Annotated in this window: 62 protein-coding genes and 1 tRNA gene (2 of these 63 running past the window's edge); 47 read left to right on the top strand and 16 right to left on the bottom strand. The window is 60.5% G+C overall.

Going from position 1 to position 55226, the window contains the following annotated elements; genetic code table 11:
• From E4633_RS06300 to mobA, 21 genes are all read left to right on the top strand, one after another.
• Nucleotides 1-1892, top strand: partial view of an OmpA family protein gene (locus tag E4633_RS06300; protein WP_135869374.1) — the 3' end only. Its footprint begins 3238 nt before the window's first position; the window shows 1892 of its 5130 coding nt (coding positions 3239-5130); its start codon lies beyond the left edge, outside the window; the stop codon is at nt 1890-1892.
• A gap of 29 nt (nt 1893-1921) precedes the next feature.
• On the top strand, nt 1922-2692 hold the full coding sequence (locus E4633_RS20730) for a hypothetical protein (protein WP_246037929.1): 771 nt from the start codon (nt 1922-1924) through the stop codon (nt 2690-2692).
• 3 nt (nt 2693-2695) lie between these two features.
• The gene (locus E4633_RS06310) at nt 2696-4597 is read left to right on the top strand and encodes a tetratricopeptide repeat protein (protein ID WP_135869375.1); all 1902 of its coding nucleotides are present in this window, start codon (nt 2696-2698) and stop codon (nt 4595-4597) included.
• Entirely contained in the window at nt 4594-7809 is a 3216-nt protein-coding gene (locus E4633_RS06315; protein WP_135869376.1) for a tetratricopeptide repeat protein, read from the top strand. Before E4633_RS06310 ends, E4633_RS06315 begins: the two co-directional genes overlap by 4 nt.
• Nucleotides 7806-8549, top strand: a complete 744-nt coding sequence (locus tag E4633_RS06320) for a tetratricopeptide repeat protein (RefSeq protein ID WP_135869377.1) — start codon at nt 7806-7808, stop codon at nt 8547-8549. Before E4633_RS06315 ends, E4633_RS06320 begins: the two co-directional genes overlap by 4 nt.
• A gap of 2 nt (nt 8550-8551) precedes the next feature.
• The gene (locus tag E4633_RS06325; RefSeq protein ID WP_246037931.1) at nt 8552-9073 is read left to right on the top strand and encodes a hypothetical protein; all 522 of its coding nucleotides are present in this window, start codon (nt 8552-8554) and stop codon (nt 9071-9073) included.
• Nucleotides 9074-9136: 63 nt separating this feature from the next.
• Nucleotides 9137-9772: a MotA/TolQ/ExbB proton channel family protein gene (locus tag E4633_RS06330; RefSeq protein ID WP_135869378.1), complete on the top strand. Its 636-nt coding sequence runs from the start codon at nt 9137-9139 to the stop codon at nt 9770-9772.
• 35 nt (nt 9773-9807) lie between these two features.
• Complete coding sequence (locus tag E4633_RS06335) at nt 9808-10308, top strand: ExbD/TolR family protein (protein WP_135869379.1); 501 nt, start codon at nt 9808-9810, stop codon at nt 10306-10308.
• On the top strand, nt 10305-10799 hold the full coding sequence (locus E4633_RS06340) for an ExbD/TolR family protein (protein WP_135869380.1): 495 nt from the start codon (nt 10305-10307) through the stop codon (nt 10797-10799). The genes E4633_RS06335 and E4633_RS06340 overlap by 4 nt, the downstream gene beginning before the upstream one ends.
• 10 nt (nt 10800-10809) lie before the next feature.
• On the top strand, nt 10810-12285 hold the full coding sequence (locus tag E4633_RS06345; RefSeq protein WP_246037933.1) for an AgmX/PglI C-terminal domain-containing protein: 1476 nt from the start codon (nt 10810-10812) through the stop codon (nt 12283-12285).
• 58 nt (nt 12286-12343) lie between these two features.
• Nucleotides 12344-12634 (top strand): hypothetical protein, encoded by a 291-nt coding sequence (locus E4633_RS06350; RefSeq protein WP_135869382.1) that lies wholly within the window; start codon nt 12344-12346, stop codon nt 12632-12634.
• A complete protein-coding gene (locus E4633_RS06355; protein WP_135869383.1) occupies nt 12631-12894 on the top strand; it encodes a hypothetical protein in 264 nt (87 codons plus the stop codon). Before E4633_RS06350 ends, E4633_RS06355 begins: the two co-directional genes overlap by 4 nt.
• 180 nt (nt 12895-13074) lie before the next feature.
• Nucleotides 13075-13674 carry a porin family protein gene (locus tag E4633_RS06360; RefSeq protein ID WP_135869384.1) on the top strand — a complete coding sequence of 200 codons (600 nt, stop codon included), beginning with the start codon at nt 13075-13077 and terminating at the stop codon, nt 13672-13674.
• Nucleotides 13675-13768: 94 nt separating this feature from the next.
• On the top strand, nt 13769-14278 hold the full coding sequence (locus E4633_RS06365; protein ID WP_135869385.1) for a hypothetical protein: 510 nt from the start codon (nt 13769-13771) through the stop codon (nt 14276-14278).
• Nucleotides 14279-14332: 54 nt separating this feature from the next.
• Nucleotides 14333-14515, top strand: coding sequence for a hypothetical protein (locus E4633_RS06370; RefSeq protein ID WP_136524614.1), 183 nt, complete (start codon nt 14333-14335; stop codon nt 14513-14515).
• 373 nt (nt 14516-14888) lie between these two features.
• Nucleotides 14889-15710 carry a mechanosensitive ion channel family protein gene (locus E4633_RS06375; protein ID WP_135869387.1) on the top strand — a complete coding sequence of 274 codons (822 nt, stop codon included), beginning with the start codon at nt 14889-14891 and terminating at the stop codon, nt 15708-15710.
• Nucleotides 15711-16080: 370 nt separating this feature from the next.
• Complete coding sequence (gene fdnG / locus E4633_RS06385) at nt 16081-19326, top strand: formate dehydrogenase-N subunit alpha (RefSeq protein ID WP_162604945.1); 3246 nt, start codon at nt 16081-16083, stop codon at nt 19324-19326.
• Complete coding sequence (locus E4633_RS06390) at nt 19326-20147, top strand: 4Fe-4S dicluster domain-containing protein (RefSeq protein ID WP_135869390.1); 822 nt, start codon at nt 19326-19328, stop codon at nt 20145-20147. The genes fdnG and E4633_RS06390 overlap by 1 nt, the downstream gene beginning before the upstream one ends.
• Nucleotides 20137-21039 (top strand): NrfD/PsrC family molybdoenzyme membrane anchor subunit, encoded by a 903-nt coding sequence (gene nrfD / locus E4633_RS06395; protein ID WP_135869391.1) that lies wholly within the window; start codon nt 20137-20139, stop codon nt 21037-21039. The genes E4633_RS06390 and nrfD overlap by 11 nt, the downstream gene beginning before the upstream one ends.
• 13 nt (nt 21040-21052) lie before the next feature.
• Entirely contained in the window at nt 21053-22000 is a 948-nt protein-coding gene (locus E4633_RS06400; RefSeq protein ID WP_135869392.1) for a formate dehydrogenase accessory protein FdhE, read from the top strand.
• Nucleotides 21997-22659: a molybdenum cofactor guanylyltransferase gene (gene mobA / locus E4633_RS06405; protein WP_246037937.1), complete on the top strand. Its 663-nt coding sequence runs from the start codon at nt 21997-21999 to the stop codon at nt 22657-22659. The genes E4633_RS06400 and mobA overlap by 4 nt, the downstream gene beginning before the upstream one ends.
• Before the next feature lie 269 nt (nt 22660-22928).
• Here mobA and E4633_RS20975 read toward each other — a convergent pair whose 3' ends face one another.
• The 4 genes from E4633_RS20975 to E4633_RS06425 all read right to left on the bottom strand — a co-directional run bounded on the left by E4633_RS20975 (nt 22929) and on the right by E4633_RS06425 (nt 25235).
• On the bottom strand, nt 22929-23066 hold the full coding sequence (locus E4633_RS20975) for an entericidin A/B family lipoprotein (RefSeq protein ID WP_135869393.1): 138 nt from the start codon (nt 23064-23066) through the stop codon (nt 22929-22931).
• Nucleotides 23067-23238: 172 nt separating this feature from the next.
• Nucleotides 23239-23454 carry a hypothetical protein gene (locus E4633_RS06415; RefSeq protein WP_135869394.1) on the bottom strand — a complete coding sequence of 72 codons (216 nt, stop codon included), beginning with the start codon at nt 23452-23454 and terminating at the stop codon, nt 23239-23241.
• Between the two features lie 102 nt (nt 23455-23556).
• A complete protein-coding gene (locus tag E4633_RS06420; RefSeq protein ID WP_135869395.1) occupies nt 23557-24360 on the bottom strand; it encodes an amino acid kinase family protein in 804 nt (267 codons plus the stop codon).
• 131 nt (nt 24361-24491) lie between these two features.
• Nucleotides 24492-25235, bottom strand: a complete 744-nt coding sequence (locus E4633_RS06425) for a hypothetical protein (protein ID WP_135869396.1) — start codon at nt 25233-25235, stop codon at nt 24492-24494.
• Nucleotides 25236-25956: 721 nt separating this feature from the next.
• On the opposite strand from E4633_RS06425, the gene rsgA reads away from it, so the two are divergent.
• The 5 genes from rsgA to E4633_RS06450 all read left to right on the top strand — a co-directional run bounded on the left by rsgA (nt 25957) and on the right by E4633_RS06450 (nt 31561).
• Nucleotides 25957-27012 carry a ribosome small subunit-dependent GTPase A gene (gene rsgA, locus E4633_RS06430; protein ID WP_135869397.1) on the top strand — a complete coding sequence of 352 codons (1056 nt, stop codon included), beginning with the start codon at nt 25957-25959 and terminating at the stop codon, nt 27010-27012.
• A 463-nt stretch (nt 27013-27475) separates the two neighbouring features.
• Nucleotides 27476-28501, top strand: a complete 1026-nt coding sequence (locus E4633_RS06435) for a hypothetical protein (RefSeq protein WP_135869398.1) — start codon at nt 27476-27478, stop codon at nt 28499-28501.
• 720 nt (nt 28502-29221) lie between these two features.
• Nucleotides 29222-29986, top strand: a complete 765-nt coding sequence (locus E4633_RS06440; protein WP_135869399.1) for a methionine ABC transporter ATP-binding protein — start codon at nt 29222-29224, stop codon at nt 29984-29986.
• Between the two features lie 22 nt (nt 29987-30008).
• Nucleotides 30009-30677 (top strand): methionine ABC transporter permease, encoded by a 669-nt coding sequence (locus tag E4633_RS06445; RefSeq protein WP_135869400.1) that lies wholly within the window; start codon nt 30009-30011, stop codon nt 30675-30677.
• A 32-nt stretch (nt 30678-30709) separates the two neighbouring features.
• Nucleotides 30710-31561, top strand: a complete 852-nt coding sequence (locus tag E4633_RS06450) for a MetQ/NlpA family ABC transporter substrate-binding protein (RefSeq protein WP_198419390.1) — start codon at nt 30710-30712, stop codon at nt 31559-31561.
• 488 nt (nt 31562-32049) lie between these two features.
• On the opposite strand, the gene E4633_RS06460 is transcribed toward E4633_RS06450, so the two are convergent.
• Entirely contained in the window at nt 32050-32508 is a 459-nt protein-coding gene (locus E4633_RS06460; RefSeq protein ID WP_135869402.1) for a hypothetical protein, read from the bottom strand.
• A gap of 397 nt (nt 32509-32905) precedes the next feature.
• On the opposite strand from E4633_RS06460, the gene E4633_RS06465 reads away from it, so the two are divergent.
• The 6 genes from E4633_RS06465 (at nt 32906) to E4633_RS06490 (ending at nt 39485) form a co-directional block, all read left to right on the top strand.
• Entirely contained in the window at nt 32906-33598 is a 693-nt protein-coding gene (locus E4633_RS06465) for a VIT1/CCC1 transporter family protein (RefSeq protein ID WP_135869403.1), read from the top strand.
• 133 nt (nt 33599-33731) lie between these two features.
• A complete protein-coding gene (locus tag E4633_RS06470) occupies nt 33732-34631 on the top strand; it encodes a YceI family protein (RefSeq protein WP_135869404.1) in 900 nt (299 codons plus the stop codon).
• Between the two features lie 97 nt (nt 34632-34728).
• Nucleotides 34729-35799, top strand: a complete 1071-nt coding sequence (locus E4633_RS06475; protein WP_135869405.1) for an ADP-ribosylglycohydrolase family protein — start codon at nt 34729-34731, stop codon at nt 35797-35799.
• A gap of 90 nt (nt 35800-35889) precedes the next feature.
• Complete coding sequence (locus E4633_RS06480) at nt 35890-37161, top strand: M20 family metallopeptidase (RefSeq protein WP_135869406.1); 1272 nt, start codon at nt 35890-35892, stop codon at nt 37159-37161.
• Between the two features lie 17 nt (nt 37162-37178).
• Nucleotides 37179-37841 carry a trimeric intracellular cation channel family protein gene (locus E4633_RS06485; protein ID WP_198419391.1) on the top strand — a complete coding sequence of 221 codons (663 nt, stop codon included), beginning with the start codon at nt 37179-37181 and terminating at the stop codon, nt 37839-37841.
• A gap of 372 nt (nt 37842-38213) precedes the next feature.
• Nucleotides 38214-39485, top strand: coding sequence for a tyrosine-type recombinase/integrase (locus E4633_RS06490; protein WP_135869407.1), 1272 nt, complete (start codon nt 38214-38216; stop codon nt 39483-39485).
• 16 nt (nt 39486-39501) lie between these two features.
• On the opposite strand, the gene E4633_RS06495 is transcribed toward E4633_RS06490, so the two are convergent.
• Nucleotides 39502-39978 (bottom strand): helix-turn-helix domain-containing protein, encoded by a 477-nt coding sequence (locus tag E4633_RS06495; protein WP_135869408.1) that lies wholly within the window; start codon nt 39976-39978, stop codon nt 39502-39504.
• 119 nt (nt 39979-40097) lie between these two features.
• On the opposite strand from E4633_RS06495, the gene E4633_RS20945 reads away from it, so the two are divergent.
• The 11 genes from E4633_RS20945 to E4633_RS06545 all read left to right on the top strand — a co-directional run bounded on the left by E4633_RS20945 (nt 40098) and on the right by E4633_RS06545 (nt 44614).
• A complete protein-coding gene (locus E4633_RS20945; RefSeq protein ID WP_135869409.1) occupies nt 40098-40358 on the top strand; it encodes a helix-turn-helix transcriptional regulator in 261 nt (86 codons plus the stop codon).
• 36 nt (nt 40359-40394) lie between these two features.
• Nucleotides 40395-40715, top strand: a complete 321-nt coding sequence (locus E4633_RS06505) for a hypothetical protein (RefSeq protein ID WP_135869410.1) — start codon at nt 40395-40397, stop codon at nt 40713-40715.
• 57 nt (nt 40716-40772) lie between these two features.
• Entirely contained in the window at nt 40773-41018 is a 246-nt protein-coding gene (locus tag E4633_RS06510) for a hypothetical protein (RefSeq protein WP_135869411.1), read from the top strand.
• Nucleotides 41015-41890, top strand: coding sequence for a hypothetical protein (locus tag E4633_RS06515; RefSeq protein ID WP_135869412.1), 876 nt, complete (start codon nt 41015-41017; stop codon nt 41888-41890). Before E4633_RS06510 ends, E4633_RS06515 begins: the two co-directional genes overlap by 4 nt.
• 210 nt (nt 41891-42100) lie before the next feature.
• A complete protein-coding gene (locus E4633_RS20425) occupies nt 42101-42268 on the top strand; it encodes a hypothetical protein (protein WP_162604946.1) in 168 nt (55 codons plus the stop codon).
• 46 nt (nt 42269-42314) lie between these two features.
• Complete coding sequence (locus E4633_RS06520) at nt 42315-42581, top strand: hypothetical protein (RefSeq protein ID WP_198419392.1); 267 nt, start codon at nt 42315-42317, stop codon at nt 42579-42581.
• Between the two features lie 167 nt (nt 42582-42748).
• Nucleotides 42749-42943: a hypothetical protein gene (locus E4633_RS06525; RefSeq protein ID WP_135869413.1), complete on the top strand. Its 195-nt coding sequence runs from the start codon at nt 42749-42751 to the stop codon at nt 42941-42943.
• A complete protein-coding gene (locus E4633_RS06530) occupies nt 42940-43242 on the top strand; it encodes a hypothetical protein (protein WP_135869414.1) in 303 nt (100 codons plus the stop codon). The genes E4633_RS06525 and E4633_RS06530 overlap by 4 nt, the downstream gene beginning before the upstream one ends.
• A gap of 57 nt (nt 43243-43299) precedes the next feature.
• Nucleotides 43300-43497 (top strand): hypothetical protein, encoded by a 198-nt coding sequence (locus tag E4633_RS06535; RefSeq protein ID WP_135869415.1) that lies wholly within the window; start codon nt 43300-43302, stop codon nt 43495-43497.
• 27 nt (nt 43498-43524) lie between these two features.
• Nucleotides 43525-44163: a hypothetical protein gene (locus tag E4633_RS06540; protein WP_135869416.1), complete on the top strand. Its 639-nt coding sequence runs from the start codon at nt 43525-43527 to the stop codon at nt 44161-44163.
• A 52-nt stretch (nt 44164-44215) separates the two neighbouring features.
• On the top strand, nt 44216-44614 hold the full coding sequence (locus tag E4633_RS06545) for an HK97 gp10 family phage protein (protein WP_135869417.1): 399 nt from the start codon (nt 44216-44218) through the stop codon (nt 44612-44614).
• A 167-nt stretch (nt 44615-44781) separates the two neighbouring features.
• Here E4633_RS06545 and E4633_RS06550 read toward each other — a convergent pair.
• The 5 genes from E4633_RS06550 to E4633_RS06570 all read right to left on the bottom strand — a co-directional run bounded on the left by E4633_RS06550 (nt 44782) and on the right by E4633_RS06570 (nt 47285).
• A tRNA-Ser gene (locus tag E4633_RS06550) sits at nt 44782-44869 on the bottom strand.
• 91 nt (nt 44870-44960) lie between these two features.
• Nucleotides 44961-45221, bottom strand: a complete 261-nt coding sequence (locus E4633_RS06555) for a hypothetical protein (RefSeq protein WP_135869418.1) — start codon at nt 45219-45221, stop codon at nt 44961-44963.
• Nucleotides 45222-45301: 80 nt separating this feature from the next.
• The gene (tadA, locus tag E4633_RS06560) at nt 45302-45793 is read right to left on the bottom strand and encodes a tRNA adenosine(34) deaminase TadA (protein WP_135869419.1); all 492 of its coding nucleotides are present in this window, start codon (nt 45791-45793) and stop codon (nt 45302-45304) included.
• A gap of 97 nt (nt 45794-45890) precedes the next feature.
• Complete coding sequence (gene nikR / locus E4633_RS06565) at nt 45891-46310, bottom strand: nickel-responsive transcriptional regulator NikR (protein WP_012531991.1); 420 nt, start codon at nt 46308-46310, stop codon at nt 45891-45893.
• A gap of 87 nt (nt 46311-46397) precedes the next feature.
• Nucleotides 46398-47285, bottom strand: a complete 888-nt coding sequence (locus E4633_RS06570) for a complex I NDUFA9 subunit family protein (protein WP_135869420.1) — start codon at nt 47283-47285, stop codon at nt 46398-46400.
• Between the two features lie 183 nt (nt 47286-47468).
• Between E4633_RS06570 and E4633_RS06575 the strand changes: the two genes are divergently transcribed.
• Complete coding sequence (locus tag E4633_RS06575; RefSeq protein ID WP_129124617.1) at nt 47469-47945, top strand: ferritin family protein; 477 nt, start codon at nt 47469-47471, stop codon at nt 47943-47945.
• A gap of 78 nt (nt 47946-48023) precedes the next feature.
• Here the strand turns inward: E4633_RS06575 and E4633_RS06580 are convergent, their stop codons facing one another.
• The gene (locus E4633_RS06580) at nt 48024-48476 is read right to left on the bottom strand and encodes an FKBP-type peptidyl-prolyl cis-trans isomerase (RefSeq protein WP_135869421.1); all 453 of its coding nucleotides are present in this window, start codon (nt 48474-48476) and stop codon (nt 48024-48026) included.
• A 190-nt stretch (nt 48477-48666) separates the two neighbouring features.
• On the opposite strand from E4633_RS06580, the gene E4633_RS06585 reads away from it, so the two are divergent.
• The 3 genes from E4633_RS06585 (at nt 48667) to E4633_RS06595 (ending at nt 50674) form a co-directional block, all read left to right on the top strand.
• Entirely contained in the window at nt 48667-49188 is a 522-nt protein-coding gene (locus E4633_RS06585) for an NUDIX hydrolase (protein WP_135869422.1), read from the top strand.
• On the top strand, nt 49185-50084 hold the full coding sequence (locus tag E4633_RS06590) for an RluA family pseudouridine synthase (protein ID WP_135869423.1): 900 nt from the start codon (nt 49185-49187) through the stop codon (nt 50082-50084). The genes E4633_RS06585 and E4633_RS06590 overlap by 4 nt, the downstream gene beginning before the upstream one ends.
• 92 nt (nt 50085-50176) lie before the next feature.
• Nucleotides 50177-50674 (top strand): hypothetical protein, encoded by a 498-nt coding sequence (locus E4633_RS06595; RefSeq protein ID WP_135869424.1) that lies wholly within the window; start codon nt 50177-50179, stop codon nt 50672-50674.
• A 59-nt stretch (nt 50675-50733) separates the two neighbouring features.
• Here the strand turns inward: E4633_RS06595 and E4633_RS06600 are convergent, their stop codons facing one another.
• The 4 genes from E4633_RS06600 to E4633_RS06615 form a co-directional block, all read right to left on the bottom strand.
• Nucleotides 50734-51414 carry a cyclase family protein gene (locus E4633_RS06600; RefSeq protein WP_135869425.1) on the bottom strand — a complete coding sequence of 227 codons (681 nt, stop codon included), beginning with the start codon at nt 51412-51414 and terminating at the stop codon, nt 50734-50736.
• Between the two features lie 229 nt (nt 51415-51643).
• A complete protein-coding gene (hslO, locus tag E4633_RS06605) occupies nt 51644-52519 on the bottom strand; it encodes an Hsp33 family molecular chaperone HslO (protein ID WP_135869426.1) in 876 nt (291 codons plus the stop codon).
• A complete protein-coding gene (locus E4633_RS06610; protein ID WP_135869427.1) occupies nt 52516-53073 on the bottom strand; it encodes a hypothetical protein in 558 nt (185 codons plus the stop codon). Before E4633_RS06610 ends, hslO begins: the two co-directional genes overlap by 4 nt.
• Nucleotides 53074-53076: 3 nt before the next feature.
• Nucleotides 53077-55226, bottom strand: the 3' portion of a protein-coding gene (locus E4633_RS06615; protein WP_135869428.1) for a peptidase U32 family protein. It continues 229 nt past the right edge of the window; only the last 2150 of its 2379 coding nucleotides appear in the window; its start codon lies beyond the right edge, outside the window; it ends in the stop codon at nt 53077-53079.

A 55226-nucleotide genomic window follows, 5' to 3' on the forward strand; every position in this document is an offset into this window, starting at 1 on the left:
CCCGCTACGAGTACACCCCGGGGGTGGCCGAGCTCGACTCCGTCACCTTCGGCGGACACGCCCACTACTGGTTCGGGGACTACGTGAAGCTCGGCGTCACCGGCAGCAAGGGAGACGACGGCGACGCCGGGGAGAGCCTCGTCGGTGCGGACCTCACCCTGCGCAAGTCCGCCGCCACCTGGCTGAAACTCGAGACCGGGCGCAGCAAGGGGACCGGGCTCTTCACTTCCACCTCGCAGGACGGCGGCTTCAAGTACGGCACGGTGCAGACGCCGGATGATGCGGCGGTCAGCGCGGGTGCCTACCGGGTGGATGCGAGCCTGGGGCTTGCCGACCTCGGCAAGGATTGGCGCGGGCGGATCACCCTGTACAGCCAGCTCCTCGAGGCGGGTTACTCCGCTCCCGGCCAGGTCGCGGACAGGGAGACGCTCCAGGTCGGCGGAAGCGCCGAGATCCCGGTGAACGACCGCGTGAAGCTCACCTTCAAGGGAGACCGTCGCGAGGTGGACCAGGGGCTGCAGACCACGGCCGCCGAGGCGGACGCCCAGTACCAGGTGGACGAGCACTGGACCGCCTCGGTCGGCGGGCGCGTCGATCACCGGAGGGACGAGTCACTCGTGGTTCCTCTCACCCAGGAAACCGGCACCCGCACTGACCTCGTCGGAAAGGTCGCCTACGACTCGAAGACTAGGTGGATGGGTTACCTCTTCACTCAGCAGTCGGTGCAGACCTCGGGGAACCGCGAAGACAACGCCCGGACCGGCGCGGGGGGCACCTACCGGGTGACCGACCGCTTCAAGGTGAACGGCGAGCTCTCCGCCGGCGACCAGGGCGCTGCCGGGCGCTTCGGCGCCGAGTACCTCTACAGCGACCGGACCACCCTCTACATGAATTACGCCCTCGAGAATGAGAGGAGCGACAACGGCGTGCAGGCGAGAAAAGGGACCATGACCTCCGGGTTCCGCTCCCGCTACTCCGACACGACGAGCGTCTACGGCGAGGAGCGCTACACCCACGGCGACGCCCCCAGCGGTCTTCTGCACTCCTACGGCGTCGACCTCACCCCCACCGACCGCCTGAACCTGGGCGCCAAGGGTGAAGTCGGGACGCTCACCGACAACCTGACCGGCGCGGAGCTGAAAAGGACCGCGGTCGGTGTGAACGCGGGCTACGGTTTCGACAAGGTGAAGCTCGCAAGCGCCGTGGAATACCGGGAGGACGACGCCCAGCAGACCGATTTGAGCCGCGAGAAGCGCACCACCTGGCTTTTCAAGAACAGCCTGAAGTACCAGATGACCCCGGACTGGCGCCTGATCGGCAAGTTCAACTACTCGAAGAGCACGAGCTCCGAGGGGGACTTGCGCGACGGTGGATACACCGAGGCGGTGGTCGGCTACGCCTATCGTCCGGTCATGAACGACCGGTTAAACGCCCTCGTCAAGTACACCTATTTCTACAACATGCCGTCGGCGGACCAGATCACCGGCACGACGACGGGGGCGAGCTTCATGCAGCGCAGCCACATCGCCTCCATCGACGCCATGTACGACCTGACCCCGCGCTGGACCGTGGGGGGCAAGTACGCGTACCGGCTCGGGCAGGTGAGCATGGACCGGGTGAACCCGGAGTACTTCGACAGCCGTGCGCACCTCGTGGTGGGGCGGGTTGACTGGCGCTTCCTGCACAAGTGGGATGCCCTCGTCGAGGGGAGGTGGCTCGACCTCCCCGACGCCCAGGACAGCCGCACCGGCGTGCTCCTCGGGGTCTATCGGCACCTCGGTAACCATTTCAAGATCGGCGCCGGCTACAACTTCAGCGATTTCTCCGACGATCTGACCGACCTGAGCTACCGGCGCCAGGGGGTGTTCGTCAACATGGTGGGGATGATCTAGATATGGAAAACCAAGGAGAGGTGGGGCGTATGGGGAAATTACTTAAGGCAGTCATCGCAGGGATCGCGCTCTTTTTGATGACCGGCGCGGCGTTCGGGCTGGAAGCGGCCCCGGTGCAGACGGAAACGGAGGCTTCACGGCAGGCGACTGGTGCGGAGGAGACGGCCTGCGTCGACGGCGCGGACTGCCGTTTCGCGGAAGCGTCGGCAGCGGCTGACGCGGCGGAACCGGCGGATGCCGTTGACGCGGCGGAGCTGGCCGAAGCGGTGCAAGCGACCAAACCGGTCGAAGCGTCGGCAGGGGCGGCAGCGGCGAAGCCGGAGGCAGTGGCCAAACCGGAGACGGCGGCGGCCCGGCAGACTGCGGAGCAGGTGAAGGGGCTTGACGAGCAGGTCCAGGAGATCAAGGCGGACGTCCTCTCCATCGCGGCGCAGTTGAGCCGTCTCGAGGAGAAGCTCCTGTACCCCTCCGACACCCAGGTCGCCCTCTTCGTCTCGCTCGCGGGCGAGGAGAAGTTCCGCCTCGACTCGGTCTCCGTGGAGCTCGACGGTAAGGAGGTCGCGCATCACCTCTATACCTACAACGAGATCGAGGCGCTCAGAAAGGGTGGCGTGCAACGCATCCACGTCGGCAACGCGATGACCGGAGAACACCCGCTGCACGTCACCGTCACCGGCAAGACCGAGGGTGGAACCGATTTCCGCAAGGATGAGAGCTTCAAGGTAGCCAAGGGGGTAGGGCCGAAACTCGTCGGCGTCGTCCTTTCCGGCAGCAAGAGCATCACCGTCAAGGACTGGTAAGCCATGTTAAGGCCCCTTCTCATACTGCTCTGCCTTTTGATGGCGACGCAGGCCCCGGCCGCCGAGAGATCCGGCGGGGGCGGTCCCGCAGCCTCCTCCCCGACGGACGTCTACTTCGGCGAGGCGCTCTACCACGCCTACCAGGGGGAGTGGTTCGAGGCGGTGGTGCGGCTCGACACGGAGCTCGGCCAGCACCGTCGACTCGACGAGCCCGTACTCGACCCGCTCTACCCGTACGTGGGTCAGGCTGAGTTCAACGTCGGCGACTTCGAGCTCGGTTACCGCATGCACCTGCGCGCCGGGCGCTCCATCAAGGCGGTGATCGACGGGAAGGTCGACGAGCCGCAGCGCAACGCCGCAATCTACCGGCTCGCGCGGCTTTACTTCCGCAAGGACCAGCCCCAGGAGGCCCTGAAGGCCCTGGAGCGCATCAGCGGGAAGCTCCCCGGGACGCTCAGCGTCGACGTCGAGTTCCTGCGCGCGCAGCTCCTCATGGCCCTCGGCCGCTTCGAGGAGGCCTCGGTCGTGCTGAAGGAGATCCGGGACGAGAAAGGTGTGGAAGGATTCGCCGGCTACAACCTGGGGGTGTCGCTCATGCAGCAGGGCAAAGTGCAGGACGGACGCGCATACCTGGAGCGCACCGGGCAGATGCCGGGAACCGCCGCCGAGATCACGGCCATCAGGGACAAGGCGAACCTCGTTTTAGGGTACCGGCTTCTGGACGACAACGCGGCAGACCAGGCGAAGCTCGCCCTCGACCGTGTGCGCCTCTCCGGCCCCTTCTCGAACCGGGCCCTGCTCGGTTCCGGCTGGGCTGACGCGAACCAGGGGAGCTTCGAACGCGCCCTCGTTCCCTGGAGCATCCTCGCCGGACGGGAGGTGACCGACCCCGCGGTGCAGGAGGCGATGCTCGCGCTTCCCTTCGCCTACGGCAAGCTCAAGGCCTACGGCAAAGCTGCACTCCTGTACGGCAGCGCCCTGGAGTCCTTCGGCAAGGAGATCGAGAAGCTTTCCGGCTCCATCGCGTCGGTGAAGGAGGGGAGGCTTCTGAAGGCGCTGGAGCAAGAGGAACTGAAGCAGGACGCCGAGTGGGTGGTGAAGTTGCGCAACCTCCCCAAGGCGCCCGAGACCTACTACCTTATGGACCTGATGGCCTCGCATGACTTTCAGGAGGCGCTGAAAAACTACCTCGACCTCAGGGACCTCGCGCAGAAGCTCGCCACATGGGAGGGGGACCTGAACGCCTTCGAGGAGATGATCGGGCTGCGTCGCGCCTACTACGAGCCGCTGCTCCCAGGGGTCGACGCCTCCTTCAAGGAGCTTGACTCACAGATACGTCTGCGCAGCGAGCAGCGCGACCGCATCGGAAAAAGGCTCCACGCCATGCTGACCTCGCCGCGCCCCGAGCACCTCGCCACCGCGGAAGAGCGCCTCGCCAAGGAGGAGCTCGCGCGCCTGGAGAAATCGATCACCGCCGGCGCCCCCGGTGAGGAGGAAATCGCCCGGCGCATCGCCCGTCTGAAGGGTGTCATCGCCTGGAACATCGCCACCGGCTACCACCAGCGCCTGACCGATACCTTCGACGACCTCGACCGCCTGAACGAGGAGATGCGGCGCATGAAAGAGGAATACGACTCCTTCGTCCGCACGAGACAGGCGGCGACGCAGAGCTACCAGGGTTACGACGAGGCAATTCGCGCCCGCCGCGCCGAGATCGCTGCGGCACGGGAAAAGGTGGCGGCTCTCATGCCGCGCCAGGGAAAGGTGCTCGAGGCCATGGCGGTGGATGAGCTGTCGAAGCGCCGGACGCGCCTCGAAGGTTTCCAGGTCACCGCGCGCTTCGCCATCGCGGACAGCTACGACCGGGCCAACAAGGCCCAGGCACAGAAGAAGGTGGGAGAATGAAACGGACCCGATTCCTGCTCATGGCGCTTTTCGCGCTCCTCGCCGCGTGCCAGTCCGGCGGCGGCAGGGAGACCATCGCGCAGCTTAAAGACGTGAAGGTCGAGATCAAGGAAGTGCCGATCGAAGGCGGCCTCGAGAAGGCGATGGAAGGGTACCAGCACTTCCTCGACGAGACGCCGGAGTCGTCGCTCACCCCGGCCGCGATCCGTCGTCTGGCCGACCTGAAGATCGAGAAGGAATACGGCTATGTCGCCGCCACCCCCCGTGTGCCGGGGGGCGAGGCGGTGCTTCCCGCTCCGGAGCGCGCCGAGGTCGCGTCGTCTGCTGCCGCGGCTGTCCCGAGCCGCGCGCCGGGCGAGTCCGATGCCGATTTCGAGAAGAGGACCCTGAAGGCGAAAGAGGGGCATGACGGAGAGGAGCGGGCCGGGGCACGCGAGGCGATCGCCCTTTACCGCAAGCTCCTGGACAAGTACCCGCACTACCAGGGTAACGACCAGGTGCTCTACCAGATGTCGCGCGCCTACGAGGAGCTGGGCGAGACCGAGGAGGCGATGGCGGTCATGCAGCGCATGGTCAAGGATTATCCCGGATCGCGCTACATGAACGAGGTCCAGTTCCGCCGCGCCGAGTACTTCTTCACGCACCGCCAGTACATCGAGGCGGAAGGGGTGTACAAGGGGCTCGTCGAAGCCGGGCCTGATACCTCCTACTACGAGCTCGCCCTCTACAAACTCGGCTGGACCTTCTACAAGCAGGAGCTTTACGAGGAAGGTCTCGACCGCTTCATCGCACTCCTGGACCACAAGGTGGCGGCCGGGTACGACTTCGCCGCCACCGGTGACGACCTGGAGCGAAAGCGGGTGGACGACACCTTCCGGGTCATCAGCCAGAGCTTCTCCTACCTGCACGGCGCGGCTTCCGCCGTCGAGTACTTCGAGAAGAACGGCAAGCGCGGCTACGAGGACCGCGTCTACTCGAACTTGGGCGAGTTCTACTACGAGAAGCGCCGCTACAGCGACGCCGCGGCGGCCTACAACGCCTTCGTGAGCCGCAACCCGTTCCACCGCGCCTCGCCGCAGTTCAGCATGCGCGTGATCGAGATCCACATCGCCGGCGGCTTCCCGACCCTCGTCATCGAGGCGAAGAAGGAGTTCGCGAGGAACTACGGCCTCAAGTCCGAGTACTGGAAGCACTTCGAACCCGCCTCCCGTCCCGAGGTGCTCGGTTTCCTGAAGACCAACTTCACCGACCTCGCCCACCACTACCACGCCCTGTACCAGGCCCCGGAGCACGTGAAGGAGAAGGAGGAGAACTTCAAGGAGGCGCTGCAGTGGTACGGCGAGTTCCTGGATTCCTTCCCGAAAGAGGCGGAGTCGGCGAGCATCAACTACCAGATGGCCGACCTCCTCATGGAGAACCGCTCCTTTGCGCGGGCGGCGAAAGAGTACGAGCGGACCGCCTACGATTACCCGCGCTACGAGAAGTCATCCGCCGCAGGCTACGCCGCCGTCTTCGCCTACCGCGAACAGCTGCGCGAGGCAAAGGCGGAGGAGAAGGACCCGGTGAAGCGCGAGGCGGTGCGAAGCTCGCTCAAGTTCGCCGAGACCTTCCCGGAACACGAGAAGGCGGCGGTCGTCATGGGAGCGGCGGCCGACGACCTCTACGAGCTGAAGGATTACGAACAGGGGCTCACCGTGGCCCGCAAGCTGATCGCGACCTTCCCCGCCGCTGACAAGGAGGTGCTCAAGTCGGCCTGGATCGTGGTCGGGCACTCCTGCTACGAGCTGAAGCGCTACCCGGAGGCGGAAGCGGGGTACGCGCAGGTGTTGGCCCTCATCCCGGAAGGGGATGCAAGCCGCACCGGGTTCACCGACAACCTGGCCGCCTCGATCTACAAGCAGGGGGAAGAGGCGAACGCCGCGGCCAATTACCGCGCCGCCGCCGATCACTTCCTGCGCGTCGGCCGGGTCGCCGCAGGCTCGAAGATCCGGGTGAATGCCGAGTACGACGCGAGCGTCGCGCTGATCCAGCTCAAGGCGTGGAAGGAGGCGACCGCCGTGCTTGCCTCCTTCCGCGAGCTCTTCCCCGGTCACGAGCTGCAGCCCGAGGTAACGAGGAAGCTCGCCTTTGTCTACCGCGAGGACGGCCGCCTGTCCGAGGCCGCCGGAGAGTACGAGCGGGTGGAGAGCGAGTTCAAGGACGAGGAGGTGAGGCGCGAAGCCCTCATGCTGGCGGCCGAGCTGCACCAGCAAAGCGGCAACAAAAAACAGGCCCTCGCCGTGTACCGCCGCTACGTCGGTTACTTCCCCGAGCCGGTGGAGGTGAACCTCGAGATGCGCGACAAGATCTGCTCCTTCGTGAAGGACGAGGACCGTGCCGCCTATCTGAACGAGCTGAAGGAGATCATCGCCATAGACGCCGCCGCCGGGGCCAAGCGCACCCCGCGCACCCGTTACCTTGCGGGCAAGGGCGCCCTGGTGTTCGCCGAAGGGGACTACGAGCGCTTCGCCGAGGTCAAACTGGTGCAGCCGTTCGAGGAGAAGCTGCGGCGGAAAAAAGAGCTCATGAAGGTCGCCATGCAGTCCTTCGGCAAGCTCCCCGAGTACGAGGTGGGCGAGGTAACCGCCGCCGCCACCTTCTATCTCGCCGAAATCTACGGCGAGTTCAGCAAGTCGCTCACCGGCTCCGAGCGCCCAAGCGACCTGAACCCCCAGGAGCTGCAGGAGTACGAAATGGCCCTGGAAGAGCAGGCCTTCCCCTTCGAGGAAAAGGCGATCTCGGTGCACGAGAAGAACATGGAGCTCATCTCCGTCGGCATCTACAACGACTGGGTCGACAAGAGCCTCGGGCGGCTCGCGAAGCTCCTCCCCGCGCGCTACGACAAGCCGGAGGCCGCGACCGACATCGTCGCCTCGCTGGACAGCTTCGGCTACGAGATAGCGACCCCGGTGGCGGCGCCGGTTGCAGCGGCACCTCCCCCGGTCGTGAGCGATGCCGTGGCGCAGCCGGGCGAAGGGACGCCCGCGCCACAGGCGGAAAAGTCGGAGAAGGTAGAAGGCGCTCCGGCCGAGGCAGACGCGGCGGCCAAGGCACCCGCTCCTGAGGAGAAACCGGCGCCGGAGGCTGCGGCACCCGCTCCGGCCAAAAAGAAAACGACCAGTACCTCCAAGGGTAAAAAAGCGAAACGTCGTGCGAAAGGAGAGAAGAAATGAAGCGACAGCCTGAAACGTGTTCACGCCTAGCGAGCAACACCGGCCACCTCCTTCTGGCCGCAGCCCTTCTGGCCCTTGCCGGTTGCGCGACGGGAGGGGGCGTGAAGAACGCGGGAGTGGAGAAGCCCGCGGTCGCGGCCGCCTCCACCGCCCCGGCGCCGGCGGCCGCACCGGCGACTCCGTCGGTGCTTCACCTCTCCGGTGAGAAAACCGGCTTCGTCATCACCGAGCCCGCGCCGGTTGGCTCCGAGGCGCGCCGCGATTTTGAGAAGGGGACCGCCCTCTTCAAGGAAGGGGAATACCAGAAGAGCGCAGAGCTCTTGGAAAAGGTGATCGCCGCGGCCCCCTCGCTCACCGCCCCGCGCATCAACGCGGCCAAGGCGTACGCTGCCTTGAAAAAGCCCGAACTGGCCGAGCCGCATCTGAAGGCGGCGCTCGTGGCCGTTACCGGCCATCCGGCTGCGAGCAACGAGTACGCCCTCCAACTGCGCAAGGCTGGGCGTTTCGCCGAGGCCCGGGAGGTCTACGAAAAATCGCTCGTCCTGTTCCCCGAGTACCACCCGGTTGAGCGCAACCTTGCCATTCTCTGCGACCTGTACCTGAAGGACCTCGCCTGCGCCCAGGCCCATTACGAGGCCTACAGCAAGGCGATCCCCGAGGACAAGAAGGTGAAACTCTGGATCGCCGACCTGCAGGGGCGCACCGGTCACTTAGCGATGCACAAGGAGGCAGGGCCGTAGCCATGAAGTTCGACTACACCGACATTGCCGTTCCGGAAGAAAGAAGGGAGCGGCTTTCCATGCAGGAGGCGGGTACCCCCTCTCCGGCATGGAGGCACCACCGTTACCGGCAGATCACGTTTTGCCTGAGGCATCGCCGTCACAAGGAGGAGCGCATGTGGCCCAAACTGGTTTTCTTCGTTTTCCTGGTCCTTTTTCCCGTCGCCATCGTTCTAGGGCAGGACGATAAACCGGCCGCGCCCGACGACCCGAACGCGAACGTGGCGGTTGCCAAACCCGCCGACCCGGGCGACGCCGAACCGAAGATGGTCTCGGGGATGTCGGTACTTGGCAACAAGGAGGCGCCCATGTCCCTCTTCATCGTCCCGTGGAAGGTATCGGAGCTCGGGGCGGAGACGAGTCTCACGAGGACCCTGAACGAGCGCCCGGCTCCGGTGGACCGTGAGGTCTTCCGGCGCGAGGTCGCCTTCTACGAGGTGAGCACCGGCAAGTCGGACGTCCCGGCGGGTTCCGGCACGCCGTAAGTTAATCAAATACCGCGATAGCGGATCAATCGACCTTAAGGTCTACAGGCAAGGAGGCAAGTGATGCACACAATCGTAAGGTTTTTCCAGATGGGTGGGTTCTTCATGTTCCCGATTCTCATGGTGCTGGCGGCTGGGCTCGCCATTTCGGTGGAGCGCTGGCTCCATCTGACCCGGGTTAAGAAGGACAACAGCCAGACCTGGGATCAACTGCAGCCGGTGCTGGCGGCGGGTGATTTCGACCGGGCGCGCGACATGGTGAATGAGGACGGCTCGACCATCGCGCAGATGCTTTCCATGGGGCTTGCCCGCCAGGGTGCGGTGAGAAGGCGCGAGGACATCGAGATTGCCATGGAGGAGAGCCTCATGGAGATCATCCCGCAGCTGGAGAAGCGCACCCCGTACCTCGCGCTTCTCTCGAACATCGCCACCCTCTTCGGTCTTCTGGGCACCATCATGGGCCTCATCGCGGCCTTCACCGCGGTCGCAACGGCGAGCCCGGCCGAGAAGGCGGCGCTTCTTGCCGCGAGCATCTCCGAGGCGATGAACTGCACCGCCTTCGGCCTCATGTCCGCCATTCCGCTTCTTTTGATCCACGCCCGCCTCACCTCGACCACCGGGCAGATCGTCGGGAGCCTGGAGATGGTTTCGGTGAAGGCGCTGAACAGCATCTCCACCTTCGCCAAGCGCGCGTACTGAGATCCCGAACACGAGAAAACTGACAGGAGCCGGTTATGGCAAGACGTAAAAGAAGGCAGAAGGAAGAACTGGACATGGACATCATGGAGGTTCTGAACCTCACCCCTATGATGGACGTGTTCACCGTTCTCGTCGTCTTTCTGCTCATTACCGCGGTCTTCACGAGTATCACCATCATGGAATTGAGCGTCCCGACCGGGGCGGGAGCGGCCGCTGCCGGCAAGCCGAACTTCGCCATCGAGGTGATCGTCCGCAAGGCGGGGCTCGAGATCGCCAATGGCAAGTCGGTAGAGGCCGTCATCCCGAAAAAGGGGGACAAGTACGATCTTGAGAAGCTCTCCGAGGTGATGCGCGGCATCAAGGCCCAGTACCCGGACAAGGAGGACGCCACCGTCCTCATGGAGCCAAAGGTCGAATACGACTACCTGGTCCAGGTGATGGACGTGGTGCGCAGCGCCGTGGTTAAGACGCCGGGGAGCACGCTGGGGGCGAGGGTGACCCTCTTCCCGAAGATATCGATAGGAGACGCACCATGAGACAGAGCAGACGCATGAAGCGGCTGGAGCGCAACAACCATCGCCGTCAGGCATATCTGAACCTCATACCGATGCTGGACGTACTTTCGGTCCTGGTGTTCTTCCTCCTTTTCCACTCGTTCAACGGTGACATGCCCGAACAGCGCCTCACCCTCCCGAACTCCGTCGTCGAGACGAAGCCGAGGGGGACCGTGGTGGTCTCGGTCACCCCGGAGGCGATCGTGGTGCAGGGGCAGCCCGTTGCGAGAACCGCCGAGCTCTACGACGACCAGGTAGCCACGGTGCGCGAGGTGACGGAACGGCTGAACGAGATCCATGGCCGGATCGTCGCGAGCGGAGGGACGCTTGCGGAGAGCGAGTCGAGGGAGGTCACCCTTCTCGCGGACAAGAACATACCGTTCAAGGTGCTTAAAAAAATAATGACGAGCTGCACGGCTTCCGGCTACGGCAGGATCTCTCTCGCCGTCATCCAGAAGGCCTCGCATGCCTAGCGGGTGCACTGTGAATACATCGTTACTGGAACAGGAGCTGGCGCCGCTTAACGCCAGGGTCAAAGAGGTCAAGACGGCCATCAACGACCTCGATATGCAGATGAGCGTAGCGCAGTCGGAGCTCGACATGTTCTCCACGGACCAGCTCCGCTTCGATGCCTTGAGGGACGCGTGCAACGCCCTCGACCGGCTCGCCCAGCTCGAGGTCGGCGGCCTCTTCTGGGAGGTGATGCCGGAGGTCGGCGACCCGGGGGCGCGCCTTGCGAAGATCAGGGAGAGCGTCGACAGGTTCGACGAGGAAATCCGCGGGTCCCTCGAGAAAAGGGCGGGGCTCAAGGCGCAGCTAGACCGGCGCCACGATGATCTTGAGTCGCTCTACGAAGCGATCCACGACGCACATGCGCGTGAAGAGCGGCGCGAGGAGGAATTCCTCGTCGAGCGGGACCTGTGCGTGCCGGAGCACGTCCCGGTGATGCCCTGGAGCAACGAGCCCGAGGTGGAGCGACGCTACCGCCGCACCATGTCCACCGCCATGCTCCTGAGTCTTCTGCTTTTCATCGTCACCAGGCTGGTGACCCTCCCGCCGCCGGTGCATCCTGTCATAGCCGAGGTCCCGGATAGGCTCGCGATGATGGTGCGCAAGGAGATCCCGAAGCCGGTGCCGCCCAAGAAGGCGCGGGAAGAGAAGAAAGAGGCCGAGAAGGAGCAGGCGAAGAAGGAAAACGCCGTCGAGAAGACGGAGAAAAAGCAGGCCGTGGCGCAGCAGGAGCGCGCGCAGGAACATCCTGCCCAGACGTCGTCGGAACAGGCTGCGGCACCTACGCGTTCCCGCAACACCGGGGTGCTTGCCTTCAAGGACAGCTTCAAGGACCTGATCGACGAGACGCCGGTCCCCAAACTCGGCGCCGAGGCGCGCCTCAGCAACGCGAACGCCGCCGGGCAGGCCGTTGCCAGTCGCTCGCTGGTGGCGATGCAGGGTGGCGCGGGAGGCGGCGGTTACGGTGCCGTGAGTCGCAACGTCGGTAACGGCGGCAGCGGCGGGATCGGCGGCGCCGCAGTCGGCCGTGGTGTCGGCGGCGGCAAGGAGGGTAGGCTCGGGCGCGGCAACGCAGGCTTCTCTAAAGTGCAAAGCGGCATCGCCGGGGCGGGAGGGGCCAAAGAGGGAAGGCCGCTCAGCTCGAACGCACGCGCTTCCCGCACCGACGAGGAGATCCAGATCCTCTTCGACCGCTACAAGGCGGCGCTCTACCGCATCTACAACACCCAGTTGCGCAAGGACCCGACCCTGCGCGGCAAGATGGTGCTGAAGATCGCCATCGAGCCGAACGGCGCGGTCTCTGCCTGCTCCGTGGACTCGACCAACATCAACGCAAACGAGTTCTGCGAGCAGATCGTGGACCGGGTCAGGAAGTTCAACTTCGGCCCCAAAGACGGGGTACCGAAGACCACCATCCTGTACCCGATAGACTTCCTCCCCGCGCGCTGAGAAGGCGCAAGGGACGGAAATGGCAGGGGATGAATAAAACGACATGGAGGATCACCGAATGGGCGTAATCATCGACACCCTGATAATCGGCCTGGGCGAACCGACCATATTGACGAGGGCCTTTCCGGCCTGCGAGATCACACGACTGACGAGGGGGGATGCAATGCTCCAGCGGTACCGGGTCACCCTCAAAAGCGAGGATGAGGAGCGGTACTTCGATTTCCTTCAGGACCACTGCATCGCGATGACGTCGAACAGGTTCTATTTCAGGATGAAGAACGACCAGATTTTTGCGGAAAGGATGAAGGCGAGACTCGCCGGCGTCAGAAGCGGCGGGAGGATACGATGAAGCTTACCGATGTGCTGATCCTGGGGCCCGAAGAGCTCCGGATCGTGCGCGAAGAATACCCAGATTGCAAGGTGGACCGGCTCAGCAACTCGGACACCCTGATCCAGCAGTACCGGATCACCTTGGAGTTGGAAGAGGAGAACACCTATTACAACTTCCTGTTGGAGAACTGCATGGCGATGTCTTCGCACAACTTCTACTACAGGGTGAAAGTCGACAAGATCTTTTCGGAAAGGATCAGGAAGCGAAAGCTCGTCTGAGCCACGAGGCACAGCACGAGCCCAAGCGTTCCCCCCTTTGCGAAGGGGGAGCTTGCCCCCCGTAGCCTTGGCGAAGGGGGGACAGGGGGGATTTGTTCCTTGGTTGAGAACCACAGTCCCCTCGAACCGACGCGGCGATTGAAGCCGCGAATTACGAAGGAGGAAGGAAAAGAGATGAAAATGAAGCAGATCATAGTTGGCGGAGTCCTCACAGCGGCCATAGCGCTCGCATCGGGCACCGCCATGGCGGAAAGCATCAAGGGACGGGTAGGCGTCACCGGCAGGGTCGGTTTCCAGATTCCTGCGGACAACGAAGCCGAATTCGGCTGGGGGAACAACAAGACCGACACCGGTTTCGTAGGCGGTGCCGGGCTCATCTACGGCATCGACAACAACTGGGCGATGGAGTTCGACGTCACCCACTCATCCTTCGAATCGGACACCGGCGATTTCAACGTCACCGACATCTCACTGGGTGCACAGTACCGCTTCAGGGTCCCGGAAAGCCGCAAGGCAGTCCCCTACCTCGGTGCCGGGCTGGACATCCTCGTAGCCGACTACGATCCCTACGACGGGGCCTCGCTCGACGTCGACACCGCCCTCGGCGCCCACGTGAAAGGCGGGGTCGACTACTTCGTAACCAGGGACCTGGCCCTCAACGCCGAGGCGAAGTTCGTGTTCGCCCCCGATACCGACATCACCTACCAGGGTATTCACACCGGCGATTTCGATCCCTCGAGCTTTTCCGGGACCATCGGCGTCCGTTATTTCTTCAACTGATTGAGCCAGGTCACTTGCAACCCTGATCATCTCCCGCCGGTCCCCTCTCCCGGCGGGAGATTATCCTGACCAGAAAACAAAACGGAGGCATTTTATGAAACGCATCTTGTCGATACTCGCGGTAGTGGCCCTTCTTGTCCCCGCTGCCGCCTTTGCCGGCGGGCTCGAAGTCTTCCTCTCCAACGTGAACGTACAGGCCCGGGCCGACATGCCCGGCTTTTCCGTCGGGTTAAGCACCCAGTTCGGCGTCCCGGTAACCCAGGTTCAGGCGGTGCTTCGGACTGTTCACGAACCTGCCGACGCCTTCATGGTCCTGCAACTCGGCCAGATGGCGCACCGCCCGCCCGAGACCGTCCTTGCCGTGTACCAGCCCAACCGGAAGAAGGGATGGGGAGCCATCGCCAAGGATCTCGGAATCAAGCCGGGTTCCGCCGAATTCCACGCCCTCAAGAACGGGGACCTGCACTTCACCGGACGTAACGCCGGTCGCGGCGGGGATCGCGGCGAGGTTGGCGGCAGCGACCACGGCAATGGCGGCGGTAAGGGACATGGCGGTGGTAACGGCCATGGCGGCGGACACGGCAAGGGGCACAGCAAGTCCTGAAGCTGACGGCGGGCGGCGCTTCCCGCTCGCTAAAGGAGATGCCGGAGGATGAATATGAGTAAAGGTATTGTTGCAGTAGTGGTATTCGGCAGCCTTGCCGGCATCTGCGGCTGTCGCAAGGAAGGGCCCGCGGAGCGAGCCGGCAGGGATGTCGACCGTGCGGTCGAGCGGGTCGGCATCGAGCTTGGAAAAGCCGGCGACCGCATGGGAGAGGTGGTCAAGAAGCTGGACCGTTGACCGAGTAGTAAAACGCCAAGGGGCGCCGCAAAAGCGGCGCCCCTTTTACGTTGTACGTCCGGTATTCCTGGGAGCCAGGTGTCTTTTCCCACGAAGCGCTGCATTGGCCTTACTTTGCGAAGGGGGGACAGGGGGGATTTGCCTTGGTCCGACAGTTGGGGCCTGTTCCCCTGTAGTCTTGGCGAAGGCTGCTTGGGACTTGTCCCCCGTAGCCTTGGCGAAGGGGGAAAGCCCCTCTATGACAGTCTCCCTACCTGATCTATGAGTGTTGTCCGCTGGCACTATGTAAGAATAGATGTAAAGTTTTGAAATGTCGAAATGACAGAGCCATTAACTCAACGTTGTGCAACCAGTCTTAACCGGGAGGGAAAGCATGGACAACATGGCGGAGTTCAACAAGCTCGCAGTCGCTTATGCAACGGAGTACGGTACCAAGCTCGTGGCGGTGATTCTTTTCTGGTTGGTGGGACGCTGGCTCATCGGGTTGGTAGGGCGCATGCTGCATGGTGTGCTCGAGAGGCAGAAAGTCGATCCCACCCTCATGCGCTACATCGGCAATTTCCTCTCCGTCACTCTCAACATAATCCTCGTCGTCGCCATCCTCGGTTACTGCGGCATCCAGACCACGACCTTCGCGGCCCTCGTTGCAGGCATCGGCATAGCGATAGGCGCGGCATGGGGGGGACTCCTCTCCAACCTGGCGGCAGGGGTCTTCCTCGTTGTGCTGCACCCGTTCAAGGTAGGGGACTTCATAAGCGCAGGCGGCGTGACCGGTACGGTCAAGGAGATCGGCCTTTTCATCACCACCATCGACACCCCCGAAAACGTGCTGGCCATGGTCGGCAACAGCAAGATCTTCGGTGACACCATCCAAAACTATTCCGCCAACGCCTTTCGCAGGGTCGAGCTCAAGTGCCAGTTGGCCGCCGGTGCGGACCACGTGGAGGCGATGCAACTGTTAAGGGCGAAGCTTGCCGAGGTCCCCAACGTCCTTGCCGAGCCGGCCGTGCAGGTGGAGATCCTCGAGTTCGTCCCGGCAGGGCCTGTCCTCGCGGTGCGCCCATTCTGCCACAACGATCACTACTGGCAGGTCTACTTCGACGGCAACAAGATGATACGGGAGAGCCTGGCGGAAGCCGGTTTCCCTGCACCGATGCCGGCCCAGATGGTGTTCGTGCAGAAAACCTTCCCCTGAAGCCTCATCCCCTTCGCGCACCCGTAACGCAAGCCCGCACCGAAGGCCCCCGGATTAGATTCCGGGGGCCTTTTCGCGGCTCCGAAGCGCTGCCCGAGGCCCCGACATCCCCCCTCTACAAAGGTTCTTCAAGGAATTTGGGTCGACCGAAGTGTCTGCCCACGAAGTGCAACATGGGCCTAACGTTCCCCCCTTTGCGAAGGGGGGGCAGGGGGGATTTGCCTGTCGCCAGACAGCCAAGCCGCTCTGTCACAAAATCACTATGAGTAAATTTACGACAGTAACTGGAAAATCTCCTACGAGCTTGTACAGTTATTGGCACGGTTTAAGCCAAAAAATGCATCGCTGTAAGAGAACAGGAGGTCGCTATATGGGAATCAGCCGGCGCAAGTTCCTGAAGGTCACTTCCGGCATCGTTGGCGGCGGTGTCGCCGCGGAACTCGGAATCTTGAACGTCGATACGGCAGCTGCCGCGGCAAAAGCGGGCAAGGTGCCGATAAAAAGCGGCAGGCAGATACCCAGCATCTGCCCCTACTGCGCGGTCGGCTGCGGCCAGATCGTCACTGTGGACGATGCCGGCGTCATCGTCGACATCCAGGGTAACCCCGACTCACCGATCAACCAGGGGACCCTCTGTCCCAAAGGAGCCGCGACGCTCCAGCTCGTAAAGAACGAGCAGCGCTGGAACACGGTGAAATACCGCGCTCCGGGGAGCGACCGTTGGGAGGAGAAGCCACTCGACTGGGCGATGAGCCGGATCGCGGAGCTGACGAAGAAAACCCGCGACGCGAACTTCAACGAGTTCCAGGACATGCCCGACGGCAAGGGGGGAACGGCCCGCAAGCGGGTGATGAACACCTACGCTATCGCCTCCCTGGGCGGCGCGACCATGGACAACGAGTGGAACTATCTGCACCAAAAGCTCATGCACGCGCTCGGGGTCGTCTACCTGGAAAACCAGGCCCGCATCTGACACTCCTCGACGGTCCCCGGTCTGGGGACCACGTTCGGCCGCGGCGGTTCCACCACTTTCCCGCGCGACCTGGAGCGCTCCAACGCCGTCCTCATCATGGGCTCCAACATGGCGGAGTGCCACCCCGTCGCCTTCCGCTGGCCGCTCAAGGCGAAGACCGACCATGGCGCCGTGCTCATGCACGTCGATCCCCGCTTCACCCGCACCTCGGCCGCCTGCGATGTCCATGTCCCGATCCGCGCCGGGAGCGACATCGTCTTCCTGGGTGCCATCATAAACCACGTGATCAACAGCAGGCGCTGGAACGAGGACCCCTTTTACCGCGAGTTCGTGGTGAACTACACCAACGCCGCCACCCTGGTCAACCCGGATTTCAAGGGGACCGAGGAACTGGACGGCGTCTTCTCCGGTCTCACCCCGGACGGTAAATCCTACGCCAACGCGACCTGGTCCTATCAGCGAAACCCCGCCCCCGGCAAGGGAAAGGGGGGCTTGGGACCCTTCAGCGACCTTTTGCTGCAGCAAATCCCCGGACGCCCCAAAACGGACCCCACCATGCAGGACCCGCACTGCGTGCTGCAGATCATCAAAAGGCACTACGCACGCTACACCCCCGCGCTGGTGGAAAAGGTCTGCGGCTGCAGCGCCGAGCAGTTCACCAAGGTGGCGCAGACCATGCTGGAGAACTCCGGGCGCGAGAAGACCGCCAACATCACCTACGCCGTGGGGTGGACCCAGCACACCGTCGGGGTGCAGATCATCCGCGCGGCGGCCATGTTGCAGGCGCTTTTAGGCAACATCGGCCGACCGGGTGGCGGGGTGCTCGCCCTGCGCGGTCACGCCACCATCCAGGGCTCCACGGACATCGCCACCCTGTACCACTCGCTCCCCGCGTACCTCAACATGCCGGACGGTCGCAAGAAGCACGATTCCCTCAAGGACTTCATCCTCACCGAGGCGGGGCCGCTCGCCACGAGCTACTGGGGGAACTACCCGAAGTTCGCGGTCTCCTACTTCAAGGCCCAGTTCGGCGCCGCGGCCACGGCGGAAAACGACTACGGCTATGACTACCATCCCAAGATCACCGGCGACCACTCCCACATGCCGATGATGCTCGACATGGGTGCCGGCAAGATAAAGGGGTTCTTCGTCATGGGGCAGAACCCGGCGGTGGGGGGGCAGAACGCCCGCCTGCAGCGCAAGGCCCTGGCAAAGCTCGACTGGATGGTGGTGCGGGACTACTTCGAAACAGAGACCGCCTCCTTCTGGCGTAACTCCCCGGAGATCCTCTCCGGTGAGTTGAAGCCCGCCGACATAAAGACCGAGGTCTTCTTTCTCCCGGCCGCCGCCGTCGCCGAGATGGAGGGTTCCTTCACGAACACGCAGCGGCTGTTGCAGCAGCACGACAAGGCCGCCGATCCCCCCGGGGACGCGCGCAGCGACAGCTGGTTCACCTATCAGCTTGGCAAGAGGCTCCAGGCGATGTACCGCGACTCGGCGAACCCCCTCGACTGGGGCATCAAAAATCTCGCCTGGGATTACGAGCCGGAGGCGAAGGAGGTCGCCCCCTGGCGCATCAAGGACGAGCCCTCGGCCTACCGGGTGCTGAAGGAGATCAACGGCTACACGGTAGCCGACGGCAAGCCCCTCGCCACCTTCGCGAACCTGAAGGAGGACGGCACCACGGTATGCGGTGCCTGGATCTACACGGGCGTCGTCCCGGAGGAGGGGAAGAACAACGCGGCGCGCAGAAAGCCCGACGAGTGGATCTCCCCCAACTGGGGCTTCGCCTGGCCGGCGAACCGGCACATCATGTACAACCGCGCCTCGGCGGACAGCCAGGGCAGGCCGTGGTCCGAGGCCAAGAAGCTCATCTTGTGGGACCCGGACGCCGACAGCGGCACCAAGGATCCGGCCGGGAACCCGGTGCGCGGCAAGTGGGTCGCCCCCTCCGGCGAGGGGATCGACTTCCAGCCTACCAAGGCTCCCGCCATGGTCGGGAAGGACGCCGCGCTCGGCTTCGACTGGCTGAGCGGCAACGACGCGTTCATCATGCGCGCTGACGGCAAGGCCTGGCTCTTCGCGCCCGCCGGGCTTGTGGACGGCCCGCTCCCCGCCCACTACGAGCCGTACGAATCACCGGTGGCGAACCGGGTCTACCGGCAGCAGTCAAACCCGGTGGCGAAGGTCTGGCGCACCGAAGGCAACGTCTACCACGGCGTCGCCGATCCCAAGTACCCGATCGTCGTCTCCACCTACCGGGTGACCGAACACCACCTAAGCGGCACCATGAGCCGGTGGCTCCCCTGGCTCGCCGAGCTGATGCCGGAGCTTTTCTGCGAGGTCTCCCCTGAGCTTGCCGCCGAGAAGGGGATCAGGAACGCGGGGTACGTGACCATAGTCACCGCGCGCGGCGAGATCGAGGCGCGCGCCCTGGTGACCCGGCGCATCAAGCCCTTCGTCCTCGACGGAAAGAAGGTGCACGAGATCGGCCTCCCCTGGCACTGGGGGTGGCAGGGGAACGCGAAGGGAGACGTCGTCAACGACCTGAGCGCCATGGTGGGGGATCCCAACGTCTCCATCCACGAGGGAAAGGTGTTCACCTGCGACATCAGGGCGGGCAGGAAAGGAGGGCGGAGCTGATGGCAAAGGGCATGTTCGTGGACACGACCATCTGCACCGGTTGCAAGGCGTGCCAGGTGGCCTGCAAGCAGTGGAACGGACTCTCCGCCGAGCCGGCGCACTTCGGGAAGAGGTCCGGAGTTCCCTACCCGGTGGCCGACAACTTTACCGGCGATTCCTACGACAACACCGGGACCCTAAGTGCTACCGACTGGCGCCACGTCCGCTTCATCGAGCAGATCGACGAGTCGCGCCGCGAGAAGCGCTGGCTTTTCTCGAGCGATTCCTGCAAGCACTGCAGCGATGCCGGCTGCCTTAACGCCTGCCCCACCAAGGCGATCGTACGCACCGACCTCGGCAACGTGGTGGTGCAGCAGGAGACCTGCATCGGCTGCAAGTTCTGCATCCCATCCTGCCCCTACGGGGTCATCTCCTTCAGCGAGGAGACCGGGACGGCGCACAAGTGCACCCTGTGCAACGACCGCATCCACAACGGCCTCGGCACCGCATGCGCCAAGGCGTGCCCTACCGGCTCGATCCGTTTCGGCGAGCTCGCCGACCTCAAAAAGAGGGCCGACGCGCGTCTGGCCCAGTTGAAGGGGAAAGGGGAACAGGCGCGCATCTACGGGTACGAGGAGGCGGACGGCCTCAAGGTCTTCTACCTCTTCGCTGACCGCCCGAAGGTCTACGGGCAGCCGGAAGACCCGGTGGTGCCGCAGCGCCGCCTGGTGCTCTGTTCCCTGGTGACCATCCTCACCGCGCTCGGCGTGGGGGCGGCCGCCCTGGTTAACTTCCGCGAAAGGCTGAACGGTAAAGACGAGGAGGAAAGCCATGAGTCCTGAGATCATTCAGCCCCCCGAATGGGCATGGTACTACATAGCGGTCTACTTCTTCGTGGCAGGCACCTCGGCCGGGGCCTACTTCATCGGCGCCATGGAGGAACTCTTCGGCAGCGGCGGGGAGCGCGAGGTGAGCCGCGCCGCCTGCTACATCGCCTTCCCGCTCCTCGTCCTCGTCCCCATCCCGCTCATCGCGGACCTTGGACGGCCGGAGCGCTTCTGGCACCTGTTCATATACAACCAGGGCGGGTACCCGTACCTGAACCTCGTCTCCCCCATGTCGGTGGGGTCCTGGGTCCTACTGATCTTCAGCGCCTGCGCCCTGCTCTCCTTTCTGGACAACCTGGTGGCGGACCGGGTGATCTCCTTCCCCCTCTTCTCCAGGTACTACAACCGCATCCCGAGGCGCCTCTACGCCGTCTTGGGCTCCCTGGCCGGTTTCTTCATCGCCGGATACACCGGAGTTCTCCTGAACGTCACTGCACGCCCCTTCTGGGCCGCCACCTCTCCCCTCATGGGTGCGCTCTTCATCGTCTCCGGCGCCTCGACCGGGGCCGCAGCCATCTCGCTCTACCTCATCTGGCGCAGGCGCAACTCCGGCGGCGAGGTGGAAAGGCTGGAGGCGTTCGACCGCGTCGTCATGGTCTCCGAGCTCGTTCTCATCGCGTTGCTCCTGGTCCTTGCCGGCCGCACCGCGCTTCCGCTGATGACGCTACCCTTCGTGGCCATGTTCTGGCTGGGGACCGTGGCGCTCGGCATAGTGGTGCCGCTGTGGTTCAAGTACCGCTCCCGCCGGCACCCCTTCGGGGACGCGCCGGTGCTGGCGCATTACCTTTGTATCCTCGCGGGAGGGCTCCTTTTGAGGATCAGCCTGCTGCAGGCAGGACAGTTGTGAGTACGGAGGTGGCATGACTGCGGAGCGAAACGCCGACCAAGTGCTGCGGCGGCTGGAAGAGATAGCGACGAACTCGCCCGAACTGCGGGTAACCGCCCGGCTGTACGAGGCGCTGCTTCCCGTGTGGCAGAAGGCGGAGATGGCCGGCGCCGTCGCGCCGTTTAACGGGCTCGAACTGGGAGAGGTGCTGAAAGGTGGGACGCCGCTGCTTGCCGCCGCCGACATAGAGGTGGACTTGGACGGCGGGGCGGCAGTGCTGCTTGACATGCTGCGTGCCGTCGGAGAACTGGAACCGCCTGCGGTGCGGCGGAGCATCTGGCGTCGTTGGGGACGGCCCGCCGAGGTGTGGAGCGAAAGCGAGGCGGCGTCTCTGGCGGCGCTGCGCCGTTCTGCCCGGGAGCTGCTTGGCGGCATCGACGCGGGAGTGATCGACCCCGCTGAGTTGCTCGCACTGGCGGCGTCGGGCGATCTTGCAGGGTTCAGCGCCCGGGTCGCCCGGGCCACGGCGGACTGGGAGCTACCATGGACCGTGGCGCACCACGCTCTGAGGCCCTTCCTGTACGAAGTGCGCAGCCGGGCTCCCCTCGAGGAGATCGGGGTGTGGCAGCGCGGCGAGTGCTACGTCTGCGGCGCTGCCGCCACCTTCGCGGAGCTGCAGGACGACGACCAGGTGAAACACCTGCGCTGCACCGAGTGCGGCGCCGACTGGCACCACCCGCGGCTGCAGTGTCATCACTGCGGCAACGAGGACCATGCGACGCTTAGGTATCTCTACGTCGACGGGAGCGACCACCGCCGCGTGGAGGTCTGCGACGTCTGCCGCAGTTACCTGAAGGTGATCGCGTCCTTCACCCCGACCGCCACCGACTTGCTCGTGGTCGAGGACCTTGCCACCCTGGAACTCGACTTCCTGGCGCAGCACAAAGGGTACTGCAGGCCGTGCCGTGGGGTAGCTCCGTGAGAAGCAAGGCGCTTGCGGGGCATATCCCCTTTCCCGACGTGACCGGCGTCATCCTGGCCGGCGGACTCTCCAGTCGCATGGGAAGCAACAAGGCACTTCTGCCGTATCGCGACGGACTTCTCATCGAGATCATCTACCGTCAGCTCGCATCGCTTTTCGGCGAGATCATCATCGCGGCGAACGATCCGGCGACCTACGGCTTCGTCGGGGGACGGGTGGTCAACGACCGCTATCCCGGCGCCGGTGCTCTTGCCGGGCTCCATGCCGCCCTTGCCGGAAGCCGTACCCCGTACATTTTCGCCGTCGCCTGCGACATGCCCTCCCTGAACCTCGCCCTGATCCACGAGCAGGTCGCCCTGCGCCACCGCGCCGACGTCGTGATTCCGGAAGGAGACAAGGGTGTAGAGCCGCTGCACGCAACCTACTCGACGGCCTGTCTGCCACACATAGAGGCCGAGCTCAAGGAGAACCACTGCCGTCTGGTCTCCTTCTTTCCGCGGGTGCAGGTGCTTCGCCTCTCTCCAGCCTGGGTTGCCGCGTTCGACCCGTGCTTCACCTGCTTTCGCAACGTCAACACACCCGCCGAATACCACACCCTGCGCCGAACCGATCGGCCCGAGCCGCTCACGGCGGGACTTCCCGTGGAAGCGACGCCATAGCTCCCACTCCGCTTACCGAATATGGGGCCAGACGTTCCCCCCTTCGCAAGGCTACGGGAGGCTGGCTCCTCCTTAGCGAAGGTTCTTCAGGAAATTTCGGGAACGGCGACCAAGGTTCCTCCGAAGCGCTGCGTGAGTCCCGGCGTCCCCCCCCTTTGCGAAGGGGGGCAGGGGGGATTTGCCGTTGCGCGACCACAAAAAAGGGCAGTCCGTCAGTCGCCCGGATCTGCCCCTTTCCAGTTGGATATCTTTATCTAGTGCGGCTCCACTCACCGCCCCGATGAATTCTCTATAGCCCTGCCTCCGCTTTGCATGTCTTCACCGACGCCCTTCACGGTGTGACAGCCAGCCAGAGCCCACATGGATGCCATGACAACGACCACTGCGGCAGCAATTCGACGTTTCATATCGTCCTCCTTTTGCACTGGGCTTCTTGGTTGCTACTAATCGCATTGTAGCCCATAGGCAGAAAGCCTGCAAACAGTATGAATAGACGTCGCAACATGAGCCCATGAACGCAAAATGGGGGCTGTTGCCAGCCCCCATTCTGTTACTGCGTCGTGATCCGTTTCCGAACCGCTAGTCTTCGTCCTCTTCATCCTGGTGCTTCGGCCCGCGGGGCAACTCGACCAACTCAGCCCCCAGCGATTCCGCGATGCACTTAAGCTCGCACATGCGCATGTGCTGGCCGTACACCTTGAGATCGAGGTCGGCTACCGCCACCAGTACGTGGCGCGGCTGGTGGGCTCCATCCTGCATTTTGGTCCTGTGACGGTAAAAGATCTTTCCTGCCATGAAAGGGTGCCTCCTTTCCTTTTATTCCTCCCTGGTGGAGGGGGTACACTTTCATTATACAGTCTGATCCCGATAACTGCCAGCCACCGCGGGGGAATTCTCTTACACCCGGATCACCGTGCCGACCTTCTCCTTCCGGATCGCCATTCCGACCGTGCCGCGCTTGTGGCCGTTCACGATGCGTATCTCCTTCACGTTGGTCATGTCGCGCATAAGGTAAAGCATCTTTCTTTCCAGGACCAGGTCCTCCATGTCGAGCTTTATCAGCTCATCCACGGTGATGTCCTCGATCAGTTCGGCATCGGGGTTGATCCTCGGGTCCTCGGTGAAGAGCCCGTCCACGTTCTTCACGAGGATGCAGCTCTTCGCCCCCAACACCTCCGCCATGAGGAGAGCCCCGGTGTCGGTCCGGTGCGGAGGGATGAGCCCGGTCTCCGGTGGGTGTTCGTAAAGGCCATACGGCGGCGTGCCGTGGATCACCGGGAGTAGCTTCAGGTGGAGCATGGTGGGAAGGTCGAGGAGATCTCCCGTCTTCACCCGGCTGCCGCCCCACTTGGAGAGAAGCAGGGTGACGATCTCGGCGTTCTGCTCGCTGATCTTACCGGCCAGTTCCGCGAGCACCCCGGTAGGCATGCCGAGGTCGATGCCGATGTCGAGGATGTGGCGCACCCGCACCCCGCCGCCGGTGACCACCATGATCTGGTTTTCCCTGGAGAGCTCGCCGATCTCCTCGAGAAGCGGCAGGACCACTTGGCTTCCGTAGTCGATGATGCCGTGCCCCCCGATCTTCACTACGTTCAACTCGGGCACGAGCCGCAACGTGCCCCCCGCGTGCCTGTGTTTCAGCCCCTTGCGTACCAGGGTCTCCCCCTTCAGATGCGATTCGATTTCATGTCTGGAATTCATGCGACCTCCTCCTGGGATGGGCATAACAACATCGGTGAAGGGGGACTGGCTCCGAAGGTGCCTGCCCCCTTACCACACGTACATGGCAAATAAAGGGGACAGGCACCTGCTGAGCCAGTCCCCTCGATCGTTCAGTAATCGCGCAGAAGTTTCCGGGGCAGGGTCTGCCAAGCCGGTGCTCCGCCGTCATCCGGAGCGGCGCAAAGCAGCAGCACCGACAACCCATCGCGCATGACCGTCTTCGGCTTGTCTCCTATCAGTACCGACTCCTCTTCACCCGGGGCGGAGCCGTCCGCGGTCTGCACAGCATCCACGTCGGGCTGGTCGAGGAGCTCGCGCACCCGCAGCCTTTGCCCGGGGAGGACGCCTTCGAGACTCCCCCGCATGCGCCCGTCGTTTCCCCACAGCCTGAGTCCCACCCCTGCCAGGGCACCGATGATGCCGTGACCGGTTCCCCCGTGCTCGGAGAGGTGGACGCCGAGCCTCCGGGCGAGGGTCAGCGCCTGCTCCTTGTCGAGGACTTCGCGCTTCGCCTTTCGTCCGAAGGCGATGAGGTCGGCCGTCGACCCGATGCGGTCCGGCACGGCAACGCAGAGCCCGGGATCGGAACCTTCGGCGCATTCCCGTTCCAGAAAGTCGCAGGCAAACCGGACGACCTGGTCGAGAGAACCCTCCGGTATCTCGGCGGGAAAGCACATGGAACTGTTGTGGGAGGTGTAGGGGATGTCCGGGTGAACGAGCAACTGGTGGCGTGTGACGAAGCCGGGCGCGCCCCAGTTGTTTCGCAGGATGGCGTCCGCGATGAGAGCCGCAAGTTCTCCAGTTCCCCTGCTGTGAGCGTTGTCAGTATCGTCGATGGCTAAGAGAATGCGCATGTGAGCCTTGCTGGCGGCAGGATGAGTGTGGTTGATGCACAAACTATAGCATGAAAGTCTCTAAGAGAAAGTCGTGCTGTCTATGTCGGTTCAAGATTGGAATTGTGTTTTTCTTTCCCCGCCTTCTTCTCTCATCTCTGTGAAGTTGTTTTTTGCGGAACCTGATATGGGTTGCGTCCCTGGCACCGAGGAGCAGCCCGCCTTCACGCGTTGAGAACGCGACTTCAAGCTTGATCTTGGGGCAATCATGCTTGAAGTCGCAATCTCAAGCGTGATTTTGTGAAAATCATGCATGAAATCGGGGAAACAAATGTAAATGCTGCTTCAACAAGCATGAAAAAGAGGAAAACAAGGCAACTTTAGGAGGTGTTGGCACGGTTCTGGTCTGAAAAATGTGCGAAACGTCCAAAAACGATCTTGCGAGCCTCAAAATCAAGCTTGAGAACGCGATCTCATGCTTGATTTTTGCAAAATCATGCTTGATGTAGCGATCACACGCGTGATTTTGGGAAAATCATGCTTGAAGTCGCGATAACAAGAATAAAAGTTGGTTTAACCAGCAAAAAAAATGCAGTGTTCGAGAAGGTCATCATCGTGGTGGTGTGGCTGTGCAGCCTCGGGGGAAAGCATTGGAAGGAGAGGGTAGGGCGACGAAATCAACTTGATAGGCCAAAGCAACTGGTCTAAAGTGCCGGAAAGTTACCGACAAGAGGCGGTTTTTATGGAAAGCAACCCTATGGGAACAGCAGGATGCCTGGAAACTTACGACGGAAGTCCTCTTCCCGACGGATGGAGCTTCGCCAGGGTCACGGCCGTGGACCGCAGTTCATACATGATCAGAAGCCAGGCGGGGGAAGCGACTGCGGAGCTGACTGGCAAGCTTTCCTACCAAGTCGAGAGCACCGTCGACCTGCCGTGTGTGGGGGACTGGGTGGTCGTGCAGTTCTATGACGACGGTGCCTCGGCTGTGATCCACGAGGTCCTTCCGCGGAAGACCTTCCTGCGGCGCAAGGCGCCCGGTGCCCGTGCCGAATTCCAGATGATCGCAGCCAACATAGACATCGCTTTCATCGTGCAGTCCTGCCTCTACGATTTCAACCCGCGTCGGCTGGACCGATACTTGGTCATGGCAGCAGACGGCGGCGTTGAACCCGTCATCCTGCTCACAAAGGCCGACCTGATCCCTCCTGAAGAGCTGGAGCAAAAGCTCCAAGCGGTTTCCGCCGGGACCGGGACGCGGGTGCTCTCCATGAGCAACCTCACCGGCGCCGGACTGGACGAACTGCGGCTGATGCTCTCTCCGGGTAAGACCTATTGCCTGCTCGGTTCATCCGGCGTCGGGAAGACCACGCTCATCAACAACCTCATGGGGCGGGAAGCCTTCGACACGAAAACGGTCAGCGGTACGGGAGAAGGAAGGCACACCACAACGCGACGGCAACTCATCCTTCTGGACGGAGGAGCCATGCTCATCGACACGCCCGGCATGCGCGAACTGGGGCTTTTAGGTGCTGACGACGGGGTCGCCGGAGGTTTCGCCGATGTCGAATCCTTCTCCGCAGCTTGCCGCTTCGCGGATTGCACCCATGAGCGCGAACCGGGCTGCGCCGTCCGTGCCGCCTTAGAGCGCGGCGACCTGAGCGAAGAGCGCTATGCAAGTTACTTCAAGCTCAAGAAGGAGTCGGACTTCTACGGCATGTCGTATGAAGATAAACGGAAAAAGGACAAAGCCTTCGGCCGGTTCATCAAGACGGTGAAGGAGCAGTTGAAAGACTGACAAAAGCCGGTGACGGCACAGCTGTCATGCCCTTCGTTGTTGCTATCAGAGCTGAATGCGATAGAGTCGTTCTGCTTGTTCGTCTTTTGAGAATCGATTCTCTTCCCTTCTCCAAATTTACAAATTGAGCTGAATTATAGGATCTGAGCAAAGGCTGGCCATGCGACGACTTCTGATAATGATGCTTCTTTTGTGGACGCAGTGCGGCTGCGCGCACCATGCGAAAGAGCCCATTCAAATCTTTCGAGCGGGTGCCGAACGGAACGGCAAAACAGTTGTGTTTTTACGCTTACAACCCGCGAAGGGTAACCCTGGCGCCTGTGTTCACGAATTCCTGCAGGACTTCGGATACGCAAACAAGAAATTAGAGGTCTGGTCACTCACAACGGGAAAACAGGTCCCACTTAAGGAAGTCTTGTATTTGCCCCCTCCAGCGGAAAGGGGACGTTCTCGGTGGGTGGTAATGCTGCTGCAACCGGGGAGTTACTACCTGAAAGTCGAACGGCAACCGTTCTTCCTTGGGATACCGGAAACAGAGTCCGGAGTCTATGCCGGCAGTTTGGATCTGGAATGTGGATTCGATCAAAAGGGTGATTTCGCCTATAGCCACCTTACGGTTGCAGACGAACGTGTGGCGGCAAATAACCCGTTGCCTGCCGGTTTCGACAGCGCACCTGGTATCCCTTGCCTGATGAGTCATTACGGGCAGCCACTGTCAAATACTGAAATGGCACCACAGGCAGGGGCACTCACCTCCCCGGCAATGCCGCCGTTGCAAACCCCTCAATGGAAAAAACGTGCCGTCCTCAAAGCGATTGGTTTCGGAGGAGAGCCCAGGGAAAAGGTCAAGAAGGTAACTCCGCCGAATGCACTCGAACTGACTGGGCAGACTTTATACGTTACCGGAGGAGGGATTCTTATTCCGATGGCTTACCTTGCCTATGCGCCGTTTGGCTCCTTATACGGGTTGGTGAAAGGGGGGCTCGACGAGAAGCAATACCAAAGCTGTCTGGACGGCTTTGGGCACGAAATGGAACGCTGGGATTTGGCGCAGGAGGTTAGGAGTGCCATCGAAGAATCCTTTACTACAGGCAGTGCGGTCACAAGTTCCCGGCAGACGGAAGCTGTCAAGGAGAATGGGAGAGTAGGCGGTATTCAGTTCACGAGTGTGAAGCTTGGTGAGTGCTTTGGTGACATGATGTACTGCATTGAGGTTGCGGCACTTGCCCAGATCTGGGATGTGGCCGAACGTCGTAACGTCTTCGCCGAAAAGCTGGTGTACCGTAATCCGTCTTCGATCCTGAGTGAAGTGGTTCCCTTTGAAATCGAACTGGACGAAGCATCGGAGTGCAGGCACATCGGCTCCTACTGTGGTGGCGAGGACGGAAAAATCCTCCGGGAAGAGCTGAGACGGGCCATCAGGAGCTTGGTGCACCGGGCTTTGCAGGATTTCGGCTGTTTGAAGGTAGGTCAACAAACCGCCCCTTGACTACCTTTCATCTGACGCGCAAGTCCGCTCTCGTGTTGGCGATGAGAGGTTGCTTCGGGCAGGAAGGTGTCGCATCGAAACCTTTAAAGATTGGTTGAGATACTAAAGCAGAAAAAAGCCGGTCCCGGTGGTGTCTTTAATCCGTCGGGACCGGCTTTTTGCTGTCTATTACTGCTTTATGATGGTACGGCCGCGTGCACAGAATTTGACTCAGCCGCAAGTGCGGGAGCCATGCCTGAAAGACTTGCGACGAGCGATAGGACACATAGCGAACGGATGATGTCTTTACTATGTTCATGTCCCACCTCCATCTGAGTTTGCTTCTGCTCCAAGCTTGTCATTATATCTAAGGCGGGGGAGGCTTATGTTGACCCTTTAGAAATGACTGAACGGGCCGAAAGAGAATTGAAGGAAACAAAGGCAGGAGGACTTGGATAGCCGCTTCGCAACCATCGCGGCTGTCACGCTTAAGGGCGCCGTTTTTGCGGACAAGCGGTGCTGCACGGCGGCACTGCGGGCCCCCTTAGCGCGACGGAACTAAATCACGCTGCCGGAGTGGGCTTTGCTCTAATTAAAAGTTGAGTTCTTCGGTCGAATTTGATATAAGTCTCCGAAGTTAAATGTTTAAGTTGGAAACGCCGGAAGCTGGCCAGAGAGCTGGAGGTGGAAGTAAGCTCCCTCGCTATCTTTTTTGTGTCAGCCCGCAGTCACGGGGGGCAAGTGATTACCATCGACAGCCTGAACAAACAGTACCATACGCCGCGTGGAACGTATCACGCGCTGCGCGACGTGACCCTGCAGGTAGAAAAAGGGGACATCTTCGGCATCATAGGCCTGAGCGGAGCGGGGAAATCCACTCTGATCCGCTGCCTGAACCGCCTCGAAGAGCCGGACAGCGGCAGCATCGTCATTGACGGAAGGGAGATCACCGGGCTGGCAACACATGAGTTGCGGGATGCCCGCAAAAAGATCGGCATGATCTTCCAGCACTTCAACCTGCTCGATTCGAGGACGGTGCAGGGCAACGTCGCCTTCCCACTCGAGTTGGCCGGCTTCCCCCGTAAGGAGATCACGCGGCGGGTCGCGGAGATTCTTGATCTGGTCGGGCTATCCGATAAGGCCGGCAGCTATCCGGCGCAGTTGTCCGGTGGACAGAAGCAGCGGGTCGGCATCGCCCGCGCCCTTGCCAACCACCCTGAAGTGCTCCTAAGCGATGAGGCCACCTCGGCGCTCGACCCGCAGACGACCAGGTCCATCCTCGAACTGCTGGCCGACATCAATCGCAAGCTTGGCCTCACCATCGTCCTCATTACCCACGAAATGAGCGTGATCCGGCAGATCTGCGGGAAGGTGGCGGTCCTGGACCGCGGCGAGATCGTCGAGTCCGGGCCGGTGGATGCGGTATTCTCCGCGCCCTCCAGCGCGACCATGAAACTTTTCCTGGAACATAGCACACTGCTGCAGGGCTCCGGCGCCGGCATCTAGAGCAGGAGATGAGGTGGTAACGATGAATGAAGACCTGATTCCGATGCTGTTGACCGGTTTCGGAGAAACCCTTTACATGGTGGTGTTGTCCACCGTCGCCGCCGTCGTGCTGGGACTCCCTCTAGGGGTGCTGGTTGTCATCACCTCGACCGGCCACGTCCTGGAGTCCCCGCGGCTGAACCGCGTCCTCGGCACCGTGATCAACATTACCCGCTCTTTTCCCTTCATAATCATGATCGTGCTGCTGCTGCCGCTGTCTCGCTTTCTGGTGGGGACCACGCTGGGAGCTACGGCCGCCGCCGTTCCGCTCTCCATCGCCGCCGCCCCTTTTCTCGCCCGCATCATCGAGAACAGCCTGAAGGAGGTTGACCGCGGCAAGGTGGAGGCTGCCCTCGCCATGGGGGCCACTCCGCTGCAGATCGTGCGGAAGGTACTGATTCCCGAGGCGCTCTCCTCGCTTGTGCTTGGGCTGACCCTCGCGGTGATCACCATAACCGGGTTCACGGCGACCGCAGGAGCCATCGGGGCCGGGGGGCTCGGCAGCCTCGCCATCCGTTATGGCTACATGCGCTACCGTGAGGACGTCATGTTTGCGACCGTTCTCATTCTGGTCATCTTTGTCCAGGGGGTGCAGTGGAGCGGCGATCGACTGGCGCGACGGATCAACAGAAACCAACACCGGCTCGGCTAAAGGGCCTTATATCCAAACGGAGGAACACAAAGATGATGAACAGATTTAACGGCAGGCTGAGCCTCGCCTTGGTCGCATTGGCACTGGTTGTAGTGGCCGCTGCAGGTTGCAAGAAAAAAGAAGGTGAGGCCGGTAAGGGCACCGAAGGTGCGGCGTCGACTGCCGGAAAGACCCTGAAGGTAGGGGCGGCGGTGGTTCCGCACGCCGACATCCTCAAATTCGTCGTACCCAAATTGAAGGAGCAGGGCGTGAATCTCGAAGTGGTGACCTTCGACGATGAGGTGCAGCTGAACCCGGCGCTCGCCGAGAAGCAGATCGACGCCAACTACTTCCAGCACGTCCCGTACCTGGAGGCCGTGGTGAAGGAGAAGAACTACCAGTTCCAGGTGGCCGGCAGCATCCACGTGGAGCCGATGGGGCTCTACTCGAATAAGATCAAGAGCGTCGCCGAGCTGAAAACCGGCGCGCAGATCGCGGTTCCCAACAACCCCTCCAACGAGTACCGCGCCCTGGCGCTCCTGGAGAAGCAGGGGCTCATCAAGCTGAAACCGGGCATCTCCAACTTCCAGGCGACGCCGAAGGACATCGTGGAGAATCCGAAGAAGATCAAGTTCGTCGAGGTCGAGGCTGCGCAGCTTACCCGTACCCTTCCCGACGTCGACGGCGCGGTGATCAACACCAACTTCATTCTGGACGCGAAGATCGACCCGCAGAGCGCGATCGCTCGCGAGGACGCCAAATCTCCCTACGCCAACATCATCGTGGTGCGCAAGGGAGAGGAGACGCGCGAGGATATCAAGAAGCTGGTGGCGGCACTGCAGTCCCCCGAGCTGAAGCAGTTCCTCAAAGAGAAATACGGGGCTGCGATCATCCCGGCGTTCTAGCTTCGACTGGCGGCCGGGTACGGTCTGGTCGTTGGAAGAAGAACAAGGTCTTCGGCCGGTTCATCAAGACCGTGAAGGAGCAGTTGAAAGATTGAAGCGACAAAAGCCGGTCCCTGGGTGCAACTGCTTGAGCACCCAGGACCGGCTTTTCTATGTCTATTGCTCTTCTTTATGTCGGCACGGCCCTCGTGCACCGAGGATGGTTCAGACCGTGTCGTCAGCCTCAGCGCCGCTGGTAACGGTGTCCGGAGTTGGGGTCTCCGAGGATGAACCCTGTCAGGGCGCCCGCTGCGCCACCAAGTATCGCACCGACTGCGGGGCTTCCGCCCGTGAGTCCACCTAACAACGCGCCGCCGCCGGCACCTATGGCGCCACCGCTTAATGTACTTTGCTGCTGGCGCGACATTCCGACACACCCAAAGCTAAATGCCACCAGCAGCACGACGGCCAGATATCTCATAGCTCTCATGCGCTGCCTCCTTGCCGGCCTATGGTCCGCCTGAACCGGCGAATGGCTGGTCGGCTATGCCTGTTTTCAGTTTAGGTTTGACGATCTGCGTCCAGATCACCCGCATGACCGGAATATCGCGGTCATCGGGATTGCTGAGATAGTAACCATCGATGTCCTTGATTATGGTCTCCATGGGAACGCCACGGAGGCCTTCCGCCAGTTTCGCAGCGAAACCCTGTCTTTTTAGCTCAGGGTGTCGCTGGATCACGTTTTCCTCGATGGTCACCACGTGTCCGATGCCCCATACGAAAGTGATTTTCGCCTCAGGCTGAAGGGTAAGCCACGTGTCCCCGGTTAGTACCGGCATTTCCTTCAAGTCCTTAGTCAGATCACCCGCGGGGTTTTCGTTCGCCGCAAGAGTTGGTGTTACGCCGGAAAGACTTGCGACGAGCGATAGGACACAGAGAGAACGGATGACAGTCTTTGCTATGTTCATGCCCCACCTCCATCCGAGTTTTCTTCTGCTCCAAGCTCTCATTATATCAAAGACGCCCCTTGGCAAGCACGCAAATAGAGGCTTCAAACTGGGTGATATGAGACAGTGTCCAGATACACAGCATCCCTCAGAAATCGCTATAAAGACCCGAGTCCAGAATCCATACCCACCTCGACTGCAGGTTTACGGATGGTATAATCCATATCTGTTACAGTCTATGTTTCGCCGGAAAGCTTTCTGCGTAGTTAGTATTTCGCCAAAGTCAGATGTGTCCCTCATGGGGGGATAGGCGCCCGGCCTGCCCCCCTATTATGTTCCGGCTCGAAAGCACGGCAGGCACGCTTAGAAAGGACCCTGGCGTGCGATGGAACCAATAACAAAACTACAGGTGGGGAAGATGCCTAAGCATCTGGAGCAGCACTATGCAACCCGGATCGGTTGGCTGAGAGCAGCGGTACTTGGCGCAAACGACGGAATCCTTTCGACTGCAAGCCTCGTTGTGGGGGTGGCAGCCGCCAACGCAGTGCGCGGTAATGTATTCTTAGCGGGGGTAGCTGGCTTGGTGGCAGGTGCCATGTCAATGGCGGCGGGAGAGTATGTGTCCGTCAGTTCACAGTCCGACACCGAGAAGGCCGATCTTGACCGTGAGCGACGTGAGCTTAAGACGGACATCGTGACTGAGTGCCAGGAGTTGGCGGCCATATATGTCGGGAGAGGACTTGATCCCTCGCTCGCCAGGCAGGTCGCCGAGCAGCTTATGGCACACGATGCGCTAGAGGCACATGCGCGCGACGAACTGGGAATTTCGGAAATAGTCATCGCCCGTCCCCTTCAGGCGGCACTGGCCTCTGCAGTAACTTTTTCAGTGGGGGCCGCCTTGCCGCTACTCATCGCCTGGTTCAGTCCATCCGCCTATTTCATTCCCGTGGTGGCAGGCGGCTCACTTTTGTGTCTGGGGATTCTGGGCGCTTTGGCCGCGCGGGTCGGGGGGGCAAGCGTTGTTGTCGGGGCAGTTCGTGTTGCTCTGTGGGGAGCCCTGGCGATGGCCGTCACGGCGGCAATAGGCGCCATATTCGGTACGGCGGTCTGATTGTCACCTGCTGTTTGCAGCAATTCACGGGCCCCTTCTTGAAACAGACGGGCCCTGGAGAGGATGTTGACTATGTGACGACCTGACAGACCCTGCAGGTTCTAGTCGAACATCGCGAATAGGAGCGCGTGCTATGAGCCATACCTTGTCATCCAACCAAATGATGCTGAGCCTCCAGAAAGGTGCTGTGGTGATCGATGTGATGACGCCGGAGGATTATGCCGCCTGCCATGTGGCCGGCGCCCTGAACGCCTGTGTCTATGAGATTGCCTTTCTCGATCTGATTGCCGAACTGGTTCCTGATCGAAATCGGGAACTGATTCTCTACGACGCTACCGGCACAACCCGATCTGCCGAATTGGCCTACGAACGGCTGCAGCAAGCCGGTTACGCCAAGGTCTCCGTGCTGGCCGGCGGGCTTGCCGCTTGGCGCAGGGAAGGACTGCCGCTCGAGGTAAAAGAAAAGGCGGCCCCATTGGGGTTGCGGGATGGCGCCTACCGGATCGACACAGAAAAAAGCACCTTGGAGTGGATCGGCCGGAACCTGAACAAACGGCACTACGGCCGCATCGGCATCAAGGCGGGAGAACTGTCCATCACGGACGGAAAGCTCTCCCGAGGGCATATCGAGCTGGACATGACCAGCATATCCAATCTGGATCTGCTGGATGATGGTTGGCGCGATGTGCTGATCCGCCACCTTAAATCCGACGATTTCTTCGCTGTGGATCGTTTTCCGACAGCTTCGTTCACCTCGACTGGATGGGAAACCAGGGAAGAGAATTCGTTAAACGCAGTCAAAGGGATTGTCACGGGAGAGTTGAAAATAAGAGATGTCACCCGGGAGATCCGCATCCCTGCTACCATCGCTCCGCTAGATGACGGCGGCATCCAGGCTCATGCAGCATTCGATCTCGATCGTACCCTCTGGAATGCCTGCTACGGATCGTGCAGGCTGTTCGAGCGACTGGGCATGCATTTCGTGGATGACTTGATCAGCCTTGAACTGTTTGTAGTGGCGGGCGCATGGTGAGAGTCGGGGGGGCAAGGAACATTGACCCTTTATTTGTAATTGGTATTCTTCGCCAATATGGTTCGAACACATATCCTGGTAGAATGAGGTGGTCACTATGTCTGAAACAACTAAGGATCGCGCGGCTGGTGCCATCATGGGCGCCTTTATTGGGGATGCCCTTGGGCTCGGGCCGCATTGGTATTACGATCTTGCCGAACTGCGTCGCGATTACGGCGAATGGATAACCGGGTACACCGATCCCAAACCCGGTCGCTACCACGCCGGACTAAAGGCTGGCCAGCTCTCCCAGGCCGGGTTCATCCTCAAGTTGTTGCTGGCTTCACTGGTTTCCTGCGGAGGCTATGACGAGGCTGACTTTTGCCGCCGCATGGATCAGGATCTGCTGCCGCTTCTGGATGGCACCCCCATCAGCGGGCCGGGCGGCTACACTAGCCAGTCCATCCGCGAGTTGTGGCGGCAAAGGGTCGAGGAAAGACTGCCTTGGGGGCAGACCGGCGGACGTGCTGACACTACCGAAGCGATAGAGCGCACCCTTGCCCTAGCGGTGCGTTACGCGGCTGATCCCGCGCAGCTTGCCGCCGCCATTACCGGCAATACCCTCCTCACCCAAAACGACGACGTGGTGGTATCCATGACCGTAGCCTTCGGCGCTGTGCTGGGGCAACTGGTACAGGGACACCCCCTGGACGCGCACCTGTCCGACCGACTGATGAAACTGGTTAAAAACGGGGCGCTGCCCTTTCATGCCGTCACCAGCGACAACTTGGGGCCGCCGCGACCCGGTGCTCCGGACCCGCCACGCGCCGGACGATTCGCCTCACCCGATGCCCTGCTTACACCGTCCTACATGGCCGCGGCTGCCGCCGATCCCGCGATCCGCATCGAACCTGCCTGGAAGGTATCGATCGTCTACGGCATGCCGTGCGCCATCTATCATCAGTTGCCGGCGGCCTATTACCTTGGGGCGCGCTACAGCGATGATTTTGAATCCGCCCTGCTCCATGCGGTGAACGGCGGCGGCCAGAATCAGGCGCGCGCCATCCTGACCGGTGCGCTGGTCGGCGCGCAGGTGGGGCTCTCGGGCATTCCACAGCGCTTCCTCGATGGGCTGGAAGACTGCGCCACACTGTCCGGGTTAGCGGCAGGGCTAGGTGCGCAAGCCTAAAGTTCAGGAGTATTGCATGCCCCCAAGTGTTTTTGGTCCATGGATTTAAGGAGCAGATTACCCGGCTGCACGAAAGGAAAAGGTGCGATTATGAACGCGACCCGGACGAGTTCTCCCGACCCTGTATTGAGCAACCTGGATGCCGTGCTTGCGGATCTGGAGGCTCTCTACGAGGATGTGCACTCCCATCCCGAACTCTCGATGCAGGAGACACGTACGGCAGGGGTGGTGGCCGACCGTCTTCGCAAAGCCGGCTTTGACGTCACGACGGGTGTGGGCAAAACCGGCGTTGTCGGTCTGTTCCGCAACGGCGCTGGGCCTACCGTCATGCTGCGAGCCGATATGGACGCGTTGCCGGTCGAAGAAGCGACGGATCTGTCGTATGCCAGCAAGGTAACCGCCACCGATCGAGAGGGTAATACCGTGCCGGTCTCGCATATGTGCGGCCACGACATGCATGTGACGTGGCTCTGTGGTGCCGCGAAATTGCTGGCCGATGCACGCTCAACCTGGCGCGGTACCTTGATGGCGGTATTCCAGCCCGGAGAAGAAACGGCGGAAGGTGCGCAAGCAATGATCGACGATGGCCTCTTCGAGCGTTTTCCCAAGCCGGACGTGATACTTGGCCAGCATGTCATGGTGGGGCCGGCGGGTACAGTGGCCGGGCGCGCAGGCGCCATTACTTCAGCGGCGGATAGCCTGCAAATCCGGTTTTTTGGTCGCGGTGCGCACGGATCCATGCCGCAGGCTAGTATCGATCCCGTCGTCATGGCGGCTGCAACCGTGATGCGGCTACAAACCATAGTCTCGCGCGAAGTCGCAGCCGCTGACGCCGCGGTTGTCACGGTGGGTGTACTGCAGGCAGGGACGAAAGAGAATGTCATTCCCGACGAGGCCATTATTAAACTCAATGTACGGACCTTCGATGCGGGTGTGCGTGAACGGGTGCTGGGGGCGATCGAGCGAATCGTCAACGCCGAGGCTGAGGCTTCGGGTGCCACGCGCAAACCCGAGATAACGTCATTGGACCATTACCCGCTCAATGTGAACAGCCTCGAGGCCAGCAAACGGCTGGCCGACGCCTTTCGCGGGTATTTCGGTGCAGAACGGGTCCGTGAGACTGCACCTGCTCCAGCGAGCGAGGATTTTGGATCGTTCGGCACCGGGTGGCACGTGCCGTCGGTCTTCTGGTTCGTGGGCGGCACGGACCCTGAAATCTATGAACAAGCCAAGCATTCGAATCGACTGAATGAACTTCCCGTCAATCACAGTCCCAAGTTTGCGCCTGTCCTTCACCCCACCTTGCGAACCGGCGTCGAGAGCCTGGTCGTTGCCGCGCGGGCATGGCTGGCAGCAGCGTAGGTTCAGGGTGCCCCCAAATGCCCATTTCGTTAAAAGTACAGGAAGCCGTTTTGATGGAGTCGCTGCCCCATGTGCTTGATCTGATCGGTACCTTTGTCTTTGCGCTCAGCGGTGGAATGGCGGCCGTCAAGCGCAAGCTGGATCTGTTCGGCGTGTTGGTGCTTTCCTTCGCCGCTGCGACGGCGGGCGGCATCATCCGCGACGTGCTGATCGGGGCCATCCCACCCGAAGGGCTCAACAATTGGCGCTACGTCTGCGTCTCACTCGGCGCAGGACTCGTTACCTTCTTCTTCCCGTCCATGGTCATGCAGCGATGGAATCCGGTGCTGCTGTTCGATGCCGCTGGACTGGCCCTCTTCGCGGTCACCGGTACGCACAAGGCACTGCTCTTTGGAGTGAACCCCGTCACGGCAACTTTGCTCGGCATGTTGACGGGCATCGGCGGCGGCATGGCACGTGATATCCTGTTGGCGCAAACACCGACCGTGTTGCACGCTGAACTGTATGCGGTGGCGGCCCTGCTGGGCGCAGCGGTAGTGGTGACCGGCGATTTGTTGCAACTGCCGCCTAACGCGACAACGCTTGTAGGCGCGGGGTTGTGCTTCGGACTTCGTGTCCTGGCCATCCGGCGCGGCTGGCGACTTCCGATTGCCGGTGCTGATAAACAGTCAGACAAGTGATGGAGGTGCCCGCCTCCAGAGATGTAACGGCCACTCTTTTCTAGGTGGATACCCCGCTCTCTCCAACCGCTTGTACATATCTGCTACATAAAACGACAAAAAGGCCAGTCATCATGACTGGCCTTTTTGTAAGTTGGCGGAGAGATAGGGATTCGAACCCTAGGTACCTTTCTGTACACCTGATTTCGAGTCAGGTAATTACAAGAATCAGCACCTTCCATACATTTCCCTCCTTTGTAAAAATACCATTGTAAACATCGATATTTTGCGCTATATACAAATCAGGTGAAGTCATATTATTTCACGTTCAGCCGGTATTTAATCTACCATACTAGGTCCCATACGAAAAAAGTATGGTAGGTGGGGGAGCCAATGACGAAGGAAGCCGCCAAAGCGAAATTTACCGATGTCGCCATACGGGCAATGAAGACCGACAAGCGGCTGCAGGACAACCTGGAGGGCGACGGCTTCGGGGTCCGCGTGTATGGTACCGGCACAAAGGTTTTTTACTATGCCTACGCCTTCGAGGGTAAGCGGCGGTTTCTCAATCTAGGGGAGTATGGCGTAATAAGCCTTGCGGAAGCCAGAAAGCGCCACAGAGAGGCAAAGGGCAAGCTTGATAGGGGTACGGACCCCCTGATTGAAAAAGCAGCGGAAAAGGCAGAACGGAAGCGTACCCCCTTCATTGCCGACTTTGTAACCGAGTACATCGACAACTACGCCAAGAAGAAGAACAGGGGGTGGAAGGAAATACAACGGGCGCTAAACGCGTCAATCGTCCCGGCGTGGGGTAAGCGGAAGATCACCGACATCAAGCGCCGTGACTTGGTTGTCCTGCTGGACGAGATAGAGAAGCGTGCGCCTATCATGGCGAATAGGACACTGGCCTACACGCGGAAGCTGTTCAGCTATGCTGTGAAGCGGGACGTGCTGGAGGTTAACCCCTTCATGGGCATGGAGGCACCGGCACCGGCCAAGGTACGGGACCGGAACCTCTCCTTTGCAGAAATCAAGACCCTATGGGCTAATCTCGACAACTCCAGAATGAGCGACAACATACGCCGAGCCTTGAAGTTGATCCTTGTCACGGGGCAGCGACCAGGGGAGGTCATCGGGATGAACTCAAGCGAGATTGACGGGAATTGGTGGACGATCCCCGAAGAGAGATCGAAGAATAAGCAGGCGCACCGGGTTTTTCTCACACCTCTTGCCTTAGAGCTTATCGGAGACAAGGACGGGTATATTTTCGAATCGCCGGTTATCAACCGTGACGCTGCAGGGCAACCGTTGCCGCCGAAGCCCTACGAGGTCCGCACCCTTACCCATGCCATAAAGGAGAACCTGCCGCACTCGCCAGAAAGCAAGGTCGAGGACTATCTGAAGATTCCCCACTTCGTACCGCACGACCTGAGGCGCACCGTCACGTCACGCATGGCAGAGATAGGGATCTTTGAGGACACCATAGACCGCGTGCAGAACCATGTAAGCCGAGTTAAGAGCGGGGTCCGCAAGAACTACAACCATTATGCGTATGACCTTGAGAAGCAGCAGGCCCTGGAGACGTGGGCGCGGAAGTTGGTGAGCGTTACTGCTGGGGGCGAGGCCGCGAAGGTAATCCCTATGAGGCGGAAAGGAAGGAACTGAGGTAAAAGAAGGCCACCTAATCAGAGGTGGCCTTTTCAGAATTTGTATTTAAGATTTCCGCGAACCGTTCAAGTGTGGCGGCTGCTTTCTTGGCCTTTTCCGCTTCGTTTTTCTGCGTTTCATTGATGATATTCATCAATTCTAAGCAAAGGGTCATGTTTTCAATTATTTCCGATTCATTCCCATATTTCTCATACAACTTCATGTTGTTATAAGAAATCCTTTCAACACAATCCCCCGCTCGATCACTAGTAAAAAGAGTTTCTTCAACTTCGCCACGAAGGTACGGAACTGAAACGTTAAAGTACTTCGCAAGCTTTTCAAGGGTGCTCTGTGACGGTTCACCTTCCCCTTTCGAGTATCGCCCAATAGCCGATTGTGTCAGGCCCGTTTCTCGGGCGATGGCTGATTGGCTGGAGTTTGCTAAGGCTTCCCTCACAAGTCTAACCAGGTTTTTAGGCGTCTCGCCCCCACCCCTTCCCTTAGGTGCCATAAATTTTCTTCTTCCTAACTATTTGTAGTTGACATGATGTGCATGGCGATGGTATCTAACTATAAATAGATAGTCAAACCATTTCTCGACGCTTCACCACTAGCCAGGAGGTAAAAATTATGGGTACAGAGACAGACCGCATAGTCAGAGAGTCGGAACGGGCGCAGATAACCGGCCGGAGTGCATCGCAATGGAGGCGGGACGAGGCCGCAGGGAATGCCCCTCTTCGGGTACGCCTTGGCGCAAAAGCAGTCGGGTGGAAACTCAGTGAGCTTTTGAACTGGGTTAGCTCCAGGCAAAGCGTCACTGTTATCCCTGGTGTGCCTTACACCGGCAAGAAGCGGGGCAGGCCCGCGAAGAACCACACCGCAGCAGCATAACATCAACCGGCCCAAGGGCCACAACGGGAGGACACTATGCAAAAGATTGAAGTCTACGCGCACACCATTGAGAACCTGGAAAAAACCATGAACAGGGCCGAGTCTTTGTTGTGTCGGCTGGCTGATCGCTGCCACGACGCAGGATTGTTGCTGGATGCGGCTAGGGCGGGCGAGAAAGAGTGTTTACCAACTGAAAAGGGGGGGCATGACTGCGCTAACCCGATTGGCGGGGCCAAAAGGCTTTTGTATGAGTTGGACGATTGCCTAACCATTTTGGCCAATAACCTCGAAGGCACGCGCGACCACATAAGCGAGGTAAGAGAGAACGCGTTAAAGCAGTTGAAGCAAACGGCATAGTTCCAAATACCCTAACCACCGCTGAGAAGCGGCACGTAAGCCAGGAGGACACAAACCATGACCATCACAGACCGAGACATTAACAGGGCGGCTATCGTCCGCGCAGCAGGCTTTAAAGTCAAAGCCTTCAAACTCCAGTGCAGCCCCAGGTGCGCCTTCGAGTATGAAGATAGCGAGGCCGTAAGGCAGCTTGTCCACGATTACGAAGCGGGGGGCGGCCTGCCTGTATCCCTGAAGAACGTGCTGGTTAATCGCTCGATCCTGCTTAGCGAGTGCAAAGATAGGCGCGAGGGGAGGATATGAGCACTCCCTGGCGAGAAGCTGCAGGAGATAAAGCAGCCGCTGCTGGGTTTGAGTGTACTTTCATCAAGCAGCGTGCTCGACGCGGCGAATGTGACGCTTATGTGCAGCATGACACATGGGCTGCAAGGTGGCCTGCACCGGTGAAGGTGAAGGCAGGGGAGCCGGTGGACGAATTTACGATCCCCTTCAATTTCTACAACTCCGCCCCTGTTGTCGAGCCGGTGCAGGAGAGGCAGGCGGAACCCGTAGTGGTGCAGGAAATGAAAGTTCAGCCGACTGAACCAGAACCGGCTGAAGGGGTCACACAAGAGGCTTCGACGCAGCCAGAACCTCTAAAGCCTGCTTTAGAAAGGCCGACGCAACGGAAAAAAGGAAGAACAGCCGGTAAGGGTGGGAAAGTATTGGCCAATGGGCGTGACGCTGAGAAGGTAGACACCCCATATAAGAAGATTTTCTGCCAAGTGCACCTGCACGAACTGGAGTATGAAGCCTGGCATAATCTCACCGCGTCGGCCATCTTTTGTTACCTCGCCTGCCGTTCAAAGGCAGGGAATGCAGCATTCAAAAAGAAGAAGGACCAGCAGGGCATGCCGGTATTCAGCTTCACCCATGCCGAAGCGATCCGAGTCTTCAAAATGACAGGGGCAACGTTCACCGCGTCAATGCAGAAGCTGGTTGAGGAAGGGTTTATTGAGGTGTCGCGCCCCAGCGGCACGTTTGACGGAAAGGGCATAGCTCAGTTGTACACCCTCTCAGGGGCATGGAAGACCAGGCCAAGGAAGAAAAAGGGCAACCCAAGGATGGGAGAGATCGGGAGAAAGAGAGCACCTAAGAACAGATTCCTATCAAAGAGCCCTTTAGAACCCCCTTAAAAGAGCGCTTTAGAGGTTAGCCGAAAAAGAGGGTGAAAACTGCCTCAAGTTCTAAAGCACCATTTAGAGGTTTTACCTTTCTTTCGCTAAAGCACTCTTTAGACATTCTATAAGTCTAGCCATACCCCCCAGCCTAGCAGGGGAGGCGTAGCAAGAAGGCAGCAGCAACAACCACCGCAAGGTATGTCACGCAGCAAGGAGGGGCAGGCCATGCAGTTAAGAGTTGAGACAAGGATTGACGGTAAGACTGCTGTTCACGTCATGGCGGCAGAGGGCATGTCAGATGGTGACTTGGCGGCGGTCCTGGAAGATGCCGTGATTGACCTTCGGTGGCGGGTGATGGAGAAGGCCACAACAACATTTTCCACGCCGGATTGATAACGAAACCATAACCGCTGTGAAGCAGGTTAGAAGTGAGGCCATTTTGAAAGATAAACTCCCATCAAACAAGGGGAAAGTGAAAGTAGCTATCCTCCCCCCTACCAGATTGACCTTGACGAAGCTCCACCACATCAAAAGCGAACTAAGCCGGTTGTACCGTGAGGCACGTCGCGGTGACATCGACCCATCCGACGCAACCAAGTTTGTTTATATCCTCCAGGCGCTTGCTCGACTAATTACCGACAGCGAACTGGAAGCGAGGATTGAGCGACTGGAACAGGAGGCCCTGAATGAAAAGACTCGACTGTAGACTAGCGAGATTAGAAGCTGTAACCGGACCAGGGCATAGGCCTCACCTGCAGCTTGTTCTCAAATTCCGTACTGAACAGGATAGGGCGGAAGCTCAAGCGGAATATGACGCACAAGGCGCAGGAAGTACCGTAAAACTCATTTTCGTGCTGGAAGAGGGGGGACACCATGACTTTGCAGAGTAGAGTCCACAGATTGGAGTTGCAGTCGATTCAAGACATCCCGCCGCTTCCCGGCCTAGTGCGGGTCGCAAACACTCCAGAGGAAGAAGAAGCAGCCGAGCGCGAGCTGGAAACCATGCCGCGAGGGACGCAGCTTTACATCATCAAGGCCGTCGACTGTAGCCGCAAGGGGGAATTATGAGTCTGTTAGAAAGGGTAAAGCGGTTAGAGGGCATGCACCCCGAATTAACCCCGATCCAGTTGTGTGATATTTGGCGTCATATGATAGCCGCGCTGGATGCAGGCGAAACCTTCTCCGAACTCTCCGCGAGGGTGAACGAGAACCTTCTTTATTCTGCCGGGGTCACTCCCCAAGGATGGGAGGAACACCGGCTGGAGGCCATTGCCGATTACGAAAAAATATTCGGACCTGGATCGTTTAAAGAAAATCGGGACTCGCAGAAGCGATGGAGGGAAGCCTCGGAAGACCGCCATTTTTAGCAGCAACCTCCCCAGGGAGGCATTATTTATCGCTGAGAGGCGACAAGGAGAAAACACATGAGAGCAGAAGACGTAGCAAGAATTGCATACGACGTAGACAACGCGACACAGACGCAAGTGCCCCGTGGATCAGCTGGAGATATCCAGGTAGTTGTTATCCACAATGACGCGGAGTACGCCGCAGCTAAGGCGCTGGACGCTTCAAGCCACAGCAGGTCCTATATGCTCCTGCTTCTCGACTTCAAGCAGGACTAACCGCCATAGGCAAGGAGAAACATAAATATGCACGGTATGAGAATGGTACTGCCGAGATTACGGCACGAAAAGACGGAAAAAGGAAGAACGGAGATCTTCGACAACTTCACAAACGAGTTGTCCGCGCTGGGGATGCACTTCATCCAAAGCAAGGGAACCATCGACTCGAATCAGGACCTGTCCGACAAGGGGCGGGAGAAGCAGATTTCCGAACTGCGCCTGAAATACCTCCCGCGCATCGCGGACTATCAACGGCAGCTGAGTAACATCAGAGAGCAGTTCGTTAACGAGGCGAATCAATACCGCCCTCGTCCATACCAAGGAACGGGGAACCCTGTTCTCGATTACCTTGTCGGTAAGGAATTCAGGGATTATCTGAAGTCCCTGCCGATGAGCGAGCGCGTTAGACAGATCCTAGATCCTGCGCTCGACCCTACTGGGCAGAAGCTGCACGCAGTGGAGACAAGCCCCGTACCGGACCACGGCATAACCGCAGACCTTATCGCACGGGCACACCAAGCACGTATGAATGCTTTAAATCCTGACGGTGTGCTGGCCTTGCAGGATCAGGAGATAGTTCTTGAAGCTCTTGAGTGTAACCTGAATGTGGTAAAGGCCACACTTGAGTGGACCGACAAGAAGCCGGACGAAAGTTCTGCAGAGTAACTAACTGGGGGAGGGGGGGCAACCTCTCCCCTTTCTTTTTTAGAGGTGAAATATGGGTTTTGCAGATGATATAAGCAAATGGACACAGAAGGCCAAGGGGCAAATGGAAGTTGCCATAAGGGCGACAGCCTTCGAAGCTTTCAAGCGGGTGATCCTTCGCTCTCCCGTCGATACAGGACGCTTTAGGGCAAACTGGGGCGTGTCGGTGGGGTCGCCGTGGCTTGGCAACGTGGCCTATGTCGATCCGAGCGGTCAAACGGCAATGGGGGAAGCGGCTAAAGGCGTGGACAGTTGGAACTGCCAAGGATCGATCTTCTTATGCAACAGCACGGAGTACGGGCAAAAGCTGGAGTATGGCAGCAGTAAGCAGGCACCGCAGGGCATGGTACGAGTCACCGCCGCAGAGTTCGAAGGCTTCGCGGCAGAGGTGGCGGTTAGGTCGACGAAGTAGAAGTATGACCAGGGCGAGTAAAGGAAGGGGCGGGGGCAATTGGCCTTGCCCCTTTTTTAGTGCTCTTGCCGGTCCAGCAAGGCCCATACCTACCATACTAGCTACCATACTTTTGAAAACCTAAAACAAAAGGGCTACAGCCTAAAGCTATAACCCCTTGTTTTTAATGGCGGAGAGATAGGGATTCGAACCCTAGGTACGTTGCCGTACACCTGATTTCGAGTCAGGCACCATCGACCACTCGGACATCTCTCCGGATATGCTCTTTCGGACGACTCGTGTTCGTCGGAGCAGAAAGATATACCTTATTCCAAACAGAAATTCAAGCCCTGTTTGGCATCCCTCATCAGTATGTGAGGCCGGCGTAAAAGTCTTGCAGATACTGACGCTGGGTCTTTGTGAGTACGCCTCTCGTGTCTATCTCTGACAGAATGCGCCAGATGAGCCCAAGCTCGCTGTAGACCCGCAGCACGGCGGTCAGCTTGTATCGTGCGTGCTCCTCGGACGCAATTGTCCCCTGCAGGAGTTCTTCCGTATAGGCGGCCAGCCGTGAGATCTCGTGATGGGTCGCCATAATGGAGTCGGGGGTGATTTCTTCTAGTTGCATAAGCCCCTCTCAGAGCGAGTGAAAATATATCAATGCTCTAAGTTTCGGCTCAACTGCACTAAAGATTTAGATTTATTTTCTCAGCAGGCAGGGATGCCTTTCTCCTTTTTCTTCTGCGCGCGCAACTTCGCGAAAAAACTGGAGAGGATGGTTGATGTCTCTTCCCCGCGGACGCCGGGGGTGAGGACCACGCTGTGGTTCAGCCGTTTGTCGTCGGAAAAGTCGAAGAGGGAGCCGGCCGCCCCGCCCTTGGGGTCGTAGCTTCCGAAGACGACACGGTCGATCCGGGAAAGGATGATGGCCCCCATGCACATGGTGCAGGGTTCGAGGGTGACGTAGAGGGTCGCGCCGGTGAGGCGCCAGCTGCCGAGTTTCTTGGCGGCCTTGCGTATGGCGATCATCTCGGCGTGTGCCGAGGGATCCTGCTTGCTCTCGCGCAGGTTGTGCCCGCGCGCGATAATGGCGCCATCCTTCACGATGACGGCGCCGATGGGGACTTCGCCTATCAATTCCGCTTTGCCCGCCTGCTCCAAGGCCTTGCCCATCCAGTAGTGGTCGTCTTTCTTGCTCATGCGTCCTTTTTCAAGCCTTGTCTGCTTCCGAATGCTTCCCCAGTGGCTTCGCCCTCACCCCCGGCCCCTCTCCCGGGGGGCGAGGGGAGCTATAGTCTCAGTGAAGGCCCTCTCCGGTGGTGGTCATGACGAGCTTGCCGTGTTTCACGCCTTTCACGCCGATCAGCTCGTCGGCGATCCTGCGCACGTCACGGGCCTTGCCGCGGACCACCAGGACTTCCAGGCAGTTGTGGGCGTCGAGATGGACGTGCAGGGCGGAGATGATCTGGTCGTGGTGCGCGTGCTGGTGCTCGGTCAGCTTGTCGGAGAGGTCGCGCACGTGGTGGTTGTACACCAGGGTAACGGTTCCGACCCCTTCCTTTTCGCCTTCCTCCCAGTCGAGTTCGACCTGGGCGGCCCGGATCAGGTCGCGGATCGCCTCGGAGCGGTTGGCGTAACCTTTTTGTTCGATGAGCCGGTCGAAGCTCTCCAGCAGTTGGTCGTCCATGGAAATGCCGAATCTGACTGTCTCGCCCATGCGTTGCACTCTCCTTGATGAGGGTGACTCACTATACGTGAAAGGGGCTGCAGAGTAAAGATGCGGCGGTGGGGACGGCTAACGGGGCTATGGCCTTAGGTAGCTGCGGATGCCGGGCTCAAACCTAATCGGCTCGAAATTGAAGGTGCCGCGCCAGCTGCCGTCGCAGGTGCTCCCTTGCACTAGCATGGCGATCTGGTCGGAGGTGACGGGAAAGAAGGAGAACCCCTCGAAGAAGGGGACGATGAGACGCATGAGGGGGAGCGGGTTGTTTATCTTGGCGACGTGACTTTTCCCCATCACCTTGCCGATGGTGTCCAGAAGCTGGTTATAGGTGTAGCGGTCCGGACCGCAGAGGTCGTACTCCTGCCCCCCGGTGTCGGGACGCTCAAGGGCATCGGCGAAGCAACGGGCGACGTCGTCGGCGGCGATGGGCTGCAACTGGTATTCGCCGTCGCCGATCACCGGCATGGCGGGAAAACTGCGCAGGTATCCCGCGAGCTTGTTGATGAAGTCGTCCTTCGGGCCGAAGACGATGGAGGGACGGAAGATGGTGTAGTCGAGTCCTGAGCGGCGGACCTCTTCTTCCGCTTCGTACTTGCTCTTGAAATAGCGGGCGGTACTGTCGGCATGCGTGCCGAGGGCGGACATCTGCAGGTGGCGGCGCACCTTCGCCTTTTTTGCTGCGGCTAGGACGTTGCGGGTGGCCTCGACGTGAAGGCGCTGGAAGGTGATGCCGCGCCCGGGAAACTCCCGGATGATGCCGACCAGGTTTATCGTGGCGTCGCAGCCGCGTAGCGCATCCTCGAAGGTCTCGGGGCGCGTCACGTCCCCCTCGATCTCCTCGACACCGGGATCGACGGCGGCGGGACTTCTACGGTGCACGAGAAGCCGGATGCTGTGCCCGCGCTCGAGCAGCGCCTCACGTACGTGTCCGCCGATGAAGCCGGTACCGCCAGTCAAAAAGATCAACATATGCCCCTCCGGTACGGGGAACAGTGCTGGAGGCTCCCCTTCTCAAAGTCATAATACCGTCGTTAGTGTAACAGCTCTTTCCCCAATCTCCATTTAAGTGGGGAAAGTGTATACAAGATCTTGTGCTTCGGAGTTTCTTGTGTTAAAAAGCCTTTCACAAACAAACGCTACAGGAGACCGTCCATGGCTGAGCAAGGTGATGTCTGTTACACATTCGAAGCAGCGATAGAAATGGCCGCCCAGATGGAGAACGAAGGGTACCGTGCGTATCTTGCCGCACTGAAAGTCGTGAAAGACAAGGCTGCGCGCCAGATCATCAAGGAAGCGGCGTTCGACGAGCTGGAGCATAAGCACCAGTTGGAAAAGGCGCTGGTGGAAGGAGAGATGAAGGGTGGGGAAGGGCTGCAACAGCCGGTGCCGACCATGAACCTCGGCTACGTCCTGCCGAAGAAGGACCTCCACTCCGGATCGACCGCACGCGATGCCCTGGCCTATGCCATCCACCTGGAGAAGGGCTCCATCGATTTCTACGACAGGATGTCCCGCGGCTGCGAAGGGGCGCCCATGGCGGTGCTCTTCAAGAAGATGCTCGCCGACGAGTCCCGCCACCTGCAGGAACTCGAGGACCTTTACGAGCAGCACTTCATGCCTGAAAACTAGACGGCATCGGGACAAACGGGATAAAAAAATCCCCTCCTCGTAACGGGGAGGGGATTTTTATTGCCTGGGCGGTGAGGTCTAGAGGATCTCAACCAGCTTGAGGTCGAAGTTGAGCGCCTGGCCTGCCAGCGGGTGGTTGGCGTCGATGGTGATCGATTCGTCGGTCACCTCGGTTACTATGACGTTGAAGATCTGGCCGTCCTGCTGGGTGACTTCGAGCTGCTGCCCCACTTCAGGATTCATTTCCGGCGGAAGCTCGGTGCGCGGCACAACCGCGATCATCTCTTCCATCCTCTCGCCGTACGCCTCGTCGACCGGGATGTGAATGGTCTTGCTCTCGCCGACGGCGAGCCCTTTAACGCCTGCGTCGAAGCCCGGAATGACCTGGCCGGCGCCGACGGTGAACTCGAACGGGCCGTGGTCGTGGCCGCACTCGCCCTCGCCGCACTCGGAGCTGTCGAACACGGTGCCGTCGTCGAGCCTGCCGGTATAATGAACCTTTACGCGGTCCCCTTCTTTAGCTTGTGCCATTTTCTATTCTCCTTGATATTGTTGGATAAAGCCCAAAGGATAGCAGATGCCCAAGATATTATCCACCGTTTCTTCCATCGATGCACTCGGGAAGTGACAGCGGTGCCCGCAACAAAAGTCCCGCCACTCGCTCACAATTTCTGCGTGGCCAAAATACCGGGGAAATGGTATGTATCTTCCGGGGGTGACCATGGAAACCAAGAACCGATCCCTAATTTTTACCGGCCTCGTTGTGGATGTCGAGCAGATGGACGTCCTGATCGGCAGCCAGGGGTGGTACACCTATCAGGTCGTGCGCCATCCCGGGGGCGCAGCCGTTCTCGCGTTACACGACGACGGCTGCATCACGCTTATCCGCCAGTTGCGTCCCGCGGTGGGGGACTTCCTGCTGGAGATCCCCGCCGGGCGGCTTTCCAAAGGGGAGGACCCGCAGCTGTGCGCGGAGCGCGAGCTCATCGAGGAGACGGGTCTCAAGGCGGAGAAGCTGATATCGCTCGGCCTTTTGCACTCATCCCCCGGGGTGTTCGACGAGAAGATCCACCTCTACCTCGCCACCGGTCTTACTCAAGGTGACGCCGAGCCCGAGGATTACGAGGAGATATCCTGCGAGAAGGTCCCCTTTGCCGAAGCCGTGGCGATGGCAGCGGACGGCCGTATCACCGACGGAAAAACCATAGCCGCGCTGCTGCGCGCCCAGAGACATATCGCATGATACTTACCGCACGCATAGATGCTGAACAGGCCGGGCTGAGGCTCGACGACGCCGCGAAGGCGATTTTCCCGCAACTCTCCAAGGGGGAGATCCGCCGCGTCATAGATTGGGGCGGCTGCAACCTGAACCAGACGCTGGTCCGCGTGGCGTCGCGCCAGGTTAAGGAAGGGGAGGAGCTTGCACTGGGGATCATGGACGCCGAGCGCTGCATCGACCTCGTCTACCAAAAGCACGAGCTGCTCTACGAGGACAAGGACTTTCTTGCCGTGTACAAGGGGGCCGGTTTCAACAGCCAGCGCACCCCGTACCAGTTGAAGGGAACCGTGGAGTACGCGGTCGAGTGCTACATGAAGAGCATCGGTCTGCGCGATCCTTCCCGCGTGGTGCACAGGCTGGACCGCGGGACGAGCGGCGTCATGTTTTTCCCCAAGCATAAGCAGGCGGCAACCCTCATCTCGAACCTCCTGAAGGAGGGGAAGGTGCAGAAAACCTACTGGGCGCTGGTTTCCGGGTCTCCCGACGAACAGAGCTGGAAGGTGGATGCACCGCTCGATAAGGTCAGCAAGTTCCGTTACGGTGTGTCGCTTAAGGGCAAACCCGCCCGCACCGTCTTCTACGTTTTGGGTGAAGGTAACGGTGTGAGTGCCATCGAGGCGAAGCCGCTTACCGGTCGCACGCACCAGATCCGCGTACATCTCGCCCACTCAGGTTTCCCGATCATCGGAGACGAGAGCTACGGGGGCGTTCCGGCCGCACGCATGATGCTGCACTGCCGGGCCATGCGCTTCACCGGCCCCAAGGGGAAGGTCATCGAGGCGGTGGCGCCGCTCGACGTGGACTTTCTAGCGGCAGCACCGCAGGGCGTATTCGAACAGCAGGAACAGCCGGCGGGGTAGGGGCGAATAATCATTTGCCCGGAACTGCTCGAGTCACTAAAGCAAGAACAGTCTCAGTCATTGAGGCGAAAGAATAAGAAAAGGGAGGTTACATGAAGAAGAGAATTTTGCTGGTGCTGTTGCCGGTCGTTCTGCTGGTGGCCGGGGCTTTCGCGGTATGGGGTGAGCAGCAGGGTACGATGCAGCCGGGCTGCAACAAGTGCGCGAAGATGGCCCAGGCTCAGCAGGCTCCCTGCCCCAATTGCCCGAAGGCAGACGCCATCGAGCAGGGTGCCGCCGCTCCGTGTCCGAACTGCCCGAAAGCAGCCAATATGGACAAGGAGGCGCCGTGCCCCAATTGTCCGTTGAAGGGTGCAGACGCGAAGCCCGCATGTGACAAGTGCCCGAAGGGTGCTGCTGCGAAGCCCGCGTGTGACAAATGCCCGAAGGGTGCCGCGACCATGCCTGCGTGCGACAAGTGCCCCAAAATGAAAGGGGCCGAGGTTGCTCCCACGGCCGCCGGTTGCGCGAAATGCGCCAAGATGCAGCAGCCCGATCAGTCGGCTGGCCAGCCGGCCCCGAAGGAGTGCTGCAAGAAGAAGGCTCTGTAACTATCGGAAACACGAAGGGGGACCAATGGTCCCCCTTCATCCTGCGTTAGGCCACCCTCCTACGAAAGGGGCCACCTGCTTGTGTGCGGATCGAATTCCGTCTGCGACGCCGCGGCGGGGTTCCCTACAAGAAGCGCCCGCACCGGCGCCCCGTCCCCGTCCTTGAGTTTCATCGGCAGGCAGATCAACTGGTATTCTCCCGGCGCTACTCCGGTCAGATTCACCCCTTCGATCACCGGGACGCCCCCGTTTAAAAGGATCCGGTGCACTTCGCCGTCGCCGTCCATCGGTTCGACGGAGAGATAGTCGACCGCCACCAGTTTCACCTTGTGCTTGTGCAGGTAGTGGGCGCCCTCCGCGGTGAGCGCGGCGAACTCCTCATGGAACCCCTTGTCTTCCCAGAAAGCGGAGTTGTCCGTCTTGATCAGGAGACGTTCCACCCCCTTCACGCCCGCCTTCTCCAGTTCCTCCGCCCCGATCCTCTTCACCCCCTTGATTTCAACGACCAGTGCCTTTCCGATCAGGAGGTCGAGCGGGATTTCGTCCACCGTTATGCCGGTGTCGTTGAAGTGGCGCGGGGGGTCGATGTGTGTTCCGGCGTGGGTACCGAGGGTGATGCGGGATACGTTCGAGCCGTCCCCCTTGGCGATGTGGTGCCAAGGATCGACGGTCATTGGGGGATCACCGGGATAGGTGGGGAGATCGGGGGACAGGGCGACGGTGATGTCGTGTATTCTCATGGAGCACCTCCCGGATCGATTTAATGTGTGGCGGCACCGGGAAAGTATAACGCAAAAATAAAGGAGAAGCCGAAAGGCTATCAACGCAAAGATGCGGAGGCGCTAAGGCGCAAAGGAAACCTGCTATCACCGAGACCCTCTCCCGCCTGCGGGCCGAAACCTACGGCAGGAGAAGGCCCGGAAGGTGAGGATGTTCCCTTTGCGTCTCCGCGCCTTCGCGTTAAAGCTTTCAGGCTATTTCGCTGATGAGCCGTTCCAGATCGCTCTCGGCGAAGGTGTATTTCTCGCCGCAGAACTCGCAGGTCACCTCGCTGCCGTGCTGTTCGGCGAGCATGGAGGACAGTTCCTTCTTCCCCATGGAGATGAGCACCCGCTCGATGCGCTCGCGGCCACAGCTGCAGGCGAAGCCGACGGCGCGCTTCTCAAGGATCTCGTAATCGATCCCGGCGAGAAGCAGTGCCATGATCTCCTCCGGGGTCTTTCCCTGTTGCAGCAAGTCGCTCAACGGAGGGAGCTGCTCGATCCTGGTCATCAGTTCCTCGATCACGAGCGGATCGATGGGGGGGATGGCCTGGAGCAGGAAGCCGCCACAGGCGGCGACCTCGCCGTCCTGTTCGATGAACTCGGCGATGCCGACGGCGGACGGGATCTGTTCGGACTCCACGAGGTAGAGCGCCAGGTCTTCGGCGATGCCGCCCGTGTAGAGCTGCACCATGCCGCGGTACGGCTCCTTGAGACCCAGGTCCTTGGCAACAGTGATGAACCCGGCGCGACCGAGGGCGTTGGGGACGTCGAGCGCCCCATCAGGACGGAGCAGGTGCACCTGCGGGTCGCCCACATAGCCGCGCACGCTGCCGTTTGCGTCAGCCTCTATGACGATCTTCTTGAGGGGGCCGTTCCCTTCGAAGCGCAGTGCGACCCGCTGTCCGGTCTTCATCAGCGCTCCCATCATGGCACCCGCGGTGAGCGCGCGCCCAAGGGCGGCGGTGGCCGTGGGAAGCGTGCCGTGACGATGGCAGACCTCACTCACGGTTGCCGTTGTGACACAGGTCAACGCCCTTACCGTCCCCGATTTGGCCATGGCCCGTACCAGATAATCCGTCATAAAACCACCCCCACCCTTCCTCCTATTTCGCCCCGCTTAAGCCAGAGCTCTTTCAATGTAATGTAATCCCAGATGCTGATCCCCTTGACCCGCTGAGCGAAAAGCTCGGCGAGGCGGGGCACCCGGTTCAAATCGCAGACAAGCATCTCACCGGACAGGCTCATGAACGGAATCCGTTCCACCACCTTCCTGGTGAGCCACTCGAGGTCCAGCGGCGCTACCGGCCCCAGTTTCAGGAAGACGCACTTGCGCGCGGCGCTGAACTCGAGCCCCTCGATGGTGAAGCTCACAGAGAACGGGATGGCGAAAGGGACGAGCCGCTTTTTCAGCCTGCCGGACAACTCCCCGTAGCCGTCGCCGATGGTGAGGTTGAACTCCACGAGTTCGTCGTCGAGCGCCTTCTTCATGAACTCGCGCTGCAGGTACTCTTCGGTGATGCGGAACTCACGGCGGACCAGGAGATCTTTCAGGCTCTGCTCCTGAACGAGTCCCATGAAGGCGGGATCGTTGAGCCGGTCCTGGATGCGTCCCTTGATCCGATCGATGATCCCCATCGCCTAAACGAGCCCCGCGGTGTAGTTGAACTCGGAAGCGCCGGGGACCGCGACACCTTTGCGGAACGCCTCCAGCACCCTGTCACGCTCCTGCTGCTGCAAGAGCGAAAGGTCGAGGACGAAGCTGCCGCAGCCCAATTGGCGCAGCTCGTTTCGGTGCTGCGTGATGGCGAACGGTGTCTGCGCGTTCACGACGGTCAGGTTGTCCTTCACCTTTACGGAATAGAGGTCGCCGCGGTCCGAGGCGATGGGGACGTCCCCCTTCACATCCTTGATGGAGATCTTCGAGGTGATCACCGGGACGGGCGCGTAGAGGAGCACGGCGCGGTTCACCTTGAGGTCGCAGGCCAAGAGCCGGGCGAGGTTCTCCTTGTCGTCCTCGATGTAGAGCGTCGCGCGGGTGACCCCCATCTCCTGCCAGGAAAGAAGCGCCTGGCTGTTCAGCGAGAAGAGCCGGTAGTCCGTGTTCAACTCGGCGTCGGTCCCCTTGAAGATCTGGAACTGGGAGATGTTGGTGAGCTCGAAGCGGCGGAACCCGGCGCGCATGATCGCCTCTACGGCTTCGCGGTAGAAGGGTACGTCCGCCTCGAAGATGATGAAAGGAAGCTGCCAGATCACCTTCTGCTCGCTCCCCTTGAGTTTTCTCGAGAACGGACCCAACTGGTGCATGTTTGCCTTGGACACCGGCAGGATCACGGCGTCGACCATGTCACGGTGCAGTTCGTGCCAGTCCTTTACCTGTTCGACCCTGACTGCGAGTTCCTCTTTGCCCCGCGCCGGTCCCGGACGTCTGGCGACAAGAGCTGCATGTGCCCGCTCGCGTCCCTTGGCACTTCTTTCCTTCAAGGAGCCGAGCGCGTGCTCGGCAAGCCAGGTGTAGAAGTTGCGCCGGATCTCCTTGAGTTTCGGCGGCGGAATCATGAGCGCAGGGAAGTCCGTGGCAGTGAACGAGGCGAGGGTGAAACGCGTTTCTCCGCACCTTGAGAACTGTGCTCGCAGCACCCCCTCCATGTCACTTGTGTGCGAAGGCTCCAGTTCGCCCAGCTCGAACTCGGTCGTGAGCTCACTTCCCAGCACCTGGGTGTCTATCCGCATCTTTTCGTTCGCGTAGGAGAGGGTCAGCTTGCAGGGGATGCTGTCACCCTTGACGTTCTCCAGGCGTTTGAGGCAGGCGTTTTCGCTCATGGTGAAGGCGGTTTCCGAAGAAACCTTGAACACCGAGTCGCCGAGCTTGAACGGGAAGGGGGACGGTGTGGAGACCATGGTGTTCTCCTTCACGTTCATGACCTTCTTCCCGCCCAGGTAGAGCTCTTTTATGGTGAAGGCGCGTCCCGCCATGTCGCTTTTGGGCTGAACCCTGACGCGGTCGCCCACGTGCAGGCGGTCGCGGGTGTCGAAGCTGATCCGGTTGCCGCGGATCTCTCGGATGTCCCCCAGGTAACGGCCGGTCGCTCCCTTGATGGAGGGGGTGGAGATGTCGGTCGGGTGCTGCGAGGCGAGGAAACCCTTGGTGGGGACGCGCCCGAAGGAGCGTTTCAGGAGTTCCTTGGCCTCGGCGACCTTCGCCGCGTGCTCGCCCGGCGCCGCGTCGAGCACCATGCGGTAGGCGCCGATGACGCTCGCCACGTACTCCGCGGACTTCATCCTCCCCTCGATCTTCAGGGAGTGGACCCCGGCGTCCATCAGGTGCGGGATCATTTCGATGCTGGAGAAGTCGTTGGTGGAAAGGTAGTACCCTTCCTTCCCCTTATATTTATATTGGCGCCGGCAGGGCTGCGCGCAGCGCCCCCGGTTGCCGCTGTGGCCACCGAGGAAGGAGGAGAAGAAGCACTGTCCCGAGATGGAGAAGCAGAGGGCGCCGTGGATGAAGCATTCGATCTCGGCGTCGCAGGTGGAGACGATGTGCTTTATCTCGTCGATGTGGAGTTCGCGGGCGAGCACCACGCGCTCGAAGCCTAATTCCTCGAGCTGGCGCACCCCGAGCGAGTTGTGGATGGTCATCTGGGTCGATGCGTGCAGCGGGATGCCGGGGAAGTATTCACGGGCGATACGCGCGACGGCGAGGTCCTGCAGGATGACGCCGTCCACCCGCATCGCCTCGAGTGCGGCCAGGTTGTCGACGAGAAGCGGCAGTTCCGCTTCCTTAACCAGGG

This window comes from Geomonas terrae (assembly GCF_004791675.1).
Lineage (GTDB): Bacteria > Desulfobacterota > Desulfuromonadia > Geobacterales > Geobacteraceae > Geomonas > Geomonas edaphica.

What these genes read in the sequence shown, in the direction of transcription:
- E4633_RS20730 (WP_246037929.1), top strand. Translation starts at nt 1,922, where the DNA reads ATGGGGAAATTACTTAAGGCAGTCATCGCAGGGATCGCGCTCTTTTTG.
- E4633_RS06310 (WP_135869375.1), top strand. Translation starts at nt 2,696, where the DNA reads ATGTTAAGGCCCCTTCTCATACTGCTCTGCCTTTTGATGGCGACGCAG.
- E4633_RS06315 (WP_135869376.1), top strand. Translation starts at nt 4,594, where the DNA reads ATGAAACGGACCCGATTCCTGCTCATGGCGCTTTTCGCGCTCCTCGCC.
- E4633_RS06320 (WP_135869377.1), top strand. Translation starts at nt 7,806, where the DNA reads ATGAAGCGACAGCCTGAAACGTGTTCACGCCTAGCGAGCAACACCGGC.
- E4633_RS06325 (WP_246037931.1), top strand. Translation starts at nt 8,552, where the DNA reads ATGAAGTTCGACTACACCGACATTGCCGTTCCGGAAGAAAGAAGGGAG.
- E4633_RS06330 (WP_135869378.1), top strand. Translation starts at nt 9,137, where the DNA reads ATGCACACAATCGTAAGGTTTTTCCAGATGGGTGGGTTCTTCATGTTC.
- E4633_RS06335 (WP_135869379.1), top strand. Translation starts at nt 9,808, where the DNA reads ATGGCAAGACGTAAAAGAAGGCAGAAGGAAGAACTGGACATGGACATC.
- E4633_RS06340 (WP_135869380.1), top strand. Translation starts at nt 10,305, where the DNA reads ATGAGACAGAGCAGACGCATGAAGCGGCTGGAGCGCAACAACCATCGC.
- E4633_RS06350 (WP_135869382.1), top strand. Translation starts at nt 12,344, where the DNA reads ATGGGCGTAATCATCGACACCCTGATAATCGGCCTGGGCGAACCGACC.
- E4633_RS06355 (WP_135869383.1), top strand. Translation starts at nt 12,631, where the DNA reads ATGAAGCTTACCGATGTGCTGATCCTGGGGCCCGAAGAGCTCCGGATC.
- E4633_RS06360 (WP_135869384.1), top strand. Translation starts at nt 13,075, where the DNA reads ATGAAGCAGATCATAGTTGGCGGAGTCCTCACAGCGGCCATAGCGCTC.
- E4633_RS06365 (WP_135869385.1), top strand. Translation starts at nt 13,769, where the DNA reads ATGAAACGCATCTTGTCGATACTCGCGGTAGTGGCCCTTCTTGTCCCC.
- E4633_RS06370 (WP_136524614.1), top strand. Translation starts at nt 14,333, where the DNA reads ATGAGTAAAGGTATTGTTGCAGTAGTGGTATTCGGCAGCCTTGCCGGC.
- E4633_RS06375 (WP_135869387.1), top strand. Translation starts at nt 14,889, where the DNA reads ATGGACAACATGGCGGAGTTCAACAAGCTCGCAGTCGCTTATGCAACG.
- E4633_RS06390 (WP_135869390.1), top strand. Translation starts at nt 19,326, where the DNA reads ATGGCAAAGGGCATGTTCGTGGACACGACCATCTGCACCGGTTGCAAG.
- nrfD (WP_135869391.1), top strand. Translation starts at nt 20,137, where the DNA reads ATGAGTCCTGAGATCATTCAGCCCCCCGAATGGGCATGGTACTACATA.
- E4633_RS06400 (WP_135869392.1), top strand. Translation starts at nt 21,053, where the DNA reads ATGACTGCGGAGCGAAACGCCGACCAAGTGCTGCGGCGGCTGGAAGAG.
- E4633_RS20975 (WP_135869393.1), bottom strand. Translation starts at nt 23,066, where the DNA reads ATGAAACGTCGAATTGCTGCCGCAGTGGTCGTTGTCATGGCATCCATG.
- E4633_RS06415 (WP_135869394.1), bottom strand. Translation starts at nt 23,454, where the DNA reads ATGGCAGGAAAGATCTTTTACCGTCACAGGACCAAAATGCAGGATGGA.
- E4633_RS06420 (WP_135869395.1), bottom strand. Translation starts at nt 24,360, where the DNA reads ATGAATTCCAGACATGAAATCGAATCGCATCTGAAGGGGGAGACCCTG.
- E4633_RS06425 (WP_135869396.1), bottom strand. Translation starts at nt 25,235, where the DNA reads ATGCGCATTCTCTTAGCCATCGACGATACTGACAACGCTCACAGCAGG.
- rsgA (WP_135869397.1), top strand. Translation starts at nt 25,957, where the DNA reads ATGGAAAGCAACCCTATGGGAACAGCAGGATGCCTGGAAACTTACGAC.
- E4633_RS06435 (WP_135869398.1), top strand. Translation starts at nt 27,476, where the DNA reads ATGCTGCTGCAACCGGGGAGTTACTACCTGAAAGTCGAACGGCAACCG.
- E4633_RS06445 (WP_135869400.1), top strand. Translation starts at nt 30,009, where the DNA reads ATGAATGAAGACCTGATTCCGATGCTGTTGACCGGTTTCGGAGAAACC.
- E4633_RS06450 (WP_198419390.1), top strand. Translation starts at nt 30,710, where the DNA reads ATGATGAACAGATTTAACGGCAGGCTGAGCCTCGCCTTGGTCGCATTG.
- E4633_RS06460 (WP_135869402.1), bottom strand. Translation starts at nt 32,508, where the DNA reads ATGAACATAGCAAAGACTGTCATCCGTTCTCTCTGTGTCCTATCGCTC.
- E4633_RS06465 (WP_135869403.1), top strand. Translation starts at nt 32,906, where the DNA reads ATGCCTAAGCATCTGGAGCAGCACTATGCAACCCGGATCGGTTGGCTG.
- E4633_RS06470 (WP_135869404.1), top strand. Translation starts at nt 33,732, where the DNA reads ATGAGCCATACCTTGTCATCCAACCAAATGATGCTGAGCCTCCAGAAA.
- E4633_RS06475 (WP_135869405.1), top strand. Translation starts at nt 34,729, where the DNA reads ATGTCTGAAACAACTAAGGATCGCGCGGCTGGTGCCATCATGGGCGCC.
- E4633_RS06480 (WP_135869406.1), top strand. Translation starts at nt 35,890, where the DNA reads ATGAACGCGACCCGGACGAGTTCTCCCGACCCTGTATTGAGCAACCTG.
- E4633_RS06485 (WP_198419391.1), top strand. Translation starts at nt 37,179, where the DNA reads ATGCCCATTTCGTTAAAAGTACAGGAAGCCGTTTTGATGGAGTCGCTG.
- E4633_RS06490 (WP_135869407.1), top strand. Translation starts at nt 38,214, where the DNA reads ATGACGAAGGAAGCCGCCAAAGCGAAATTTACCGATGTCGCCATACGG.
- E4633_RS06495 (WP_135869408.1), bottom strand. Translation starts at nt 39,978, where the DNA reads ATGGCACCTAAGGGAAGGGGTGGGGGCGAGACGCCTAAAAACCTGGTT.
- E4633_RS20945 (WP_135869409.1), top strand. Translation starts at nt 40,098, where the DNA reads ATGGGTACAGAGACAGACCGCATAGTCAGAGAGTCGGAACGGGCGCAG.
- E4633_RS06505 (WP_135869410.1), top strand. Translation starts at nt 40,395, where the DNA reads ATGCAAAAGATTGAAGTCTACGCGCACACCATTGAGAACCTGGAAAAA.
- E4633_RS06510 (WP_135869411.1), top strand. Translation starts at nt 40,773, where the DNA reads ATGACCATCACAGACCGAGACATTAACAGGGCGGCTATCGTCCGCGCA.
- E4633_RS06515 (WP_135869412.1), top strand. Translation starts at nt 41,015, where the DNA reads ATGAGCACTCCCTGGCGAGAAGCTGCAGGAGATAAAGCAGCCGCTGCT.
- E4633_RS20425 (WP_162604946.1), top strand. Translation starts at nt 42,101, where the DNA reads ATGCAGTTAAGAGTTGAGACAAGGATTGACGGTAAGACTGCTGTTCAC.
- E4633_RS06525 (WP_135869413.1), top strand. Translation starts at nt 42,749, where the DNA reads ATGACTTTGCAGAGTAGAGTCCACAGATTGGAGTTGCAGTCGATTCAA.
- E4633_RS06530 (WP_135869414.1), top strand. Translation starts at nt 42,940, where the DNA reads ATGAGTCTGTTAGAAAGGGTAAAGCGGTTAGAGGGCATGCACCCCGAA.
- E4633_RS06535 (WP_135869415.1), top strand. Translation starts at nt 43,300, where the DNA reads ATGAGAGCAGAAGACGTAGCAAGAATTGCATACGACGTAGACAACGCG.
- E4633_RS06540 (WP_135869416.1), top strand. Translation starts at nt 43,525, where the DNA reads ATGCACGGTATGAGAATGGTACTGCCGAGATTACGGCACGAAAAGACG.
- E4633_RS06545 (WP_135869417.1), top strand. Translation starts at nt 44,216, where the DNA reads ATGGGTTTTGCAGATGATATAAGCAAATGGACACAGAAGGCCAAGGGG.
- E4633_RS06555 (WP_135869418.1), bottom strand. Translation starts at nt 45,221, where the DNA reads ATGCAACTAGAAGAAATCACCCCCGACTCCATTATGGCGACCCATCAC.
- tadA (WP_135869419.1), bottom strand. Translation starts at nt 45,793, where the DNA reads ATGAGCAAGAAAGACGACCACTACTGGATGGGCAAGGCCTTGGAGCAG.
- nikR (WP_012531991.1), bottom strand. Translation starts at nt 46,310, where the DNA reads ATGGGCGAGACAGTCAGATTCGGCATTTCCATGGACGACCAACTGCTG.
- E4633_RS06570 (WP_135869420.1), bottom strand. Translation starts at nt 47,285, where the DNA reads ATGTTGATCTTTTTGACTGGCGGTACCGGCTTCATCGGCGGACACGTA.
- E4633_RS06575 (WP_129124617.1), top strand. Translation starts at nt 47,469, where the DNA reads ATGGCTGAGCAAGGTGATGTCTGTTACACATTCGAAGCAGCGATAGAA.
- E4633_RS06580 (WP_135869421.1), bottom strand. Translation starts at nt 48,476, where the DNA reads ATGGCACAAGCTAAAGAAGGGGACCGCGTAAAGGTTCATTATACCGGC.
- E4633_RS06585 (WP_135869422.1), top strand. Translation starts at nt 48,667, where the DNA reads ATGGAAACCAAGAACCGATCCCTAATTTTTACCGGCCTCGTTGTGGAT.
- E4633_RS06590 (WP_135869423.1), top strand. Translation starts at nt 49,185, where the DNA reads ATGATACTTACCGCACGCATAGATGCTGAACAGGCCGGGCTGAGGCTC.
- E4633_RS06595 (WP_135869424.1), top strand. Translation starts at nt 50,177, where the DNA reads ATGAAGAAGAGAATTTTGCTGGTGCTGTTGCCGGTCGTTCTGCTGGTG.
- E4633_RS06600 (WP_135869425.1), bottom strand. Translation starts at nt 51,414, where the DNA reads ATGAGAATACACGACATCACCGTCGCCCTGTCCCCCGATCTCCCCACC.
- hslO (WP_135869426.1), bottom strand. Translation starts at nt 52,519, where the DNA reads ATGACGGATTATCTGGTACGGGCCATGGCCAAATCGGGGACGGTAAGG.
- E4633_RS06610 (WP_135869427.1), bottom strand. Translation starts at nt 53,073, where the DNA reads ATGGGGATCATCGATCGGATCAAGGGACGCATCCAGGACCGGCTCAAC.